Below are 57,671 nucleotides of genomic sequence, written 5' to 3'. Positions count from 1 at the left end.
ACGGGCAGCCACTCGGCCGAGCACGGGGCGTGGCCGGACGGCGGGGTCCGGTCGGTCGGCAGCTGCGTCGGGCCTTCGATCCCGGCGAGCGCGGTGCGCCAGAACTCTTCGGCCGCGACCTGGTCGTGCTCGCCCAGCCAGGCGAGGTAGTCGCGGAACGGCGGCCGGGACGGCAGCGGCTGTCCGGCGTAGGCGGTGCAGACGTCCGAGAGCACCTGGAAGACGCTCCAGCCGTCGAGGAGGACGTGGTGGAACGTCCACAGCACCAGGACTTCCGTGTCGGACAGCCGGGCGAGCGTGATGCGGGCCAGCGGCGCGACGGCCAGATCGAGGCCCTCGGCCCGGTCTTCGGCGAGCAGCCGTGCCAGCTCCGCGTCGTGGGTGTCCAGCTCGGTCCAGTCGAGGCGCCGGACCGGCAGTTCGGCTTCGCGGTGCACGACCTGGACCGGCTCGTCCACGCCGGTCCAGACGAACGACGTGCGCAGGACCGGCGTGCGGTCGACGACCTGCTGCCACGCCGCGCCGAGCCGCTGCGGATCGGTGACACCTTCGAGCACGAAGGTCGCCTGCTCGAAGTACATGCCTTGCGCGGTCTGGGACAGTCCGTGGAAGACCATTCCGCCCTGCATCGGCGTCAGCGGATAGATGTCCTCGACCGCCCGTCCCGCGACGAGCCGGTCCACCCCTGCCTGGTCGAGCGCGGCGAGCGGGAAGTCCGACGGGGTGCGTCCGCCCGCGTCCGGCTCGGCGCAGTGCGCGATGACTTCCCGCAGCGCCGTCAGCATCTGCTCGGCCAGCGTTTCGACGGTGTCTGCGGCGGTGGCGTACGACCAGGTCAGTTCCAGCACGCCTGCTTCGACCCGGCCGACGACGTCGAGCACGTGGGTGCGAGGTGCTTCCGGGTCGACGTCGGCGTCGAGGCTGCCGACGCGGAACAGCCCGCCTTCGGCCGCGCTGAACTGGCCGAGGTAGTTGAAGCTCACCTGCGGGTCAATCGCCGGGGCCGTGCCGGTCAGGTAGCGGAGTGCGCCGTAACCGATGCCTCGCCGCGGGATCGCGCGCAGCTGTTCCTTGACCGACTTCAGCGCGGGGCCCCATTCGTCCGGGACGTCCAGCGCGACCGGGAACATGCTGGTGAACCAGCCGACCGTTCGGGACAGGTCGACGCCCTCGAACAGGTCTTCGCGGCCGTGGCCTTCGAGGTCGATCACCGGTATTTCGCCGGTCCAGTCCCGCAGGACGCGGCCCAGCGCGGTCAACAGCACGTCGTTGGCCTGCGTCCGGTAGACCTCGGGGACGTCCTGCAGCAGCGCCCGGGTCTCCTCGGCGGTGAGGCGGACGGTGACCTCGCGGGTGTCGGCGATGATGCCCGGCTCGCCCGGCGTGACTGGCGGAAGGGCTTGCCAGTGGGCGAGTTCGTCGTCGAAACCGCCTGCCTCGGCGTGTTCGGCGAGCCGTCGGGCCCAGGCAAGGAACGACGTCGTCTTCGGTTCCAGGTCATCGCCTCGGTAGGCGGTTTCCAGGTCCTCCAAGAGGATTCGCCACGAAACGCCGTCGATGACCAGGTGGTGCGCGGCCAGCAGCAGCCGTCGTCCGTCGAGGACCGCGTTCAGCAGCGGGCCGTGTCGGACGTCGAAGACGGGCTCGCCGACGAGCAGGTCCGCCGGGCCGGGCGGGTCGCTGTGCTGGGTCTCATCGAACCGCAGGCGCAGGGCGTCGTGGTGCGCCCAGACCGTGGCGAGCGCCCGGCGCAGCGCGAGCTCGTCGACGTCCTCGGCGAATTCCAGGACGACCCGCTGGTCGAACCGCTCCGGCTGGGTCTCGAAGTACCAGCGCTGGATCGGCGTGAGCGGCGCTTCGCCGACGACCGGTCCTTGCTCGGCCTTCGGCCTGCGGTCGCCGCTGGCGTGCGCGGCGAGCGCGGCCAGCGTCGGATGCCGGAATACCTCGTGCGGCAACAGGATCAGCCCGGCGCGGCGGGCCCGGGAGACGACCTGGATGCTGAGGATCGAATCGCCGCCGAGTTCGAAGAAGTTCGTCTCGGCCCCGACGTCCTCGACGCCGAGCACCTCGGACCAGATCCCGGCCAGGACCCGTTCGACTTCCGTCGCCGGGGCGGTGCGGGCGCCAGTCGCGGCGAAGTCCGGGGCGGGCAGGGCGTTCCGGTCGAGTTTTCCGTTGCGATTCAAGGGAAAACGGTCCAGCCGGACGAACGCGGCCGGGACCAGATAGTCCGGCAAGGTCCGGCCGAGGAATGCGGGCAGCTCGTCCGCTTCGCCGGTGTAATAAGCGACGAGCCGCTTGACGCCGTGGTCCTCGCGAGCCAGCACGGCGGCCTGCGAGATGCCGGGGTGCGCGGCGAGCGCGGCCTCGACCTCGCCGGGTTCGATGCGGAAGCCGCGGATCTTGACCTGCTCGTCCACCCGGCCGGCGAAGCCCAACTCGCCCCGCGCGGTCCAGCGGACAAGGTCGCCAGTGCGGTACATCCGCTCCCCCGGCGGCCCGAACGGGTCGGGCAGGAACCGTTCGGCGGTCAGGCCGGGAGCGCCGTAGTAGCCGCGCGCCAGGCCCGCGCCGGCGAGGTGGAGTTCGCCGAGCGCGCCCGGCGGCACCGGCCGCAGGTCCGGGCCGAGGACGTAGGCGCGGGTGTTGTCCAGCGGTTTCCCGATCGGCACCACGTCCGGCACCGGACCGAGGACCGGATGCGCCAGAGCGAACGTCGTGGTCTCGGTCGGGCCGTACACGTCCACAACGGTCGTGTCCGGGCAGGTTTCCCGCACGCGCCGCACGGCGGCCGACGGGACCGCGTCGCCCCCGGCCCAGACTTCCTTCAGGCCGACGAAGATCTCCGGGGCTTCCCGGGCCGCGAGCCGGAACAGGCCGGTGGTGAGGAAGGCGGCGTCGACCCGGTGCTCGGCGAACAGGCGGCCGATGGTGTCCAGATCGAGGTCGCCGGGCGGGGCGACGACGACCGTGCCGCCGTTGAGCAGCGGCACCCAGAGTTCGTACGTCGAGGCGTCGAAGGCCTGCGACGCGTGCAGCAGGACCCGGCGGTGCTCAGCGAAACGCCGGTCGGCCGCGAGTGCCACGATGTCGCGGCGGGTGGGTGCGACGCCCTTCGGCTTTCCGGTCGACCCCGAGGTGTACATGACGTACGCCAGGTTGGCCGGGTCCGCCTTCGGGAGCCTTACCGCCGCGGTGCGCTCGCCGGGCACGACCGTGGGTCCACTGTGGACCTTCGACGCGGTATCGCGCCACGTGTCGTCGGTGACCAGGATCTTCACGCCGGACAGGAGGGTTTTGAGCCGGGGTTCGGGCGCGCGGGTGTCGAGCGGCAGGTAGGCCGCACCGGCTTTGACGATCGCCAGCTCGGCGACGATCAGCCCGGGCGAACGGTCCATCAGCACGCCGACGAGCGTTTCCGGACCCGCGCCCAGCGAAACCAGGTAGCGGGCGAGGCGGTCGGATTGCCGGTCGAGCTCCGCGTACGTCAGGAGGATTCCGTCGCCCGCCACCGCGACCGCTTCCGGTGCTTGCCGGACCTGCTCGGCGAAAAGGTCGGTCAGGTCGTCGTCCGGGAGCGGCTGACTGGTGTCGTTCCACTCGACCAGCACCCGGTGGCGCTCCGCCGCGGTGAGCAGTTCGATGTCTTCCAGCGATGCCGGGCCCGCGCTGAAAGCGTCGAGGACGGCGAGGAGCTGACGGGTGATCCGCTCGGCGGTCTCGGGGTCGAACAGGCCGGGGTCGTAGCCGATGTCGAGGGTCAGCTGCTCCCCCGGCGACGCGACGATGCTGATCGGATAGTTCGTCGTCTCGGCCGCGTCGACGTCGCGCAGCCGCAGCCCGGGCGTCGACGCCTGGTCGATCGGGTAGTTCTCGAAGACCACGATGCTGTCGAAAAGGCTTCCGCCGCACCCACTCCACGCCTGCAGCTTCGTCAGCGGAAGGTGGCCATAACGACGGGATTCGACTTGCGCAGCCTGCAACTCAGCCAGCCACTCGGATACGTCGGCCCCGGTCACGGTGGTCCGCACGGGGAGGGTGTTGATGAAGATGCCGGTGATGTCGTCCGCGCCGGGAAGGTCGACCGGACGCCCGGAAACCGTGGTACCGAAGCAGACGTCGCGCTCACCGCTGAGCCGCGCCAGCACCAGCGCCCACGCGCCCTGCAAAACAGTATTGAGCGTGAGCCCGGCCCGGCGCGCGAAGTCACGCAGCCGTCCCGAGTTTTCGACCGGCACGCGCAGCCATTCCGACGACCGGCTCGTGTGCGCCTGCGCGGGAGCCCGGTCGTACGGCAGCCGGGCGGGAGCGACGAGGCTGCCGAGTTCGCGCCGCCAGTGTTCCTCGGCGGCCGCGTCGTCCTGCCGGTCCAGCCAGGCGACATAGTCGCGGAAGGGCGGGCGCTCGGGCAGCTCCCCACCGGAGTACGCGGCGAAGACGTCGGACAGCACGCCGAAGACGCTCCAGCCGTCGAGCAGGACGTGATGGAACGTCCACAGCACGCGGACTTCGGTGTCCGACAACCGTGCGAAAGCCAGCCGCAGCAACGGCATTTCGGTGAAATCGAGCCCTTGCGCCCGGTCGGCGGCCAGCAGGTCCTGCCACGCCTGATCGCGTTCGTCCGGAGTGCGGCGGCGCCAATCGTGCCGTGCGATCGGGACCGGAACGTGCCGCTGCACGACCTGGACCGGTTCGGGCACGCCCTCCCAGGCGATCCGCGTCCGCAGCACCGGCGTCCGGTCGACCACTCGCTGCCACGCCCGTTCCAGCGCGGCCAAGTCCTCGACGCCGTCCAGCACAAACCCGACCTGCTGGAAGTAGACCCGTTCGCCGGGCTGGGACAGCGCGTGGAACACCATCCCGGACTGCATGGGTGTCAGCGGGTAAACGTCCTCGATTTCGCGGCCGTCGCCGACCAGTTCGTCCACAGTGGATTGGTCGAGGGCGGCGAGCGGGAAGTCCGACGGCGTCCGGCCGCCCGCTCCCGGCTCGGCGCAGTGGCGGATGATCTCGCACAGCGCGCTCGTCATCGCGGCGGCGAGCGTGTCCACAGTGGATTCTTCGTGGATTCCTTCGGCGTAGTACCAGGTCAATTCCAGTTCGCCGGATTCGACACGGCCGACGACGTCGAGCAGGTGCGCGCGAGCCGAGCGCGGGCTTTCGTCGGATTCGAGACGGCCGTAGCCGAACTGGCCGAGGTAGTTGAAACTCACCTGCGGGTCGATCTCCGGCGCGGTGCCGGTCAGGTAGCGCAGTGCGCCGTAACCGATCCCTCGTCGCGGCACTGCGCGCAGTTGTTCCTTGACGGACTTGAGCGCCGTGCCCCAGTCGTCCGGGACGTCCAGCGCCACCGGGAAGACCGTGGTGAACCAGCCGACCGTCCGGGACAAGTCGACGTCGTCGAACAGGTCCTCGCGGCCGTGGCCCTCCAGGTCGACCACCGCGGTCCCGCCGGTCCAGTCGCGCAGGACGCGGCCGAGGGCGGTGAGCAGCACGTCGTTGACCTGCGTGCGATACGCCTTCGGGACGTCTCGCAGCAGCGCTCCGGTCTCCGCCGCCGACAGTCGGACGGTCACGGAGCGCAGTGAAGCGTTGGTCGCGTCGCCTCGGCCGTCAACCGGCACCGTGGTCCGGCCGGAAACGCCGCGCCAGTAGCCGAGTTCGTCGTCGAACCCGCCCGCGGCAGCGTGCTCCGAGAGGCGGATCGCCCAGTCGCGGAAGGACGTCGTGCGCGGGCCGAGGTCGATCGGTTTGCCTTCCCGCACCTGGTCGTAGGCGCGCTCGAAGTCCTCGATGAGCACGCGCCACGAGACGCCGTCGACCACGAGATGGTGCACGGACAGCCGGTCCTGCTCGAACCGGACCAGCGGTGCCTCGGCCCCGACCGGGCCGTTCTCCTGAAGCCAGTGCGTTTCGCCGCGGGCGAAGCGCATCCGGAGCGCGTCGTGGTGGGCAAGCAGCGCCTCGACGGCCGCGCGCGCCGCGTCCGGATCGAGCGTTCCCAAGTGGACGAACTGGTGGAAGTGGTCCGGTTCGGCGGTTTGCGTCGCGAAGAACCAGCGCTGGATCGGCGTGAGCGGCACCGGGCCGTGGACCGGGCCGTGCTCGGCCACCGTCGTCGCGGTGCGGGCCGCCGCGGCGAGCGCGGCCGGGGTCCGGTGGGCGAACAGATCGCCGGGCTGCAGCTCCAGTCCGGCCCGGCGGGCGCGGGAGACGACCTGCATGCTGAGGATCGAATCGCCGCCGAGCTCGAAGAAATCGTCGGTCGCGCCGACGCGTTCGACGCCGAGCACGTCGGCCCAGATCTCGGCGATGGCGCGTTCGCGCTCGGTCCGCGGCGCGACGTGGTCCCGCGCGCCGAACTCCGGCGTGGGCAGCGCCTGCCGGTCGAGCTTCCCGTTGACGTTCACCGGGAACCGCTCCAGCCGCACGAACGCGGCGGGCACCATATAGTCCGGCAGCGTCCGGCCGAGGAATTCCGCCAGGCCGTCGGTCGCGCCGACGATGTAGGCGACCAGCCGCTTCACGCCGCCGTCCTCGCGGGCCAGCACGGCGGCCTGTTCGACGCCGGGATGTTCGCCGAGCGCGGCCTCGATTTCGCTCGGTTCGACCCGGAACCCGCGGATTTTGACCTGCTCGTCGGCCCGGCCGACGAACTCGAGCGCGCCTTCGTCGTTCCAGCGCACGAGGTCGCCGGTGCGGTACATCCGCTCCCCCGGCGGGCCGAACGGATCCGCGACGAACCGGTCCGCGGTCAGCCCGGACCGCCCGAGGTAACCGCGCGCCAGGCCCGCGCCGGCGATGTGCAGTTCGCCGGGCGCGCCGGGCGGGACGAGCCGGAGGTCGTCGTCGAGGACGTACGCGCGGGTGTGGTCGAGCGGCCCGCCGATCGGGACGACGTCCGGGATCTCGCCGGGCAGCGGGTGCACGGTCGCGAACGTCGTGGTCTCAGTGGGGCCGTAGACGTCGGCGACCAGGGTGTCCGGGCAGGCCGCCTGGACCCGGCGCAGCGCGGCCGCGGGCACGGCGTCGCCGCCGGTCCAGACTTCCCGGACGCCCGCGAAGACCTCCGGCGATTCCTGCGCGACCAGGCGGAACAGGCCGGTGGTGAGGAACGCGCCGGTCACGCCGTGCGTGGTGAGCGAGCGGCCGAGCGTCTCGACGTCCACGTCTCCCGGCGGGGCCAGCACGACCGTGCCCCCGTTGAGCAGCGGCACCCACAGCTCGTACGTCGCGGCGTCGAAGGCCTGTTGCGAGTGCAGCAGAATCCGGTCGTGGCGGGCGAAGCGCTGGTCGAGCGTGAGCGCCACGACGTCGCAATGCCGCGCCGAAACGCCCTTCGGACGGCCGGTCGAACCGGACGTGTAGATGACGTAGGCGAGTTGTTCAGGATCGACCCGGACAGCTGGCGGTGTATCGGGGGCGCTGCTCTCGCCGGTGAGGATGGTGCCGGTGTGGACGTCTTCGGCGGTCGCCAGCCACGCCGCGTCGGCCAGGAGGACGGTTGCCTCGGCCTCGTGCAGGAGCAGGCGCAGCCGGTCGGCCGGGGCGCGCAGGTCCAACGGCAGGTAAGCGCCACCGGCCTTGACGATCGCGAGTTCCGCGACGACGAGTTCCGGCGAGCGGTTCATCAGGACGGCGACCCGGTCCTCGGCCCGCACTCCGGCGGCGATCAGCCGGTGGGCCAGCCGGTTCGCGCGGACGTCGAGTTCGCGGTAGGTGATCTGCTCGTCGTCCGTTACGAGCGCGACGGCGTCCGGACTCCGCCGGACCTGGGCCTCGAAGAGCTCGGGCACCGCCTTGGCCGGGATCGGGCGGGCCGTCTCGTTCCGCTCGGCGAGCAGGTGGTTGATCTCGGACTCGGAGAGCATCGGCACCCGGGACACCGGCTCGTGCGGGGCCGCGACCATGCCCCGGACCAGTGCTTCGAGGTGTGCCGCGAGCCTCGCCGCCGCCGAGTCGCCGATCCGCTCCGGGTCGTGCGTGAGAATGAGCGACAGCTTCCGTCCGGGGTAGGCGACGACGCCCAGCGGGTAGCTGGTCCGTTCGGCCGCACGGACGTCGCGCAGCTCGGAGACCTCGTCGATCGGGTAGTTCTCGAAGACGACGATGCTGTCGAACAGGCTCCCGCCGCCGCTCCACGCTTGCAGTTTCGTCAGGCCGACGTGCCCGAAGCGGCGCGATTCCGCTTGCGCCGCTTGGAGATCGCGCAACCAGTCCGTGACCGCGCGGATGCCGTCGAGCCGGACTCGCACCGGCAGCGTGTTGATGAAGATGCCGGGAATGTCGTCCGCGCCGGGCAATTCCGGCGGACGGCCGGACACCGTCGCGCCGAAGCACACCTCGGTTTCGCCGCTGTAGCGCGCCAGCAAAGCGGCCCACGCACCTTGGACGACGGTGTTGACGGTCAGCCGGTTCCGTCGCGCGAAGGCGTACACCGCGGCGGACGTCTCGTCGTCCAATTCCACCGGGATCCGGCCGGTCGAACTCGACGTGTGCGTGCGGGCGGCGGGGCGTTCGAGCGGCAACGGCGTCGGTGCGACCCCGGCGAGTTCGGCCCGCCAGTGCGCCTCGGCGCGCTCGTCGTCCTGGGCGGCGAGCCAAGCCGCGTACTCGCGGAAAGGCGGCCGGACGGGCGGTTCTTCGCCGCGCAGCAGGGCGACGACGTCGGAGAGAATGCCGAAGACGCTCCAGCCGTCGAGGAGGACGTGATGGAAGGTCCAGAGCACCCGTACCCGGGTGGCGGATTCCTTCGCGATCACCAGCCGGGCCAACGGGGCGTGGGCGAGATCGAATCCCTCCGCAAGGTCCTGCTCCAAAAGCTGCTTCAGCGCTTCCTCAGCATCCACAGTGGACCAGTCCAGATAGGACACTGGCAGCTCGACCTTACGGTGCGCGATCTGCAGCGGCTGAGGAACGCCGTCCCACACGATCCGGCTGCGCAGGATCGGGGTCCGCTCGACAATCCGTCGCCAAGCCTCGCCGAGCCGTTGCGGATCGGGCACATCGTCCACAGTGAACGAAACCTGTTCAAAGTAGACGCGGTCGCCGGGCTGGGCGAGGTCGTGGAACACCATCCCCGCCTGCATCGGCGTCAGCGGGTAAATGTCCTCGACGTCCCGGCCGTCGCCGACCAGTTCGTCCACTGTGGATTGCTCGATTGCCACCAGCGGGAAGTCTGACGGCGTCCGCCCGCCCGCTTCCGGCTCCGCGCAATGCCGGATAATCTCGCGCAGCGCTTCGGCCATCGCCGCCGCCAGCCGGTCCACAGTGGATTCCTCGTGGACGCCTTCGGCGTAATGCCAGGCCAGCTCCAGCTCTTCGCCCTCGACGCGACCGACCACCTCCAGCAGGTGCGGACGGACGGTGTCGGGCGAGACGTCCAGCGCGAGTTCCCGGTGCAGGGTCAGTCCGCCGGGCAGGTCGAACTGGCCGAGATAGTTGAAGCTCACCTGCGGTTCGATCACCGGCGCGGACCCGGCGAGATACCGCAGCGCGCCGTAGCCGATCCCCCGGCGCGGCACCGCGCGCAGCTGCTCCTTGACCGCCTTGAGCGCCGCGCCCCAGCCGTCCGGAACGTCCAGCGCCACCGGGAAGATGCTGGTGAACCAGCCGACCGTCCGCGACAGGTCGACCCCGTCGAACAGCTCCTCGCGGCCGTGCCCTTCGAGGTCGATCACCGGCCGGTGCCCGGTCCAGTCCCCCAGCACCCGGCCCAGCGCGGCCAGCAGCACGTCGTTGACCTGAGTCCGGTACGCCTGCGGCACCTCGCGCAGCAGCGCGCGCGTCTCGTCGGCGGTGAGCCGGGCGGTGACGACGCGGGCGCGGCCGAAGGTGTTCTCCGCCGTGCCGTCGACCGGGAGCGGAGCCGGCGTGGGCAGCTCCCACCAGTGCGCGAGTTCGTCGTCGAAGCCGCCCGCTGCCGCGTGCTCGGCCAGCCTGCTCGCCCACTCTCGGTAGGACGTCGTCCGCGGGCCGAGGTCGATCGGTTCCTCGCGCACGGCCTGCTGGTAAGCGCGGTCGAGGTCCTCGAGCAGCAACCGCCACGACACGCCGTCGACCACCAGGTGGTGCGCGGCCAGGTGCAGGGTCCGCGGCTCGCCGGTCAGCGACCAGCGCAGCAGCGTGTGCCCTTCGCCGACCGGGGCGTTGTGCTGGTGCCAGGCCTCGCGGTCGTGGCTGAACCGCATCCGCAGCGCGTCGTGCCGTTCGGACAACGCGGCCAGCGCGCGGATCAGCGCGGTCAAGTCGACGTCAGCGGGCAGTTCGACCGCGATCGTCTGGTCGAAGCGGTCCGCGTCCAGGCCGAAGAACCAGTGCTGGATCGGGGTGAGAACGACGTCGCCGCTTTCCGGGCCGCGCGCCGGGATCGCCGCGGCTTCGCTGACGGTCGGGGCGAGCGCGGCGATGGTCTGGTGGCGGAACAGGTCGGCGGTGGTCACGCTGAGCCCCGCTTGCCGGGCCCGGGAACTCACCTGGATGCTCAGGATCGAATCGCCGCCGAGAGCGAAGAAGTTGTCGTCCACGCCGACGCGGTCGAGGCCGAGCACGTCCGCCCAGATCCCGGCGAGAACGGCCTCCCGTTCGGTGCGCGGGACCACCATCCGCTCGCTGGCGACCTGCGGCTCCGGCAGCGCACGGCGGTCGACCTTGCCATTGGTGGTGAGCGGCAGCTCGGCCAGCGGGACGAGCACTGACGGCACCATGTAGTCCGGCAGCGTGCGCGCGACGGCCCGGCGGAGTGCTTCGGTATCGATGTTCGCCGGGACCACGTAGCCGACCAGTTGCTTGCGTCCGCCGGTCGCCCGGATCGTCACGAACGCCTGCGCCACCCCTTCTTCGGCGGCCAGGGCGCGTTCGATCTCGGCCGGTTCGACCCGGAAGCCGCGGATCTTGACCTGGTCGTCCACGCGGCCGAGGAACTCGAGCGTCCCGTCGGTGCGCCATCGGCCCAGGTCGCCGGTCCGGTACATCCTGGACCCGGGCTCGCCGAACGGGTCGGCGACGAACCGCTCCGCGGTCAGCCCCGGCTGCTCGAAGTACCCGCGCGCGAGCCCAGCACCAGCGATGCAGACCTCGCCGGCCGCGCCGCGCGGCAGCAGCCGGAACCGGTCGTCGACGACGTGGATCCGGACGTCCCGCAGCGGTGTCCCGATCGGGATCACGTCCGGGACCTCGGCCGACATCCGGAACGAGGTGGCGAAGGTGGTGGTTTCGGTCGGGCCGTAGCCGTCCACGACCGCGATCCCGGGGCAGCGGTCGAGGACTCTTCGCACGGCGGGCGGGGGCACGACGTCGCCGCCGGTCCAGACCTCGCGGAGCCCGGCGAAGCACTCGGGTGACTCCTCGGCGAAGAGCCGGAACAGGCCCGCGGTCAGCCAGAGTGCGGTGATGTCGTGCTGCGCGACCAGCTGCTGGATCGCGTCGGCGTCCAGGTCGCCGGGCGGCGCGACGATCACGGTGCCGCCGTTGAGCAGCGGCACCCACAGCTCGTAGGTCGAGGCGTCGAACGCGAGCGGGGAATGCAGCAGGACGCGCTCGTGGCTGGCGAAGCGCGGATCGGTCGCGAGTGCCGCGACGTCCGCATGGCGTACTGCTACACCCTTGGGGACTCCGGTGGAACCTGAGGTGTACTCGACGTAGGCCAGATTTTGGTGGCTCAGCGTGATTTCCGGGGCTGTTCCGTCCACCTCCGCCACGATCAGGGACGTTCCTTTGTGGACGGTCGCCGCAGTGCCGTGACAGGTGCGATCGGTGAGCACCAGCGACACCCCGTCGAGGACACGGCGCAGGCGATCGGCCGGGGCGCGCAGGTCCAGCGGGAGATAGGCCGCGCCTGCCTTGAGGATCGCGAGCACGGCCACGACGAGGTCGGCCGAGCGGTCCATCAGCACGCCGACCCGCTCCTCCGGTCGGACGCCTTGCCGGATCAGACGCTGGGCGAGACCGTTTGCCCGGGACTGTAGTTCTGCGTAGGTCAGTCGGATGTCGCCGCTCACGACCGCGGCCTGGTCGGGTTGGCGTTCCGCGCATCGATCGAACCGCTCCGGCACCGTTTCGGCGAGGGTGCTTTCGGCGGGTGCCGGGAGCAGGAACCGGCGGTCCTCGTCGGTGAGCAGCGGGAGGTCGCCCACTGGCCGTGCGGGGTCGGTGGCGACGCCGGTGAGCAGGACTTCCAGGCTCTGCGTGAGCCGTTCGATGGTGGCGGGGTCGAAGAGCGCGGTGGCGTATTCGACGGTGACGCGCAGGCCGTCGGGTTGCGGCCAGAACTCGACCACGAGATCGAAGCGTGCCGAGGGTCGCGGCAGGGCGTACTCGCTGACCTGCAGCCCGGCGACCGTACGGTCTTCCACCAACGGCCGTTGCAGCACTACGACGGCCTGCACCAACGGCGTCCGCGACGGGTCGCGTTCCGGTTGGACTTCCTCCACGACGCGGTCGAATGGGACGTCACCATGCACGAAAGCGGCCAGCACAGTTTCGCGGAACTCGGTCAAGAAACCATCGAACGGCTGCGCACTGTCCACTGAGGACCGCAGCACAAGAGTGTTGACGAAGAACCCGGTCAGCTGCTCAAGTTCCGCCCGCTCGCGTCCGGACACTGCGGTGCCGACCGCGATGTCCCGTTGCCCGCTATACGCAGCCAGGACGACCTGGACGGCCGCAGTCAGGGTCATGAACAGCGTGGCACCCTGTGTGCGGCCCGCTTCCGCGATGCCGCGGACCAACTCGGCGGGCAGGTCGTGCCGGTGCACCGCGCCTTCGGTGGTGCGCTGCGGGGGCCGGGGGCGGTCGGTCGGCAGTGCGAGGGGTTCGAGGCCGTCGAGTGCTTCGCGCCAGTAGCCGAGCTGGTCGAGACGTTCGGACGCCAGCCGCCACTGGGTGTAGTCCTGGTAGCCGAGCGGGAGCGGGGGCCGGGACGCGCCACTGTACAGGTCGAGAAGTTCGCCGGTGAGCACGGCGATCGACCGGCCGTCCGTCACGATGTGGTGCTGGCACAGGAGAAGCAGGTGCTCGTCCGGGGCGAGCGGGAACAGGACGGATCGAGTCAGCGGACCCGTCCGGAGGTCGAACGGTGCGCGCAGTTCAGCCTTCAGTGTCTCGTCGTCCGGGGTGGAATCCGCTATCCTCAAGGGTAGTTCCCCGGTTGGCGCTATCCGCTGTTTTCCTTGTCCCTCAATGGAATCGAAGGTCGTTCGCAGCGATTCGTGCCGCGCGCACAGCGAGGCCAGCGCCCCGTGCAGCTTGTCGAGGTCGAGCGGGCCGGACAGGCGGATCCCGACGCCGGTGTTGTACTCGGTGCTGCCGCAGGTCATCTCGTCGAGGAGCCACAACCGCCGCTGCGCCGGAGACAGCGGAAGCAGTTCCCTCGGCGACGCCACCGGAATCGCCTGCTCGGCTCGCGGACCACTTTCCAGCAGTCGGGCGAGCTGTGCCACGGTGGGCGCGTCGAAGAGCGCCCGCGCCGAGAGGTCCGCGCCGAACCTCCGGCGCAGGCGGGACAAGGCCTGCACGGCCAGGATCGAGTCGCCGCCCAAGGCGAAGAAATCGTCCTCGACACCGATCCGGTCCAGGCCCAGCACTTCCGTGACGACCTCGGCAACGGCGCGTTCAGTATCCGTCCCTGGCTCGGCACCTTCCGGCTCCGCCGACGGCGCAGGCAGCGCTCTCCGATCGACCTTTCCATTGGCACTCAACGGAAGCTCGTCCAACACGACAATCGCCGACGGCACCTGATAACTCGGCAACACCGCCGCGACAACGGCTTTCAAATCCTTCCGCAGCGCGCCCGGCACCAACACGACGTAGCCGACCAGCCGCTTGATGCCCGATCCGTCCTGCCGCGCGACGACCACGGCCTCCGCGACCGTGTCGTCCGCGGCAAGCACGGATTCGATCTCACCGAGTTCCACCCGGAACCCGCGGATCTTGACCTGATCGTCGGTACGGCCGAGAAATTCCAGCTCGCCCCGGTCGTTCCGGCGGACCACGTCGCCAGTACGGTACATCCGCTCGCCCAGCACCACGGGATCGGCGACGAACTTCTCCGCCGTCGCCCCGGGACGCGCCCAGTAGCCGCGCGCCAGCCCCGCGCCGGCCAGGTACAGGTCGCCGGTCGGGACCGGATTCAACGCGTCGTCCAGGACATACGCGCGCACGCCGTCCAGCGGGCGGCCGATCGGAATCGCCGTGACGTCCGCCGACTCGACCGCGTGGGCCGTCATGAAGGTGGTGGTCTCGGTCGGACCGTACCCGTCGACGACCGTGACGCCGGGGCAGGCCCGCAACACCCGCCGCACCGCTCCGGGCGGGACGACGTCGCCGCCGGTCCAGACCTCTCGCACACGCTGGAAACAGTCCGGCGCTTCCTGCGCGACGACCCGGAAAAGGCCCGCGGTCAACCAGATCGCACCGACCTCGAACCGGGACAGAACTTCGCGGAGGCTCTCGACGTCGAGGTCACCAGGCGGCGCGACCACCACGGTCCCGCCGTTCAAGAGCGGGACCCACATCTCATACGTGGAGGCGTCGAAGGCCGCAGGCGAGTGCAGCAACACCCGCCGATGCGCGTCCCGAGCGAATCTCCGGTCCGCCGCGAGCGCCACAACATCCCGATGCCGGACCGCGACCCCCTTGGGCGTTCCGGTCGAGCCGGAAGTATGCATCAGATACGCCAGATTGTCCGGATGCAGTGCCACGGAGGGGAATTCCGCCTCCGGCAACGCCCGCCCGAGCACGACGATTTGTCCACTGTGGACCTCCGCCGCCCGGACCGGGTCGTCAGTCAGCAGCACCGTGACCCCGGCCTCGCCCAGCAGCGTCCGCAACCGGGTGTCCGGCGCACGCCGATCGAGCGGAACATACGCCCCGCCCGCGATGACCACCGCCAACTCCGCGACGACCACCCCGGCCGACCGCTCCGCCAGCACCCCGACCCGGTCCTCCGTACGCAACCCGAGCCGCAGCAGGTAGGCGGCGAGTTTGCCTGCCTGACCAGCCAGTTCGGCGTAGGTCAGGCGGGTCTCCGCACTCTCGACAGCGAGTGCGTCCGGATCCTGCCGCACCTGAGCGGCGAACAACGCGGGCAGAGTGGCGGCCGGATCCGCTTCAGCGTCAGCCAGCCGGGCCTCCTCTGCGAGCGCGTCCGGATCCTGCCGCTCCTGACCGGCGAACAACCCAGGCACCGTGGCAGCCGAGTCCGGTTCGGCGTCAGCCAACCGAGCCTCCGTACCCTCCACAGCAACCCCATCCGAAACCCGCCGCACCTGAGCAGCGAACGGCCCCGGCACGGTGGCGGCCGCGTCCGGCTCGGCGTCAGCCAACCGAGCCTCCCCGCCCTCCACAGCGACCACGTCCGAGTCACGCCGCACGTGACCGGCGAACGGCCCGGCCACGGTGGCGGCCGGATCTGCTTCGGCGTCTGGCCGCCGAGCCTCCCCACCCCCCACAGCAACCCCATCCGGATCCCGCCGCACCTGTTCGACGAACAACGCGGGCAGAGCAGCAGCCGGATCCGGTTCGGCCGATTTGTCTTGGGCGGTCATCGTCGTTCGCTACCTTCCGGGCACACCAAGGGATCCCGCCTGGCGCGGGTGGGGGACGAGGAGTTAGGAGGGCGGCCTCAGCACCGCCGCGCGAGCCGGCCGCCGATTTCGACGGCGGTTGCCGCGCCGGGGTCGCCGCGGAACCGTCCGCACGGGGTGGCGCGGCCGGTCGCCGGGTCGCGGACGGTGAAGCTGCCGTCGGCGTACCGGGTCAGTTCGGGGAAGACGTCGCCGTCCACGTCGAGGCACGCGTCGCCGTCGGCGGTCGGCCGGATCGTGTATCCGAGGGCTCCGTTGCGATAAGTGCCGAAATCGCCGTCCGGCAGCGGAATCGGGCAGGATTCCGCGCTCTGGACGCGATGTGGCGGAAGGCCGAGTTCCGGCAGTTCCCCGGCCAGGTCGTGCCAGAGGTCGGTGCCGCCCGCGCCGTTGGCAGTCAGCGCGAGCACGCAGGCCCCGGCCTGGTCGATCCGCAGGTGGCACGAGGTGCCGTCGGCCGTGCCGTCGTGGCCGAGCCAGCGGAACTCCTCGTCGCCGAAACAGGCCAGCCCCAGTCCCCAGCCGTCGGCGAGGCCGAACGGTTCCGCGACCTGCACCGGCCGGTGCAGGTCGCTCGCGGTGACGACGTCGAGCAAGCCCGGTTTGCCGAGGTGGACCCGCCCGAGCGCGACCAGGTCGCGGGCGCTCAGCGCGAGCGCGCCCGCCGGGTCCAGCATCGGCGGCAGCACCTGTTCGAGCGGACGCTCGCCGTCGCGCGCGCGCCCGGTCGCGACGCCCGGGCTGTCGACGTAGACCGGCTCGATCTCCAACGGCCGCAACAGAATCGACTCGACCGCCTCGCGCCAGCTCATCCCGGTGACCTCTTCGATCAGCAGGCCGACGAGCGCGTAGCCGAGGTTGGAATAGGAGAACGCGGCGCCCGGCTCGCAGACGAACTCCGCGGCCCGCACCTCTTTCCGGCAGGACCCGTCCGCGTCGGCCGGGTCCGAGGGCAGCCCGCTGGTGTGGCTCAGCAGCCTGCGCAAGGTCAGCTCGGCGGACAGCGAAGGGTCGCCGAGAATCTCGCCGACCGGCTGGTCCAGCTCGAGATCGCCGTCGGAGACGAGCATCATCGCCAGCGTCGCGGTCGCCACCTTGGTGATCGAGCCGATCGGCACCCGCGAGTCCGCCCGCATCGGCCTGCCGCCGCCCGCCGAACCGGTCTGGACCATGACGGTCTCGCCGCCGGACCACACCGCGACCTGCGCTCCCGGCACCCGATGCCGGGCGGCCAGCCGCGGGAGCACTGCGGCCAGCCGGCCCGCATCGCCGGCGCCGGGCACCGGCCGCGGTCTCGGGACAGCGAATCTTTCTTTCCGGGAGTGCATGACCAAGCCTTTCGAATACTCGTAGGAGCCGCCCGGGGAATTGCCCCCCGCCCGCGCGGCACTAGCCCCAGCAGAGCGCGGCCGTCCTCAAGACCGGACCCGCGCCGGAATCCATACCCTGCCTAGCGCGGTTGCGCTCCAGCAACCGCCAAACGAAGGACTGCGGCATACGCCGGTTCGCACCCAGCGTCACACATTGCCGAGAGCATTCTAAAATATGAACAACGGACTCACACCTCAGGGCGACACACAGATAAGCGGACGGTCCGCCTTCGCATTCGGCCGACCTCCCAGTCGCACCCGGAACTGTTTCCGGCTGCTCCGACCAGCGTAAACCCACCATTCTCCCGGTCGCCCCGGCAATGATCGAAACCACCGAAGTAGTGCCAACGGACGCTGCCGTTGCCCCGACCGCAGCAACATCACCGCCGCGAGCGGGAGTTCAGCCGCCCCCCGGAAAACGATCACCTTCCGCCTCTCCTTAAACGCTTCCGAACAGCTAGCGGGACAAGTCGATCAGGAAGAATCGGCGATTCGCTCCGCTAAACCTCACCCGATCACCGGAAAATTCCGCCGACTCCCCTCCGCGCGGAATTCGCCGCCCTCCCCGCACGACCACACGAATGGCGCGCGACGGCAGTAGCCCTTACTCCCGGGTAACTCGCCGCACTTCCCGTCGTTCCGCCACGAGATCGCCACAGTCGATTCCGGCATGAGCACCTCCGCCCGCACAGTCGCCCCCGCCACCGGAAACGTTGCACCTTCTCCGAGACCAATAACCGAACAGCGGAACCTCGCTTCTTGCTATCGGCAAGCTGTCAATAAGATGCATATTCCGCAGCGTTTCCGACCGCACAGATCGGTAAAAGGGAACCATCGGGCCGATTGCCCACGAATTGACTATCACCCACTGTCCACTCAGGACAGACGAGCCTCACTCCGCGGGCTTCCCGCCGCGCATCGCCGAAAGAAGCACCGGCAGCGCCACGGCCAGCGCGATCCCCCGCACCGCACCGGCCACCGGATACGCCGCCCGGATGCCGAGCACGTCCGCGACCAGTCCGCCGGCCAGCGATCCCAGCGGCATCAAACCCCAGCCCAGCATCCGGTAGACGCTGTGCACGCGCCCGCGCAGCTCCGCCGGCACCGCCTGCTGGCGCAGGCTGACCGTGACCACGCTCCAGAGCGTCGTCGCAAACCCGTTGAAACCCAGCAAAGCCCCGAGAACGACCGCATTCGGACTGGCGCCGATGAGCACGAAGATCACGATGTTGGCGATCAACGCGGTCAACAACGCTTGCAGCGCCCCAATTTTCGCCACGACGCGCGCGTTGACCATCCCGCCGAGCACACTGCCCGCCGCGGCCCCCGCGAGCAGCACGCCGTAACCGCGCTCGCTGACGTGCAAAGTCTGGGTCGCGAGCAGCACGACTGTCACATTGCCGAGCTGGTAGCAGAACGTGTTCACCGCCAGCAGCCCGGCCAACGTCCGCAACAACCGGTGCCGCCCGAGCCACCGCACCCCCTCCACCACCGCGACCCGGACCGGCGGCTGCACCCCGCGCGGCGCCGGACGGCGAGGCAAGCTCGCCAGCAACGCGGCGGACGCCACGAACGACACCGCGTCCACACCGAACGGCAACGCCGCCGCCCCCGCGAACAGCAGACTCCCGATCGGCGGCCCGACGAACAACTGCCCCGCGTTGGCGACCGCGTACTGACTGCCGTTCGCCCGGTGCAACTGCGCCTCGGACACCAGGTCAGGCAGCACTGCGAGCGACGCGTTGGCGAACACGACCTCGCACGCACTGAGCCCGAACCCCATGGCCGCGAGCCCCGCGATGTCGATCCGCCCCAGCCCGATCAGCACGGCGACCACCGCGACGATCACCGCCTGAAGCGCCTGCGACCGCCAGAGGAGACCGACCCGGTCGCGCCGGTCCACGAGCGCCCCCGCGGGTAAGGAGAGCAGCAGCCAGGGAAGGTAGGTCGCCGCCGAGACGATCGAGACCTGCACCGGATCGCGCGTGAGCGTGACCGTCAGCAGCGGTACCGCTGCGGAGAAGATCCCGTCGCCCACGTTGTCCACCGCAGAGGCCCACCACAACCGCCAATACGCGGCGGGGAGCTTGGCTTTGGGGTCGCTTGGCTTCATGCCCGGGAGGGTCCCTGAGTCGAACATGTGTTCGCCATCATGTAGACTGGAGCTACATCGACGATGGCCGGAACCTCTTCGTATTTCGCTTGCCGCAAGATCCGGGGTGCCGCAGACTGACGCGGCCGATGCCAAGTCCTGCGCGAATCCCGACTCAGCCCGACGCGTCCTTACCTGGGCGTGCCTGCCGTCGTGGGGTCGCGATGCCGGGATGCGCGATGGTCGCGATCGCCGCGGTTGAACGGGTGGTCGAGCGCGCGGTGGTCGGACGCACCGCAGTCAGCCACGCACCGGTCGAGCAGACCGCAACCGGCCACACCGACCGCACAAACTGCGGCAAGGTGCGTGCCAGCCAGGGCCCCGCTCGGCGAACGGCGGCTGAGCGACCGGAGGCCCGGCGGGCTGCAGCCGTGTCCGTCTCGGCGCAACGGGCGTGGGCAGAACGTCCCGCAACTGGCCGAGCAGCAACGGCTCCCGGTGCGGTGAATCGCATGGCAACCGCGCATGTCGCGCCCAGGCGAACTGCGGGACGAGTCGCAGGACGGGCACCAACCAGACCCACCACTGCCCGACGCGCAGCAACCGGCAGGCACGCCAAGCCGGGACCCACCCCGGGCCGAACGGCCCCCGAGCGGACGACAGCCGAACCCACCACAACGAACCGCACGCCACCTGAACGAACGGATGCTTCATGATCGACGCAATCATCGCCGGCTGCGGTCCGACCGGCGCGACGCTGGCCGCTGAGCTCCGGTTGCACGGCGTGCGGGTTCTCGTGCTGGAGAAGGAAACCGAGCCGGTTCCGCTGGCCCGGATCGTCAGCCTGCACATCCGCAGCCTCGAGCAACTCGCGATGCGCGGGCTGCTGGAGCGGCTCCTGCCGCACGGACGGCAACGTCCGGTCGGCGGCATCTTCGCTGGCATCCCCGCGCCCCCGCCCGAGGGTCTCGACACCGCGTATCTGCTGGGCATCCCCCAGCCGGTCGTCGTCCGGGAGCTGGAGGAACACGCCATCGAACTGGGCGCGGAGGTCCGGCACGGCTGCGCGATCGCCGGGTTCGAGCAGGACGAGGACGGAGTGACCGTCGAACTGACCGACGGCGAACGGCTGCGAGCGAAGTACCTCGTCGGCTGCGACGGCGCGCGCAGCACCGTGCGAAAACTGCTCGGCGTCGGCTTCCCGGGCGAACCCTCGCGGACCGAAACCCTGATGGGCGAGATGCCTGCGTCCGCGCCGCCGGAGGAGATCGCCGCCAAGGTGGCCGAGATCCGGCAGGCCAATAAGCGGTTCATGCTGGGGCCGGTCGAAGAAGGCGTCTACCGCGTCGTGGTCCCCGCCGCCGGGCTCAGCTCCGAACCGCCCGTTCTCGAAGACTTCCAAGAACAACTGCGCGCCCTCGCCGGCACCGATTTCGGCGTGCACTCCCCGCGCTGGCTGTCCCGCTTCGGTGACGCCACCCGGCTGGCCGACCGATACCGCGTCGGCCGGGTGCTGCTGGCAGGCGACGCCGCGCACATCCACCCGCCCACCGGCGGACAAGGCCTCAACCTGGGCGTGCAGGACGCGTTCAACCTCGGCTGGAAGCTCGCCGCGCAGATCCACGGCTCGGCCCCCGACTCCCTACTCGACACCTACCAGGCCGAACGCCATCCAGTCGCCGCGGACGTCCTCGACAACACCCGCGCCCAGATGGAACTGTCGTCCGCCGAAGCAGGACCACGGGCCGTGCGCCGACTGCTCACCGAACTGATGGACATCGACGAGGTCAACCGCCGCCTGATCGGGAAAATCACCGCGATCGACCTCCGCTACGACTTCGGCGAAGGCCCCGACCTGCTCGGCCGCCGTCTCCCCGACCTCGACCTGAAGCAAGGCCGCCTCTACGACCGCCTCCACGCGGGCCGCGGACTGGTGCTGGACCGCACCGAACGACTGACCGTCGACGGCTGGGCAGACCGGGTCGACCTCCTCGCCGACCCCGCCCTGGACGCCCCGGCCGTCCTGCTCCGCCCCGATGGATACGTCGCCTGGATCGGCGAGGACCAGCAGGAGCTGAACCACCAGCTCGCCCGCTGGTTCGGCCGGAGTGCTGCATAACAGCGGAGTAGCCGGAACCAGCGGGAACCGGACTCCCATCCCGCTGGTTCGGCGAGTTCGCTCCTGGGCAACCGCACTGCCGCCTAAACCGACGAGAAACAGCAAGATCCTCGACGACCCCGGCCGTTGAAGGAGGGAACGGGGCATCCCACCCCGCGCGTTCGGCGAACCCGCGCTTCCCCTTGGCAACCGCACTGCCGCGCCCCGCTCGGACCAATGAGAAGCCGCACGCCCTCAACCACCCGGCCCGCTGAACGACCAGCCCTAGACCGGTGAAGGCTAGACTCAACGACCTGGCCGCTAAAGCCGCCCGGACCAGCAAAGGCGAGTCCTTAACCGCCGCACCCGCTGAAACCAGCCCTGGCCAGGGAAGGCAAGGCTGCAGCCTCGCACGATGAAAGAGCACGCCTGAATCGGCGGAAGCAAGACCCCAGCCGCCCGCCCTCAAACGCACCCGCTGGACCAGCGATGGCACGACCTCAGCCTCACACGACGAAAGACCACGCTGGACCGGCGAAGGCAAGACCACAACCACCACACCCACAGACCCCCCGGACCAGCGAAGGCAAGACCTCATCCGCCCGCCCTCAAGCGCAGCTCCAGGCCCCAGCGAAGGCCAAACCCCGCCCGCCGGTCCCCGGACAACCCGCCCTCTGCCGCATAATCGCGACGTGCCGCTCACCCTCGATCTGAGCACCGGCGACCTCGCGGGCACCAGGCTCGCCGTCTCGCCGCTGTCCGAAACTGTCTCCGGCCTGCAGACCCTCGCCGGGTGCTGGGGCCGGGCGCGGCACGAACACTGGACCCGCTGGGCCGCGGCAGAGCTCGCCGCGCGGCCGCTGGACCTCCGGTGGACCTGGCCGTTGCTGGTCACCGGCCGGGCCAGTTGGCCGCAGTTCCTCCTGCCCGCCCCGGCGCGCGCGGCTAGCACGATCGACGAGGCGCTCGCCGCGATGTGCCGGACCACCTCGAGCGAGGTCCGGCGAAGTCTGCACGGCGTCTTCGGCGATCGCCTGCCAGGCCCGGCCCAGGCGCTCGCCGACGACCCTGCGGCCGGGTTGCGCGCCATCGCTGCCGAATTGCGTCAGGCGCACGACCGCCTGATCGCACCGCACTGGGCCCGGCTGCGCGCGGTTCTCGACGCGGACATCGCCTATCGCGCCAAACAATGGGCCGACGGCGGCGCGGGCCGTCTGTTCACCGACCTGCACGCCAGGCTGAACTGGCACGACGGCCGCCTCATTCTCGACGGCGACAACCGTCCTTCGCCCGGACGCCCCGCCGGCGGGCTGGTCCTCTCCCCTGTCGTCCTCGGGCCGCCGTGGGTGATGATCAAACTGCACACCACCACCCAGACCACGATCCGCTACCCGGCGCGAGGCAGCGGTGCACTGTGGACAGCCGACGAGCGCCGTCCCGCGGGGCACGCGGTCCGCCTTCTGGGCCGGCGTCGCGCGGAACTCCTGGAGACGCTGCGCTCCCCCGCCACGACCACCGACCTCGCCGAGGCCCTGCACGTGTCGCCGAGCGCGGTTTCGCAGCACCTCCGGGTCCTGCGCGACACCGGCCTGGTCACCGGGCAGCGGTCCGGTCGCACGGTCCGCTACCGCACCACCGAGCAAGGAATCCGCCTCCTGAGCCCCGGCTCGCCGACGCATCAGCACCCCGAGGCGCGTCCGGGCTCGGATCCCACGACCGAGGCACAAATGTGACAACTCCACTCCGGATGCCACATCTCCGGAGTACGATCTCGCCGACCGCGACCAGCCTCGCGGAGAGGGGAAGCGGCGGGGATGAGCGACTGGCGGGTGCCCGGGTTCACTGAGGTCGACGTGCTCGGCGTGGGCGGCTTCGGCCGCGTCGTGCTGGCCAAGCACCAGGAATCCGGCCGGATGGTGGCGATCAAATACCTCCTCGCGGAGTACCTCGCCGACCCGGACATCGCGGCCGGGTTCCGGCGCGAGGCGTGGCTGCTGTCCGGCGTCCGCAGCCCGCACGTCGTGCAGTTGTTCGACTTCGTCGAAACACCGCAGGGTGCCGCGCTGGTAATGGAGGCCGTGCCCGGCGTGTCCCTGCGCGCGCTTCTGGCGACGGAGAACGTCCTCGCCCCGGAATCCGCGCTGGCCATCCTCAAGGGCTCCCTGCTCGGACTCGCCGACGCGCACGCCGCCGAAGTCGTCCACCGCGACTACAAACCGGGAAACGTACTGGTGTCGCGGGAAGGCCAGTCGAAACTGGTCGACTTTGGACTGGCCACTTTGGACGGCCACAATGGACTGACTGCCGGATCGCCGTCGTACATGGCACCCGAGCAGTGGGCCGGGCAGCCGGGCCAGCCCGCCACCGACGTGTACGCCGCCACTTGCGTGTTCTACCAATGCATCACCGGACACCAGCCGTTCGAGGCGACCACCACGGACGAACTCCGCTCGCTGCACCAGATGGCGCCGGTGCCGCTGGACGCGGTACCCGAGAAACTCCGGCCGCTGATCGCGCGCGGCATGGCCAAGGACCCGGCGTGGCGACCGTCCACAGCGGACGCTTTCGTGTCCGAATTGGAAACCATCGCCCGCAAGGCCTACGGAAAGAACTGGGAGAAGCGCGGCTGGAAGCGCCTGGCCGCCGCGTCCGCCGCCCTGACCGCGCTCACCCCGCTGGCCCTCCTGGCCACCGCGGGCACCGCCGCCGCGCCGCTCGGAGCGGGCGCCGGCGCGGTCGCGGCCGGGGCCGGGGTGCCGACCGCCACGGGCACCGGAGCCGGGGCGACCGCGGTGATCGTCGGCAAGGTCGTCGCGGTGCTGGTGGTCGTCAGCGCACTGGTCACCGGCGGAATCCTGGTCTTCAACCGCCAGGACGACCCGCCCGCGCCCGCGGCGCTCACCGTCGCGATGCAGACCGATTCCGGCCGCGACCAAGCCCTCCCGATCACCTACGACCTCCAGTATCCGCAAGTGTCCGGCGGACCGGACGCCGCGGTGCGGAAACGCGTCAACGACGCTTTGCGCGCCCCGATCGACAAACGGCTGAAGGCCATCCGCGACGCACGCGCCAATCCGGACTGGCGGCAGCAGTTCACCGACACCGGGGACACGCCCGCGGCGCACACGACCGCGCATATCCTGCTGCAGACGCCGAGCCTGCTTTCCGTTCGCTACGACCACGGTCTCGATTCGAATGTCCTCTCCCACACGACGTGGCGTTTCCCGGAAACCGTGAACGTCGACCTCGCCACCGGGAACCCGCTCGGCCCCCAGGACATGTTCCGGCCCGAAGCGCTGACCGCGGCCGGGATGAAAACGCTGACCGACCGCATCGACCCGCACACCCAAGCCGGTTTTTGCCGGGAGCCGACCGTCGGCTACGACACCGGCCGGAAAACCACCGTCGACGCGGCGGACCGGGTGCCCGGCCGCGGGCACGTGCCCGCGCCGCCGATCGGATTCACCAAGACCGGGGTCCAGTTCGAAATGGTGTGGTACGAACTGGGATGCATCATGGCGGCCGGAAAAGAAACGGTCGTCCTCCCCTATTCCGAGATCAGCGACCTGCTGCAACCGAAATTCCTGGCAATGCTGGGCGTCGGAGCGACTTCCCCGGCGCCCTCGACGCCGTCTTCGTCCGCCCCGGCGGCCAGCACCACCTACACCAACCCCCGGTTCGGCTTCACCACACGCGTTCCCCAGGGATATACCGCGACGCCGTACAGCCCGGAAAACGGCGACGGAATGACGTTCGCCAACAAGCCACTCCACGCGACCATGACCGTCTGGGGCACCAACTCAGGCGGCCGCACTGTCGCCGCCGCGCTGGCCGACGCGGCCGCCGAGACGGAAGCACAGTCCGGCCGGGTGACCTACCGCAAGGACGAAGGCGACCACTACTCGATTTCCGGCTATCAAAGCGACGGAATGATCTTCTACGAGATAGGTTTCTCCGGCCCCGGGTCGACGGCGACATTGCGCTGGGTCTATCCGCGCGAGCACAAAGCCGAACTCGACGCGCCGGTGAGCACTACCGCGGAAGCCTTCCGTCCGGGAGACCTCTCCCAGCCGCACTGACCCTCGGCCGCGAAACGAATCAGCCGAGACCGAGCAGCGCGTCGGCATTTCCGTGGGCGATCTTTTCCTGATCCTCATGGGAAAGATGCGAGCCGGTCAGGAACGACACGGCACCCTCGTTGCCGAGCATCGGGAAATCGACGGAATGGAGGATCCGGTCGGCGCCGACCGTGTCCGCGCAGTACCGGAGCTGGGCCTGGCTGAACATGCCGCTCGGGGTGATGAACACGTTGTCCCGGAAGTACTCGCGGAAGGTCCGGTCGAGCTTGGTCATCCGCCGGGGCATGCTCTCGTCCAGCCGGTCGAGGTAGAACGGGATGAATTCGCCCCAGTGGCCGAGGATGAACCGCAGCCCCGGATAACGGTCGAGGACCCCGGTCAGCACCAGGTGCAGGAAGTGCGCGGCGGTTTCCTGATGCCACCCCCACGCGGGGAGCCGGAGCGCCGCCGACACCGCGGGCGAGAGCGCTCCGGCGTAGCTGGCTTCGCTGACCGCCACCGGCGGCGGGGCCGGGTGCAGGTAGATCGGCACGGACAGGTCGCCGGCGGCGCGCAGAATGGGATCGAAGCGCGGCTCGTCCAGGAATTCGTCGTCGGTGCGCCCCATGATCATCGTGCCGACGAAGCCCAGTTCACTGACGCACCGGCGCAATTCGTCCGCCGCGGCGGCGGGGACGGCCGTCGGCAGGGTGGCGAACGCGGCGAACCGGCCGGGAAACGCCGCGACCGCCTCGGCCATGGTGTCGTTGGCCGCGGCGGTCAATTCCGGTGCGACGTCCGCCGGAAGGAAAGTGTTGACCAGCGAGAGAACCTGCGTGGTGATGCCGTGCCGGTCCATGTCGGCGATCCGGGCGGCGCCCAGGTCCGCCAGAAGTTCGGGATGCCGCGGGTACGGCATCCCGGTGTCCGGGTCGAACGCCGCGGCGTAGCCGGGCACGTGGTTCAGCAGATTCGGCATGCCGGCGGCGGTCACCGCCGGGTCGGTCCAGTGTTCTTCGAGCGTGACAATCCGCATCGCTGCCCCTGTTCGTCGGTCTGTCCCTCCACGATGGCCCCGAGCGAGCGATAAGCTCAAACACTTGTTTCTGATTCACTGATCAGTCCGGCTGATAGGAGACGGGATGGAGCTGCGGCACCTGCGCTATTTCGTCGCGGTGGCCGAGGAGGGCGGGTTCAGCGCGGCCGCGCGCACGCTGCACGTCGTCCAGCCCACGCTGAGCATGCAGATCCGGGACCTGGAGCACGAACTCGGCGGGCCGTTGTTCGAGCGCACCGGACGGCGGCCCCGGCTCACCCCGGCCGGCCAGGCGTTCCTGATCGAAGCGCGGCAAGTGCTCGCCCAGGCCGGACGCGCACAGGACGCCGCGCGGTCCGCCCTGCGCGGCGAGACCGGGAGCGTCCGGATCGGCGTGGCGGGCGCCGTGGTGTTCGGCGGCCTCCTGGCCGGTCTGATCCGCGAGTTCCACGAGGCACGCCCGCTGGTCCGGATCGAGCTGCGGGAGGCGGGGCCGCAGGTTCAGCGCACCGCGATCCTCGCCGGCGAACTGGACGTCGGGTTCAGCGCGCTCCCGGCCCCGCCCGGCGAACCGCGGCTGGCCTCGGCTCCGGCCAGCTCGGTGTCGTTTCTGGTCGCGCTGCCCGCGGGGCACCGCCTCGCCCGGCACCGGACGCTGACCGTCGAGCAGCTCGCCGGGGAGGAACACATCGAGTACATCATCGGCGACGGCGACCTCGCGCCGCCGTGGCCGCGTCGGCGCGAGGCGGACCCGCCGTCCCGTTTTCGCGCCGACAGCACACTGAGCGTGCTGGCACTGATCGCCGCGAAGGTGGGCATCGCGGTGGTCCCGGCGGGCGTGGAACGGGCCGCGGTCCCGGAAGTCGTGTACCGGCCGCTGGCCGAACCCGGCCGCGCGACCGACTTCCACCTGCTGCACCGCAGCACCGAACCGGCACCGGCGGTGGCCGCTTTCGTGAACGCCTGCCGGCAGCCGTCGGCGCTCCGGCCGGGGCTTCCGGGCCGGGCAGATCCGTGAGACAGCCGGTTGCCTCGGGCGCGCGATAAGGCTCCGCGTGCACCGAGGGAAACCCTTGAGGGGCAAGCCTTTCCCGACGTCTCGGATGCGAAATCCAGTAGACGGACACCGGACGGCGTGGTCTGATCGAGGCGAACGTCCCGGGCCGCGCCGGGCGCCTGACCGAGAGACTTGCCTTTGCCCGCAACGCACTCCGCCGACGAAACCTTGGTCAAGCGCCTCCTGGCCGCGCAACTGCCCGAACTGGCCGCCCTCCCGCTGTCGCGGCTCGACCCGGCCGGTTCGGACAACGTCCTCTACCGGCTCGGGGACGAGTTGTCCGTGCGCCTGCCGCGCGGCGAGTGGGCGGCGGGACAGCCGGAGAAGGAGTCCCGGTGGCTCCCCCGGCTCGCGCCGCACCTGCCGCTGGCGATTCCCGAGCCGGTCGCGCTCGGGGCGCCGGGCGAAGGCTATCCGTGGCACTGGTCGGTGTCCCGGTGGCTGCCGGGCTCGCCCCCGGACATCGGCGGGCTCGCCTGCCCGGCCCGGATCGCGGCCGAACTGGCGCGGTTCGTCGCGGCGCTCCACCGGATCCCCGCCGATCCCTCGCTCGCCGCCGGACCGCACAACGGGTTCATCGGCGCACCGCTCGCCCGCCGGGACGCCGAAACGCGCGCCGCGATCGCCGAGACCGACGTCTTCGACAGCGCCGCGCTGACTGCGGTCTGGGACGCCGCGCTCGCCGCGCCGCCGTGGCCGCACCCGCCGGTGTGGGTGCACGGCGACCTGCATCCGGGCAACCTCCTGATCGCGGACGGACAGATCAGCGCCGTCCTCGACTTCGGCGGACTAGGCGTCGGCGATCCGGCTTGCGACGCGCTGATCGCATGGACGCTCCTCCCGCCTTCGGCTCGGGAGATCTTTCGCGCGGAGTCGGGCCTCGACGAGGACAGCTGGACGCGCGGGCGCGGATACGCGTTGAGCACCGGACTCAACGCATACACCGCTTATGCGGCAACGAATCCCCGCGTGGCCGCGAGCACGAAATACCAGATCATGGCGACGCTGGCAGACTTCCAGCGAGCCTGATTCCGCACCCCAGCTCGCCGATATCCGACAAATCCGGCGCGCACTGTTGCTCCATTCGGATGATCGACAACTTTCTCGCCCAGCATCCGCTCCCTGTCGCACCTAGCCTCGACGGACCCGGCGGCCGCAGACTGTCCCGCGTCAGCGAGGCCCGGCTCCGCGGCTGGTTCCGACATCGTTGTCGGCGGGGCGGCGCCGCGGGACGGCACGGCTGGACGAGAGGAAGATCGATCGATGGCTGATCGGATCACCGAAGAGGGCCAAGGCAGCCCGGAGAGCCCCCGCGAGGCGGCCTCGGGCGAGGCAGCGGCGGGGAATGCGGTCCCGGCGGAGGCTGCCGAGCGCACGGCGACTCCGGCCGAAGCCACCTCGCACACGACGTCCCCGGCCGGATCAGGCGCAGACGCGACCGCACACGCGGCGGCACCGGCCGAGGCAACCAACCGCACGGCGACCCCGGCCGAGTCGAGCGCAGGAGGCGCGACCGCACAGGCGCCGACGCCGGGCGAGGCAACCGACCGCACCGCGACCCCAGCCGAAGCCGCACCGGGCAAGGCGGCCGCAGGCGAGGCAATCTCAGGCGAAGCCGTCGCGCCCGCGCACACAGCCCGCGCAACCTCAGGCACAGCCGAACCGCCCGCGAACACCCCCGAAACAACCCCGCCCCACACCACCCCTGGCACAGCAGCGACCCCCGCCAGCGACCCCAAAAAGCTGCGCTCCCGGCACATCACCATGATCGCCCTCGGCGGGATCATCGGGGCCAGCCTCTTCGTCGGCTCCGGCAACGTGGTCCGCGCCGTCGGGCCCGCCGCCGTCGTCTCCTATCTCATCGGCGGGCTGCTCGTCTTCCTCGCGATGCGGATGCTCGGCGAGATGGCCGCCGCGCGGCCCGCGATCGGGTCGTTCATGGAGTACGCCCGGGTGGGGCTCGGCGAGTGGGCGGGATATCTCGTCGGGTGGCTCTACTGGTACTACTGGATCGGCGTGATCGCGTTCGAGGCGGTCGTCGGCGGGTCCGTGCTCGGCGGGTGGTTCCCGGACGTGCCGCAGTGGGTGTTCTCGGTGGTGCTGCTGCTGTTCTTCACCACCACGAACCTGGTGTCCGCGCGGTCGTTCGGCGAGGTCGAGTACTGGCTGGCGAGCATCAAGGTCGCGGCGATCATCGTGTTCCTCGCGGTCGGCGCGCTGTTCGCGTTCGGGCTCTGGCCGAAGGCGAGCTTCTCGATCCCGAACCTCTGGCAGCACGGCGGCTTCGCGCCGAACGGCTGGTGGCCGGTGCTCAGCGGCGTCGCGATCGTGATTTTCTCCTACTTCGGCACCGAGATCGCGGTGATGGCGGCGGCCGAGTCCGAGGATCCGGCCAAGGGCGTGCGGCAGGCGGTCGTCACGGTGATCTGGCGGATCCTGCTGTTCTTCGTCGGCGGCGTGCTGCTGATCGTCACCATCGTCCCGTGGAACCAGCTGCCGAATCCCAAACAGGAGGGGCCGTTCGCGCACGCCTTCACGCTGTTCGGGCTGCCCGGCGCCGGTCTGGTGATGAACGCGGTCGTGCTCACCGCCGCGTGTTCGGTGCTCAATTCCGGGCTCTATTCCGCCGGACGCATGTTCTCCGCGCTCGCCGAGAAACGGCTGGCCCCGCGCGCGGTGGCGAAGAAGAGCAAATCCGGCGTGCCGGTCGTCGCGGTGGCGGCTTGCACGATCGGCGGCTACATCGCGGTCTTCGTCAACTTCGTCGCGCCCGACTCGGGCATCTTCGACTTCATCATGAACTCCGCCGGACTGGTCGCGCTGTTCGTGTACTCGTTCATCGCGTTCACCCAGATGCGGATGCGGCACAACATGACGCCGGAGGAACGCGCCGGGCTGAAGCTCAAGATGTGGCTGCACCCGTGGCTCGGCATCCTGACCGTCGTCGGCGTCGTGGCGATCATCGTGGTCATGCTGCTGACCGACGACTCCGCCCGCACCCAGGTGTGGACCAGCATCGTGTCGCTGGCCGTGATCGCCGCGTTCTGGCCGCTGGTGCGCAGGCAACTGCGCAAGAGCGCCGCGCAGGAGAACTGAAGACTCCGGGCGGGCCGAAGACAACCCGGGAACGCGCGGCTTAGGCTGTCGCGGTGACTGCGCCGCAGGTGATCGCCGGACGCTACCGGCTCGAGGAACGCCTCGGGGCCGGCGGGATGGGTGTCGTCTGGCGGGCGAGCGACCTCGAACTGCGCCGCACGGTCGCGCTCAAGCGTTCGCTCGACGGCGACGAACCGCAGATCCGCCGCGAGGCCCGGCTCGGCGCGGCGCTGCAGCATCCGAACATCGTCGCGGTGTACGACTCCGTTTCCGACGGCACCGACCGCTGGCTCGTCATGGAGTACCTCCCGGCACGCAGCTTGGCCGAGATCGTGCACACCGACGGCGTCCTCGCTCCCGAACGGGCCGCGGCGATCGGCGTGCAGATCGCGTCCGCGCTCGCCGCGATGCACGCGCGCGGCATGGTGCATCGCGACCTCACCCCGGGCAACGTCTTGGTCGCCGACGACGGCACCGCCAAACTCGCCGACCTCGGCATCTCCCGCGGGCACGAGGTCACGCTCACCAACAGTGCCCGCGTCGGCGGCACCGCCGGGTACCTCGCGCCGGAGGTTGCGAACGGCGAAGCGGCCACCGCCGCGTCGGACGTCTTCTCGCTCGGGGCGACGCTGTTCGCAGCTGTCGAGGGCGCTTCTCCTTGGGGCAGCGGCGAAAACGGACCGTTCGCGCAACTGCGCCGGGCCGCGGAAGGAACCCCTGAGCCGCCGCGCAACGCTCGTGCGCTCGGGCCCGCGTTGCTGGCGATGCTCAGCCGTCAGCCGGAAAACCGCCCGACCGCGGTCGAGGTCGAGACCTTCCTGCGCGGTGCGCCAGTGCCGCGAGCGGCGAAGAAATCCCGGCGTCCCGTGATCATCGGCGCAGCGCTTGGCGCGGTTGTCCTTCTGGCGGCCGGGTTTCTGATCTTCACCCGCGACGACACCCCGCCCGCGAACGCGACCGCCGCGCCGCCGGCGCAAGACCTGTTAGGCGACCCGCACACCGCGGATCCGTGCTCGCTGCTGTCGGTGAATTCGCTGAGCCAGTACGGCAAAGTGTTCCTCGAACCGAACCTCGGCACGTTCGCGCGCTGCGACCTGAACACGACCCTGCCCGACCGCAGCGGCACGATCGTGACCAGCCTGGAACTGTCCGAACCGGAGCAGTACCCGCAGGTGCCGCCGGTCCGGGGAAAGCTCGGCGAGATCCGGCGGCCGAATCCCGACGCCGGGAAATGCCGGCGGTCCTTCACGCTGCCGGATCTCTCCGTCGTCACGGTGAGTTCGGTCCGCTCCGACGGCGCGGCCGCACCGCAACTGTGCGCGATGGCGGACGCCGTCGTCGGGGACGCCTACGCGCGCGTCGCCCGCGGCCCGATCGCCCGCCGGGCCCAGCCGTTCCAGCCGGGTTCGCTGGCGCGGACCGACGCCTGCACGCTGGTGGACGACGCCACGCTCCGCCGGACCGTCGGACCGGACTACCCGGTCGACCGGCATTTCGCGAACTGGGCCTGCTCGTGGGGACACGACGCGAAGTCGGTCGACCTCTACTACGACCGGCAGTGGCCGCTGGCCGAGGACCCGCCGGACGGCCAGACGCGCACGACCGTCGGCGGACACCTCGCGTACGTCGATCCGCACGAGAGCGAAGGCGACACCTGCGACGTCACCCTCGTCCACCGCACCTACTCGCCGACCCTCCCGCCGCTCGAAGGCACCCCCGAACGACGAGACGAAGTCGTACTCGTCGAGATGACCGACGAAGCCAGCAAAGGAAACCTCACCGCCATCTGCGACACAGCGAAATCCGTCGCCGCGGTCGTCGCGACCCGCCTGCCCTAGAACGGACGGCCGCTCAGCGAACGCCGCGAGATCGGGAAGTCGAAGTAGGTGTCCGGGAACGTCTCCGGCTGGAACGTGTAGTGCCACCATTCCTCGGGCAGGTTCTTGAACCCGGCCCGCTCCAGGCCGTGCAGCAGGAGCATCCGGTTCTCCCGCTGCTTACCGACGATCCGCGGGTCGAGCGTGTGCGCGAGGGTGTCGAAGCAGTCAAAACCGGTGCCCATGTCGAGCGAGTTGTCCGGGAATCGTTCGGCTTTCGGGCCGTAGCACGGGGTCAGCGGCTCGCCGGGGCGGTACGGCCGGGTCGGGAACGCGGGGAGCCGGACGAGCGTCAGGTCGACCGTGCTTCCCCGGCTGTGGCCGGATTTCGCCGCGATGTAGCCGTCCGCGAACAGCCGGTCCTTCTCCACCCGCGGGTAGAACTCGTCCTTCATCCGCAGGTCGGACAGGTCCTCGGCCCAGCGCACGAAGTTGTCGACCGCACGCTGCGGGCGGTAGCAGTCGTAGACCTTGAGCGTGTAGCCCTGGCGCAGGAACGACAGCTGCGCCTTGTGCAGGGCGACGGCGGCGTCCCGGGTCAGGATGCACATCGGCTGCCGGTAGCCGTCGACCGGCGCGCCGGTGAAGTTGTGCGGCGTGATGTACCGGATCTCCTGCACGATGGTCGGATCGACGTCGCGCAGGGCGACGAATTCGTGCGGCGCCTTGGGCTCCGGTGCGGCCGGCGCCGGCGGTACGGCGACGAGACAGGTCAACAGGCTCATCGCGGCGACTGCCAGGCCGCGCATCATCTTTCCGCGCATAGCCGGATTGCTTACCACAAGATCGCGCCGAAGTCCCCGGATGCGGAGCGAAACCGCACCCGGGGAAGACCGGCTCAGTAGTCCCACACCGCCGGCACGAAACGGAACGCGTTGCCCGCGACCGCCACGTGGCAGACGGACGGGAACGGCAGGTGCGTCGCCACCAGCTGCTCGCCGCTGGCGGCCAGCTCCGTCAAAAGCCGGATCCGGACCCGGGCCGATTCCTCGGGGTCGTGCTCGAACCCGTTGTACCAGTCCGGATTGTCGAACCCGGGCTGGAAGACCGCGTCACCGGCGAACGTCAGCCGTTCGCCGCGGGATTCCAGCCGGACGATGCTGTGGCCGGGGGTGTGCCCGCCGGTGCGGCAGATCCGCACGCCCGGCGCCACCTCGTGCTCGGTTTCGAACGGCCGCAGCTGGCCGCGGTACACGTCGAGGAACCGCGTGGCCGTCGTGCGCAGCACCTCCGGGATCGGCTCCGGCATGACCGTCCGCGAGAAATCGGGCGCCTGCCAGAATTCCGCCTCCGCCGACGCGAGGTGGACCTGCAGATCCTCGCGCAGCCGGCCGCGCAGGCCCTCGACGAGCAGCCCGCCGATGTGGTCCATGTGCAGGTGGGTGAGCACGACGTCGGTCACCGACGACGGGTCGATCCCGGCCGCGACGAGCCGCATCGCCAGCTGCCCGGCGCGCGGGAAGCCCGGGAATTCGGTGCCGAGGCCGGAATCGATCAGCACCGTCCGGCCGCCGCTGCGCACGACGGCGACGTTCAGCGGCCAGTCGATCATCTCCGGCGGCAGGAACATTTCGCGCAGCCACGCGGCCAGATCGGCCCGGTCGGCGTTGGTGGCCAGCGTTTCGGCGGTGATCGGCAGCACGCCGTCGCTGATCACCAGCACTTCGATGTCGCCGACCTTCAGCGCGTACCGCGAAGGGACCGCCTCGTCGAGACGGGCGGAAGGGGCCAAGCTCATGGGTTCTCCTCGGGAGTCGCACAGCCAGATCGTCGGCTAAGACCGGACGGCCGCCCGGTTTGTGACAACCCGCCGGAAAAAGGTGCTCTCGCCCAGGATCCGGTTCCGCGGCGATCAGGCCTGCGGAGCCTTCGACGCCTTCCGCACCACGTGCCGCTGACCGTCCGCGTGCAGCATGGGCTCGAACCGCGACCGGGCTTCCTCCGCCAGTTCGGCGCCGAGGTCCGCCTCGTACCGGCTCCCCGACGCGGCGATCCGCAACCGGTCGCCCCCCGTGCCGAGGCCGGTGATCCGGTTCCGCGCCACCGCCAGCAGCTGGACGCCGTGCGTCAGCGGCCGCCGGCCCAGCACATGGCGGACCACCACCAGCTCCTGGCGCGTCAGGACGACGAACGCCGCCGGCCGGGATTGCTGCCACAGCCAGCGTTGCGGGAGTTCCGGTTCCGCGCCGAGGTAGCGCGTATGCCGGGGATGTCCGAGTGCCACCAACGGCGACGCCGGGAGCCGCTCCCAGCCGAGGGCGGGCGGGCCCGCGTGCGCCGGTTCCGGCGCGCCGGGGCGGTGCGCGCGCGAGCGGACGTGGGTCAGGAGGTCGGCGACCGCGGGCCACGCCCACGAGCGGTAGCGGAAAACCAGTGTCGTGCGGACACCGGTTAGCACCAGGCACGCGTGCTTCCCCGCCATCGCGTGCTCGACCGCGATCAGCTCCGGGTACGGGATCGCGCCGACGATGCGCGGGTACGGCAGATCGTCGACCCACAGCGCCACCCCGCGCGCGCCCGCGCCCAGCGCCTGTTCCGGCGTCCACACCACGCCGTCGCCCGACGGCCGCGTCGCCGACGGGGCCAGGACCACCTCGCCCGGACCGACCAGGTCCGCGAGGTCCTCCGCCGCCGCGCCCGGCCGGGACCAGCGGGAAGGCGGTTTGGTGTCGAGCCGGTCGGCGAGGTCGCGGCCGACCTGGATCTCCCACGGCTCGGCCGCGGCACTGAGCGCGGCCCGCGCACCGCCGATGCCGGACATGCGAGCCTCCTGCCGCCGCGGGAGCCGGGCCAGGCGCCCGGTGCTTCCAGCGTATACACCGCCGCGGAGCCGGTTCTCATTCCGGAGTTCGCCCGGGTGGGACCCAGATCACCCGAATGCCGCAACCAGCTTCGACCATGCGCCCTGGCCCGCCGCGCCCCTAGAATCGGCGGTGCGGCACCGGGGCCACACCGTCCTTTGTGGACACGATGCCGCACGGTCAGCCGTCGACCCTGGAGGGAACCTCGTGTCCGCACCGGAATCCGTGCAGATCGTCACCGCCCGGCGCATCGTGACCATGACCGGCGCCGAACCGCCTGCCTTCGCGATGCGCGGCGAACGGATCGTCGCGCACGGTGCCGTCGCCGACCTGCGCGGCGAGTTCCCGGGCGCGCAGCTGCACGATTTCGGCGACGCCACCGTCATCCCCGGCTTCAACGACGCCCACCAGCACCCGACCGTCGTCGCCGCGCAGTCCTTGCAGGTCGACCTGTCGCCGTCCCGGATCAGCTCGACCGCCGACCTCACCGCGGCCCTGCGCGAACAAGCCGCCGCGACGCCGCCCGGCGAATGGGTCATCGGCTGCGGCTACGACTCTTTCCGCAGCAACGGCGGCCGCGAACTCACCCGCGCCGAGCTGGACGAAGCCTGCCCGGACCACCCGGTGCTGGTCGTGCACGTGACGCTGCACGCCGGCGTCGTCAACTCCCCCGGCCTCGCCCTCGCCGGCCTCACCGACTCGAGCGAACCCCCGCCCGGCGGTCACCTCGGCCGCGACGCCGCCGGCCGCCTCGACGGTGTCATCCACGACCAAGCCCTCTACGACCTGGCGTTTCCCGCTTTCACCCCGCGCCCCACGATCGTGCAGGACCCGTCCACCGAGGTCCTGGCCGCCGCCTTCACCCGGCACGCCGCCGCGCTGCACGCCGCGGGCATCACCTCGGTCGGCGACGCGCTGGTCGGCCGCACCGAATGGCAGGTCCTGCGCCACCTGGCCGACCAGGACCAGCTCACCCTGCGGGTCAACGCGCTGGCCGCCTACGACCACTTCGACTACTTCCGCGCCCTCCCCGACACCCCGCTCACCCCGGAAACCCGGCTGCGCCTCGGCGGCGTCAAGACCTTCGCCGACGGCGCCGTCAACGGCGGGACCTGCCTGGTCGAACAGCCCATCGAAGGCACCGACAGCTACGGATTGGAGCGCGTCAGCGCCGCCGAACTGGCCGACACCGTGCGCCACGTGCACGACGCCGGCTGGCGAGTCTGCGTGCACGCCAACGGCGACCGCGCGATCCGCCGGGTCCTCGACGCCGTCGATCAGGCCCAAGCCGCGAACCCGCGCGAGGATCCGCGGCACCGCATCGAACACTGTTCCATCATTGACGACGAGATCCTGAAGCGCATGCGCGACCACGGCATGGTCGCGGTGCCGTTCGCGAACTACGCCGCCGCGCACGGGGACAAGCTGACCAAGTATTACGGGGCGGAACGCGTCGAGCGCATGTTCGCCCACCGCTCGATGCTCGACGCCGGGGTCGCCGTGGCCGGTTCGTCCGACCATCCGTGCGGGCCGTTCCCGCCGCTGTACGCACTGCGCAGCTGTGTCACGCGGCTGGCCCCGAACGGCGAGGTGTTCGGGCCTTCGCAGCGGATCAGCGTCGAAGCCGCGCTCGGGATTTACACGACCGGGTCGGCTTACGCGTCCGGCGAGGAGGCGACCAAGGGACAGCTCGCGCCCGGGTTCCTGGCCGATTTCGCGGTGCTGGCCGAGGATCCGTTCGCGGCCGACCCGGAGGCCTTGGACCGGGTGCAGGTACGGGAAACGTGGGTCGGCGGGGAGCGAGTCTGGTCGGCTTGATTTATCGCCGGAAATTCGATATTTGCAAGATTAATCGAACCGGTTAGCGTTTTCTTCATGAACTCTGTCGTCGTCCGCGCCACGCCCGAATCCGTGCCGCAGCTCGTCGCCTCGGCAACCGGCCTGTTCGCCGAGGACGGCGGGCAGCGGGATCCCTACCTGGACGTCGCCTGGCCGCGCCGCGAAGGCGCCGCCTACTTCGCGGACCTAGTGCGCCGCGACGATTCCCTTTGCCTGCTGGCATTCTCCGCCGCAGGCTCCGCGATCGGCCACCTGATCGGCCGCATCCGCCGCCCCGACCCGCTCCGGCCGGACGCGGTGGTCGGCGTGCTGGAGAGCCTGCGCGTCGACCCCGCGCATCGCGAAACCGGTGTCGCGACCGCCTTGACGGAAGAATTCTTCGCGTGGGCCAGGAAATCCGGTGCGAATCAAGCCTGCGTCACCGCTTAGGCGGCCAACGAATCCGCTATCAGCTTCTACCGCGGGCGCGGGTTCGCCCCATTCGAGCTCACCTTGCACGCACCCATTTAGCCCTACAAAGTCAAATACCCTTGCGCGAACCCTGCAGCCACTGCCGCCGCACGATCATTGACGCCGAGTTTCGCGTACACGTGCAGCAGGTGCGTCTTCACCGTCGCCTGGCTGATGAACAACTGCTCGGCCGCCCGGCGGTTCGTCGCACCCTTCGCGATCAGCTGCAGGACCTCGATTTCGCGTTCCGACAACAGATCCGCCGCTGGTTGCCGCAGCTGCCCCATCAGGCGCGTCGCGACCGTCGGAGAGAGCACCGCTTGGCCTTGCGCCGCGGCTTCGACCGCGCGGAAGAGCTCCTCCCGGGGTGCTTCCTTCAGCAGATACCCGGTGGCTCCCGCTTCGATCGCCGGGAGGACGTCGCTGTCGGTGTCGTACGTCGTCAGCACCAGGATTCGTGCGGGGACACCGCGTTTCGCCAGTTCCTTGATCGCGGTAACGCCGTCGGTTCCCGGCATGCGCAGATCCATGAGGATCACGTCCGGGCGAAGCTGCTCGCCCGCCGTGATCGCGGTGGCTCCGTCCGCGGCCTCGCCGACTACCTCGAACCGCGGGTCGGCGCAGAACATGCCGCGCAGGCCGTCGCGCACCACGGGGTGATCGTCGACGATCAGCAATGAAATCACCGCGCACCTCCGGCCGGAATGGCGGGCACGGTCGCCGAGATCGCCGTGCCGCGGCCGGGTTCCGATTCGATGTCCAGGCGTCCCGCGAGGCGTTGCACCCGCTGCCGCATTCCGGACAGTCCGAAGCCGCCGTTCGTGGAACCGTTGGCGCGCTTGGCATTCGGCTCGAAGCCGACGCCGTCGTCGCGGACGTCGAGGGTTACCAGGTCCGGCATGTACGACAAGGTCAGGCCGACCCGCTTCGCTCGCGCGTGTTTCGCGACGTTCGACAGCGCTTCCTGCGCGGTCCGCAGCAAAGCCACTTCGACGTCGGTGTGCATGGGGCGAGCGTCACCGGTGGTGGTGAGCACGGCGTTGACGCTGTTGGCCGCCGACCAGTTCCTGGTCACCTCGCCGATCGCCTCCGGGAGCCGGGCTTCGGCGAGCACCGACGGTTCGACGGAGTGCACCGTCCGGCGCGCCTCGACCAGGCTTTCCCGGGCCAGGTTCGTCGCGTTCGCCACGTGGCGGCCCAGCGCTTCCGGTTCGGCCGCGGTTTGCTCGGCGGCTTGCAGCTGGGTCAGGATTCCGGCCAGGCCCTGGGCGAGGGTGTCGTGGATTTCCCGCGCCATCCGCTGCCGTTCGTCCAGGACTCCGGCCTCGCGAGCCTGGACCAGCAATCGCGCGTGCAGTCCGGCGTTCTCGGCCAAGGCGGCTTCCAGTTTCCGGTTTGCCTCGTGCAGTTCCGCGAGCGCCTGTTTCTGCAATTCGTTCCGCTGGTAGGCCATGTCCACGAAATAAAACACCGCTCCCGCCAGCGCGATCGAAAGCACGCTCACGCCGAGCCACACCCACCAGAGGTTTTCCGCGTCGATCTTGGCGATTCCGCCCAGGAAGGCCATTGCCGAGACCACCGCGGTGGCCGCAGCGCCGGCGTATCGCCAGCGTCCGGTCAGGTACTGGAATGCTTGCGGGTAGCCGACAAAGGCGAACAGGCCGTACCACGGCGCGAGAGCTGCCAAGCCCGCCGTGATCGCCAGCAGGCCCGCGTAATATCCGGCCCGCAATGCGGGTGGATGGAGAGTGTGAAACCACAGCAGCCACAGGGCGGCAGCGGCGGAAAGACCCAGTACCACCGGAAGATCCGCGGGCAGCTGTAGAAAAGTAATGCTCACGCTCACCGCGAGAAGGACGTACGGCAGCACGGTGAAGGTCGCCGTCTGTGCGCGTTCCCAGCGGTCGAACTCTTCGCGCAGCTCCCCCTCGATGCCCACCAGTCACTCCCAGCGGAAATAGCGCGCGGCCAAGCCCCCGGCCACGACAAGCCACCCTAGCATGACACCGAGGTGCAGCAGCTGCGGCAAATTCCCGGAAGCCGTGTCCTGCAACGCTTGTACGCCCGCGCCGAGCGGCGTCAGGTCGCTGATCGTCCGCAGCACGTCGTTCATGTCGGCGCGCGGCAGCCAGAGCCCGGCGAAGAACACGAGCGGGAAGAACACCAGGGAACCGACCGCGCTGGCGCTCTTCGCGGACCGGGCGAGCGCCGCGACCAGCAATCCGATCGCGAACAGCGCCAGTGCCAGCAGGGCGAAACTGAGCAGGTACCCGGGCAGCTGCCGAGGGAGGTCGATACCGAAGGCCAGCCATCCAGTTAAGAGGATGACCAGCGTGGACGCCGCCGACAGCACCACAGCCATCAGCAGTTGCGCACCGAGCAGGACAGTCGGTTTCACCGGGGTGAGCCGCATCCGCCGCAGCACGCCCTTCTCGCGGTAGGAGGCGAACAGCTGGGACAGGCCGCTGAGCGAGAACAGCGCGACCCCCATCGCGACGACGATCGGCAGGTACCGGCTGATCATCCGGACTCCGTCCGGTCCGGGGTCGCGCAAAGCCGGGATCAGGCCGAGAACGCCGAACAGGACCGGCGAGAACGCGAGCGCGAAGAACACGACGATCGGCTCGCGGAAGAACAGTTTCGTTTCGGTGGCGGCGAGCCGGGACAAGGCGGGCACCGGGGTCTCCTCAGGATTCGATGGAACGGCCGGTGAGCGCGACGAACGCGTCGTCCAGCGTGGTCTGGTCCATGCGCAGGCCGGCGATCTGGCGGCGGGCCAGCGCGGACGTCACCGCGAGCAGCAGGTTTCCCCGTCCGGTGACGACGATCTGGCTGCCGGCGCGCTCGACGGCGGTGACCTCCGGCAGCCTGGTGAGCACGGCGTCGTCGAAGGGCGCGGCAGCGCGAAACCGGAGCCGCTGCTGGTCGTCGACGCGTGCCACCAGCCCGGCTGGACTGTCGACCGCGACGACCTGACCAGCGTCGATGACCGCCAGCCGGTCGCACAGCCGCTCGGCTTCCTCCATGAAGTGCGTGACCAGCAGGATCGTCACGCCACGCGCGCGGATGCGTTCGACCAGGCCCCAGACGTCGCGGCGGGCCTGGGGATCGAGGCCGGTGGTGAGTTCGTCCAGCACCGCGACCTGGGGATTGCCGAGCAGCGCGAGCGCGATCGACAGCCGTTGTTTCTGGCCGCCGGACAAGCGGCGGAACTGAGTGCCGAGTTTGGTCTCGAGGGTGAGGATTCCGGCGAGTTCCCGCCAGTCGGCCGGGTCGCGGTAGAACGAGCTGTAGAGCTGGAGCGCCTCGCCGACCTTCAGTTTGTCCGGCAGTTCGCTTTCCTGGAGCTGCCCGCCGAGGACCTGGCGCAGTTCGGCGTCGTCGCGCTGGGGGTCGAGGCCGCAGACCCGGATCGTCCCGCCGTCCGGCCTGCGCAGCCCTTCGACGCACTCGACGGTCGTGGTCTTGCCCGCGCCGTTCGGGCCGAGAATGCCGAAGATCTCGCCCGGTTCGACGGCGAAGCTGACGCCGTCGACCACGGTCTGCCCGCCGTACCGCTTGACGAGGCTTTCCACCTCGATGATTGCCATGCGTCCACCGTGCCGGGTGGCACCGGTGCGGCGAATCGACTGCGCGGCCAGACTTTCCGGCCGGTCCCGGCGGAGCGACGGATCAGCCGATCGGTCGATGCGCGATCAACCGAGGTGCACGGACTCCGCCCCGATCGCCGGTTCGACGTGCACTGCCGCCGCGGTCAGGCGGGGAACCGCGGCGATGAGCCGGTGTTCCAGGCTGTGCGCCAGTTCGTGCGCCTGCTCGACGGTGAGGGTGTTGCCGACCTGGACGGCGAGTTCGGCGCGCAGGCTGTGGCCGATCCAGCGCATCCGGACCTCCCGCACGCCCTCCACTCCGGGCACCGCCGCGGCTGTCGCTTCGGCCAGTTCGACGGTCGCCGGGTCGACGGCGTCCATCAGCCGCCGGAAGACTTCCTTGGCCGCGTCGCGCAGGACGAACAGGATCGCGACGGTGATCAGCAACCCGATGACCGGGTCGGCCGCCGGGAAACCGAGGGCCACTCCGACTGCGCCCAGCACCACGGCCAGCGAGGTAAAGCCGTCGGTGCGGGCGTGCAGGCCGTCGGCGACCAAGGCGGCGGAGCCGATTTCGCGGCCGACGGTGATGCGGTACCGGGCGACGAGCTCGTTCCCGGCGAAGCCCACCACTCCGGCGGCGGCGAGCACCCAGAGCTGCTGCACAGGGTGCGGATGCAGGAGCCGGTCGATCGCTTCGTAGGCGGCCAGCGCGGCGGATCCAGCGATGATCAGCACCACGACGACTCCGGCGAGGTCTTCCGCGCGGCCGAGGCCGTAGGTGTAGCGGCGGGTCGCGGCGCGGCGGCCCAGTGCGAAGGCGATGCCCAGCGGCAGGGCGGTGAGGGCGTCGGCGAAGTTGTGGATGGTGTCGCCCAGGAGAGCTACCGAACCGGTGACCGCGACCAGGGCCAGCTGGATGACGGCGGTGCCGAACAGGGCGGCGAACGACCAGATCAGCGCCCGGATGCCGCGCTGGCTGGTTTCGAGGGCGGTGTCGAGGCGGTCGGCGCTGTCGTGGCTGTGCGGGGTGAGGAGGTGTTTGACGCGGTGCCGCCAGCTCGCGGGCTCGTGATGACCATGCCCGTGGCCGTGCGCAGGCGAGTGGCGGTGCGCGTGCGGGTGCGGGTGCGCGGGCTCGTGACCAGGGCCGTCGCGGTGGCCGTGGCCGTGGCCGTGCACAGGCGAGTGGCCGTGCCCGTGGCCGTGCGCGGACTCGTGACCAGGGCCGGAAACGCCATGGCCATGCGCGGGGTCGTGCCCATGCTCGTGGCCAGGGCTGTCCTGGCGGGATTCCGGCTCGTGCGCGTGGCCGCCCGCCGCAGCCTCGGAACCGTGTCCCAGCTCTGCCATCGCCCGCTCCCGGATGTTCCGCAATGTCCCACGACCGGGCGAACGCCCCGGCCCACTGTCAGCATACCTGCGCAGATGCGCAGATAATCGAAAAGGAACGGTAGCATCGGGGCATGCACTCCTCCCTGCCGGACTTCGACATGCCCTCCGACGAGCAGGTCCACCTGGCCGCGGAAAGCTTCCGCCTGCTCTCCGACCCGACGCGGATCAAGGTGCTGTGGGCGCTGCTGCAGGGGGAATCGTCGGTGGCCTGCCTCGCCGAACTGGCCGGGGCCGCGCCGACCGCGGTCAGCCAGCATCTGGCCAAGCTGCGGCTCGCGGGGCTGGTGAAGGGCCGCCGCGAGGGAACGTTCGTGTACTACTCCGCCGCGGACGAGCACGTGCGCGGGCTGCTGGCGCAGGCGCTGCACCACGCCGACCACGTGGACCGCGACATCCCCGGCGGCGACGCCCAGCCGCACCGGCCCCGGATGCGCAACGCCTGAGCCAGTCACGCGGCCTGAACGCCGACCAGGTGCCGCAATGGTTCCGGCAGCACGTCCCAGACCTCGTCCGCCACCTGCACCGTCTCGCGGCCCAGCACGTCCAGCACCACGCCGGCCCGGTGCAGGGCCTCCGGATCCGTCAGGTCCGCCCGGCGCGCGATCCGTTCGACGAAGTCCTCCAGTTCGTAGCGTTCCCCGGAGCCGCCGCCCGGGCGCAGGTCGTCGGCCAGTCCGGGCGGCAGTTGCACCGCCAGGCTGGCCGCCGCTTCCGGCGAGATCCGCTCGGACAGCGTCCGCAGCACGGCGTGCGCGACCCGTTCGGCGTCGCGGGACTCCGCGAGGCACGCCCGCCTCCGGATGAGTTCGACGATCTCGTTCATCGTTCCCGGATACCCGGGGCAGCCGCCCGCAATCGTCCGGTTAGCGGCGCGACCACCGGGTATCAGCGGTTCATGGACCATTCAGCGACGTCTCCCGCACCGGCCGAGCAGGCGCAGACCGCGCTGCGCCGGCTCCGTCGCGAAGCCGGTGCCGGCGGCTACGAATCCCCCGCGGAGCTGTACCGCACGCTCGGCCTGCTGAGCCTGCTCGCCGACGACCTCTCCGAACTCCTCCCCGACCTGGGCGGCCAGCTCGAGGAATCCTTGCTCGCCGGGCGCGTGCGGCACCATTCGGACGACGCGCAGGAAGCCTGCGACGCGGTCGCCTCGGCGGCGCACAGCATCGCGGTCGCCCGCTTCACCGCGCTCCTGGTCGGGCAGGAAATCCAGAAAGCACAGACCGCGATCCGCGATCTCGCCGCCGCCTGACGCCGTTTTGCCCCGTTCCGCGCGGGTACCCGGACGGAAAGCGCCGCAGCGAGGAGGGAGCATGATGCCCGACAGCGATCCGGCCGAGCCCGAAACGCTCGACCAGTCCGAGTCCCTCGACGAGGACGAACTGCGGGTCGACCCGCTGGAGGCCGGGGTCGAACCGCCGGAGCGCTGGAGCCCGGCGACCCGGCAGGCCACGACGCCCGCCGAGGCGCGCGAAGGCGAACCGCTCGGGAACCGGCTCGCCGAGGAACGCCCGGACGTCCAGCCGGTGCCGAACCCGCCCGACGACGAGACGCTCGCCCGTGCGGAGGCGTCCAGGGCCGCGGCCCCGGACGAGGACCTCCCGCAGCGCCGCGCGGATCCGGATCCGGCCGAACAGGCGGACGAGGCAGGCGGTTCCGTCGCGAAGTCCCTCCGCGAGGAGTGACCGGGCGCGACCGGCCGCGGAAAGGAGTCCCCATGCCGACGGTCACCACCCGTTCCCGGGCGCGGCCGGTCGTCGCCGTGCTCGGGCTGGTCTACCTGGTCCTCGGCATCGCCGGGTTCTTCGTGCCGGAAACCGCGCACGCCGGGCACGACACCACCCGCGTGGTCTGGCTGTTCAGTTCCAGCACGGTGCTGAACATCGTCCACACCGCACTCGGTTTGCTCGGGATTTTGGCCGCACGCAAGCTTTCCGGAGCCGTCGCGTACTGCTGGGTGCTGTTCGTGGCGTTCACCGGGCTCACCGCGTACGGGATACTGGCGACGGCCTTCAGCACCGCACGCGACGACCCGGTGAACCTCAACTGGGCGGACAACTGGCTGCACGGGCTGACCGCGCTCGTCGCCTTGGCCGTCGCGCTCAGCGGCAGCCGCGAACGGGCTTAGGGGCGCCGCCAGCTGTGGTCCGGGAACGCCGTTCCGGCCTGCGCGCCCATGTGCATCAGCCCGCCGTCGACCACCAATGAAGCGCCCGTGATGTATCCCGCCGCGGGGGTGGCCAGGAAAGCCACCGCCGCGGCGACTTCGCGGGCGTGCCCGGGGCGGCCCAAGGGAATTCCCGGACGCTCCTGGTCGCGCGGGTCGATGCCGGTTCGGATTCGGCCAGGCACGCGGCCCCGCCGACCTCGGCGATTTCCGGCGGCAGATCGACCTGGCGCAACACGTCCTCGAACGGGTCCCCGACCCGTCCGACACCCTCCCGCAGTTCCTCGACGGCGTCCGCGAAGCCCTGCATGTCCCGCACGTGAAACGCCAGTTCCGACGAGAACCCCTTGACCGGTTTGAGCCACATCGGGAAGTCCACCCCCGCCGGCGGCCGCGGCTCCCCGTCCAGGTCGACGATGCCGAACGGCGGCAGTTCGTCGATCACCTTCCGCTGTTCGAGCCTGCTCCAGTACTTGTGCTCGCATTTGAGCACCGCGGGGAGCGGCACGTGCGGGAGGCCGCGTTCCTCGCACAGCAGCGGCGCCATGGTGGCGGCCGGGAAGTCCCAATAGGTCACGATCGCGGCGGGGTCGCCGTCGAAATCGTCCAGCTGCTGGCGGGCCTTCTTCATCAGGTCCGGGAAGTCGATCTCGCCGTGCTGCAGCTCGTCCGGGCTGAGCAACGGGCGGAACCGCAGCCCGGCCGCGGACGGGAGTCTTTTCAGGATGCGCTCGTTCTCCTCGTCAAGACCGAGCACGAACACGTCGTCAGTCATGGTTCAGCTCTTCCGTCCCGTCAGCGCGTCGCGGATCTTGTCGACGAACGCCGCTCCCGGCGCGAGGACCAGATTCGCAGGCGGCTTGCTCGGCGCGTGCGGATGCGGCCTGGTCGGCGCGATCTTCTTCGCCGCCAGCACCCACTCGCCCAGCTGGTCCAGCTCCTCGGCCGAACACGCCTCGCGCAGCCGCGGGAGCAGGTCGTTCTCCTCGTCCTTGATGTGGTGGCGGACGTCGGCGATGAGCTTGCCGAGCAGCTCCTCGTACTCCGGTTCGCCGGGATTCTTGCGCTCGAGCTCCTTCATCACCTTCTCGGCCTCGGCGTGCTCCTCGATCTCGTGGTCGGCGATCTCGTCGCCGTTGTCGAGGTGCTTGCGCGCGGCCGGGTACATGAGCTGCTCTTCGGCGACCGAATGCCGGACCAGCTCGGCGATCACGTGGTCGACCACGTCTTTCCGGTTCCCCGCCTCGGGTTCGCTCTCGAGCTCGGCGAACACCCGCTCGACGTCGCGGTGGTCGTCGGTGATCACGGTGATCAGGTCGGTTCGGGTGGGTGCGGCCATGCTGCCTCCTCGGGTGTCGGGAACCCACCGGTTACCCGTTGCGCCGCACGGCAACCACCCGAAGCCGAACTGCCCCGCCGACCTGGCCGCTCCCCAGCGCCGCGAGACGGTGCGTGAGGGGAACCCTGAGGGAATCAGATTCCCTCAGGGTTCCCCTCACGCACCTCTGCGCCAACCCGCGCGGACTAGGCGGCAGCTGTCACCTTCCCGCTCAGCAAATGCCCCGCCCCCGGCACCTCCGGCCGCACCCCCAGTTCGCTGAGGATCCGGAACGTCGTGGCCGTGGCCGCCGACAGCACCGGGATCCCCACCGCGTCCTGGACCGGCTGGATCGACGGCAGCGAAGGCATCTGCACGCACGCCGACAGCACCAGCGCGTCCGCCCGGGACAGGTCCAGTTTCCGGTAGTGCGCCAGAAGATCCGCCGGGTCCAGCCGCGCCACCGCCAGGTTGTCGGGCACCTCCAGCGAGAGCGAGTCGACCACCTCGACGCCCGCGTCCTCCAAGTACTCGACAACAGCCTGCGTCAGCGGCTTCAGATACGGCGTCACGATCGCGACCCGCTTCGCCTCCAGAGCGGCGATCCCGGACAACAGCGCGCCCGCCGACGAGACCACCGGCGCGTCCGAACCTTCCGCGCGCAACGCCGAGGCGATCGAATCCTCCGCGGTGCAGTGATAACCCGGCCCCTGCGCCATGATCGCGACCAGGCAGGCAGTCGCGACGACGTCCGGTCGCGCGTCGGCCAGTTCAGTCGCCGCGCGCTCCGCTTGGGCGTTCATCGCACGCAACTGCTCCGGCGTCACGTGCTGCATCCGCGCGCGGGCGGAGTGGAAGACGAACCGGTCCTCCGGGTACCGCTCCTCCCGGGCGCGCAGCATCCGCGGCAGCTCGGTTTCCATGGTCAGGTTGGAACTCGGGACGATCATCCCGATGTGGTGGTCGGTCATCGCTTCGCCGCCGGGCGCATGTCCTTCACGGTCAGCTCGCCCGCGTCGACGATCAGCTCGTCGTCGAGGTACAGGCTGTTGCCGCGCATCGGGATATCGAAGTGGCAGGCCGTGTCGTTCGGTCCGCCGAGTTCGTTGTTCGGACCGATCGAGAACATCACGTTGCCGTAGAAGCTGCGCAGCTCCATGCCCATGCCGCCGGGGAACTGGGTCAGGCCGTGCCAGTGCGCCCGCTCGTCGAGGCCCCAGCCGACGTGCGACATGCCGTAGCCGCGCGGGTCGTGGAAGGACTCGATGTAGCTGCGCAGCAGGTCGGCGTCGAGGCCGGACGAACCCGCACCGCCGCGGATGTCCTGGATGAAGCCCTTTTCGATGGTCAGTTCGACCGGCGTCTGCACGTAGGTGTTGAACGGCAGCAGCACGTCGCCGGGCGCGAGCACGATTTTGCCGTCCACGCCGTCGTCGGAACCGCCGGTGAAGACGAACGCCGCGGGCCAGTGGTCCCAGCGGCCGGGCTGGTCGGTGTAGCCGTACTCGCTCATCGTCGGGTACACGCCCAGCTGGTAGGTGACGTCCGTCCCGTGCGGGCTGGTGATCCGCATGGTCTTGGCCTTGGCCAGCAGTTCCGCGCCGATCTCGACGCGCTCGCGCAATTCCTTCGTCGGCATCAGCCGGGCCAGCAGCTCCGGCGGCTCGACCGCGGTGAGGATCCGGGTCCCGGCGGCCTGGATCGCGAACTGCTCCTCGCTGAACAGCAGGAACGTGCAGTCCACGACCATGTCCGCGGCCTTGAGCGCGTCCACCGCGAGCGGCAGCTGGTCGAGACCGGACTGCCCGACCGCCCACGCGCCGGACGCGTTCGCCGGCGACGGCAGCCGCATGTGGTAGGTCGCCGCGCCGAGCTGCTGGGCGGCCCAGAGGAAGGCGTCCGCGTACTCGGCGCGCTCGGCGCCGCGGGTCAGCACGACGACCGTCTCGCCCTCGTGCACGCCGGAAAAAGTCAGCTGGCGCAAGCAGATGTCGTTGAACAGGTTCTGGTCCATGGCGACCTCCTTGATTGTCCGAATACGGATTATCCGAGTACGAAAAACACACCGGGGTCAGCGGGCGAGCAGGTCTTTCAACGCCGAACGCAGCGCCTGCAGGGCGGGCCGCGGTTCGTCCCAGAAGATCATGTGCCCGGCGTTTTCGACGCCGGCGAGCGGATGCTTCGATTTCTCCAGCACCGCGACGTCCGCTGCGGTCACCACCGGGCTTTCCGCGCCGTACAGCAGCACGGCGGGTCCCGGGAGATTTTCCCACAGCGGAAGGAATTCCTCGGATTCGAAACCCTCGTGCGTCGCCGCGATGGCCGTCCGAGAGCACGACGCGAGCCAGCGGGCGCGCAGTTCCTGTTCCCGGCGCGGCCAGCGCGGCCACGACGCGGCGACCTCGTCCGCGCTGGTCCCCCGCTGCGCTTGGTCCAATTGGGACTCGAAGACCGCCAGCGAGGTCGGGTACGGGCGGCCGGGGCCGCTCATCGGCGGGTCGGCGAGGACGGTGCCCGCGATCCCGCCGGACAGCGCGGCTTTCGCCGCGATCCGCGCGCCCATCGAGTGGCCGAACAGCAGCGGCGCGGACAGGTTCAGCTGGTCGACGACCGCTTCGACGTCGGCGGCGTACGCATCGAGGGCATAGCTCGACCCGTCGTCGGACAGGCCGCGGCCGCGGACGTCGAGCACCAGCGGACGGACGAGGTCGGTCAGCTCGCGCGCGACGAAGTCCATGGTGATCGCCGGGCTGGTGATCCCGGGCAGCACCACGAGCGGGACGCCCTCGGCGGGGCCGTAGTCGAGGACGTGCAGCCGGACGGAACCGGACCGCACCCAGACGCTGGCCGCCGGGACGTCCGCCAGGTCGGCGAGCGCGGGCTGGGTCAGCACCCGGTCGGAAACAGAAGACATTCGGGAACTCCTAGCGGGCCTTGGCGAGCAGCTCGACGCCCTCGCCCAGGCCGATCACGTCGGCGTACTTGGCTTGCAGGTCGAAGAGAGCGGCGTCGTGCGGTCCCCGCGCGCGGTCGCCGCAGGCTTCGCGGACGACGAGGGTGTTGAAGCCGGATTGGACCGCGTCGACCGCCGTGGCCCGGACGCACCCCGAGGTCGTCGCGCCGCAGACGAGCACGGTGTCCGCGCCAAGGCCGGTGAGCAGCGCGGCGAGGCTCGTTCCGTGGAAGGCGGACGCGCCCTTCTTGACGATCAGGTGATCGGTGTCGTGCCGTTCCAGCCGGGGATCGAGCGCGACCTCGGCGCTTCCGTCGCGCAGGCTCCGCATGCCGGGAGCCTTGCGCAGCCACGCGATCGCGTCGCCGTCGGCCTCCGCGGGGGTGTAGCTGATCGCGGTGTAGACGACCGGGGCTCCGCTCTCGTGGGCGGCCCGGACCAGCGCGTCAGCGGCTTCCACTTCGGCGGAAAGGTCTGCGCCGGAAGGGAATTCCGGTTCGGTGAAGCCGCGGGTCAGGTCGACCACGACCAGCACCGGCGCGGTTCCCCGCGGCACCGCGGCTCCGAACCCCGCGCGGACGTAGGTCTGGTCGGTCTCGGTGCCGTGCAGTCCGTTCTCAGGCGCGTTCACGCAGCAGCTCCTTGATCAGTTTGTGCTGCGACCGGACCCGGCCGAGCAGCCAGCCCTGGAACAGCCCGAGTGCGCCCGCCGCGACGATCGGGAGATAGCGCTTAGCGTTGGGCGGCAACAGCATCGCCAGTCCGTCGAGCGAATCCGAGGCCGGCGCGGTGGCGGCCGATGGTGCCGCCGGAGCCGGTGCGGTGCCGCCGTTCTCCAGCAGCGCACCGAGATTCTGCGCGAACTGCTGCAGGATCCGGTTCGACACCGTGCTGATCGCGCCCTTGCCGAACTGCGCGATCTTGCCCCGCACCACCAGATCCGTGTGCAGGTTCAGCGCCGAACCCTTCGGACCCGGCACCAGGGTCAGCGTGACGTCCGCTTCGGCGTCGCCGTTGCCGTGGCTGTCCGCGCCCCGGGCCGACAGCCGCAGCCGGCGCTCGCCCTCGGCGATTTCGGTGAACCGGACCTTGCCCGCGTACGCGGCGCTGACCGGGCCGACCTTGAACTTGACCTTGCCGAGATACGACTCGCCGTCCCGGCCCTCCAGCACCGCGCCGGGCAGGCAGCCCGCGACCCGCTCGACGTCGTTGAGCAGCGCGAACACCGTGTCCGGATCGCCGGGAAGGTCAAGGGTGTTCTCGAGAATCATCGGACCGCGTCCTCTTTCCTGCCGGATCCGGCGCACCGCCGCGCGGCGGTCGCCTCGATCGCGTCCACAATGGTCTGGTATCCGGTGCAGCGGCACAGATTCGACGACACCGTCTCCCGGATCTCCTCGCGCGTCGGCGACGGTTCCTGGGCGAGGAATCCCTCGGCGAGCATGAGGAAACCGGGCGTGCAGAAGCCGCACTGCAGGCCGTGGTGCTCCGAAAACGCCTGCTGCAGATCGTTCGGCTCCTCCGGGGTGCCGAGGTCCTCGACGGTCCGGATCGCGCAGCCTTCCGCCTGCACGGCGTACATCAGGCAGGCGCGCACCGGTTCGCCGTCGACCAGGATCGTGCACGCCCCGCACACGCCGTGCTCGCAGCCGACGTGCGTGCCGGTGAGGCCCACGTCGTGCCGGAGCACGTCGAGCAGCGTCCACCGCGGTTCGACGAGCAGTTCGTGCTCCTCGCCGTTGACGGTCAGGACGATCAGCTGTTTGTCGGTCATGCGCCGGTACCCGCTTTCTCCCGGTCGGCCGCGGCGAGCGCGGCGAGGACGGCCTCGGGGTGGACCGGGGTCTGCTCCAGCTGGACCCCGGTGTGCCAGAGAAGGTCGTTGACCGCGTTCAGCACGGCGGCGGGGGCGCCGATCGTGCCACCCTCCCCGGCCCCCTTCGCGCCGCTTTCGGTGAAAGCGCACGGGGTTTCGAGGTGGTCGACGGTGATGTCGGGAATCTCCGCGGCGGTCGGGACGAGGTAGTCGATGAAGCTCGCCGCCGACGGTTCGCCGTTCTCGGCGTAGGTGACCTCCTCGAACAGCGCGCCGGCGATGCCTTGCGCGATCCCGCCGCGCGCCTGGCCGTCGACCACCTTCGGGTTGATCACCACGCCGCAGTCCTCGACACAGGCGTAACGGAGGATTTTCACCTGTCCGGTGCCCGGGTCGGCCTCGACCACCACCGCGTGGGTCGCGTTCGAGAACGTGCCGTCGCCGGGGACGTCGAACGCCGCGGTGGCGGTGAGTGTCGGCTCGGCTTCCTTGGGCAGCAGGTGGCTGCGCAGGTACGCGACGTCGGCGATCTCCTCGAACGAAAGCCGCTGGCTGGGGTCGTCGAGCTGGATGACTCCCCCGTCGCCGTCGAGGCCGACGTTCTCGACGCGGGTGTCCATCAGGTGCGCCGCGATGACGCAGAGCTGCTCGCCCAGCCGGGTCGCCGCCGTCGCCACCGCCGAACCGCCGATCGTCACCGACCGGGACGCGAAAGTGCCCCAGCCGTAGGAAATCCGTTCGGTGTCGCCTTGCCGCAGCTTGACCTTGGCGAGGTCGACCCCAAGCCGTTCCGCGACGATCTGCGCGAACGTCGTTTCGTGGGACTGCCCGTGGTTGATCGTGCCGCTCGTGACGACGACCGAACCGGTGAGGTCCATCCGGATCTCGCTCACGTCGAATCCGGGTACGACGGTCATCTTCCGCTTCGCGAACGCCTCGGAGCCGTAGCCGGTGCGCTCGGAAAAGCAGCTGTAGCCGATGCCGATGTGCGGATTCTTCTCGCGCAGGTCGTACCAGCCCTCGTCGCGGAGGATCTTCTCGCCCAGCTCCAGCGATTCGAGATAGCTGCCGGGGTCGTAGGTCACCTTGTTGATGCCGGTGTACGGGAACTCGGTGATCACGTTGCGGCGGCGGATTTCCACCGGGTCAAGACCGAGCTTGCGCGCGGCCAGGTCCATGATCCGCTCCATCACCATGACGTACTGCGGACGGCTCACCCCGCGGTACGGCGCGGTCGGCGCCTTGTTGCTGGTGATCGCCCTCGCCCGCACGCGGTAGGCCGGAACCCGGTACACCGACGGCATTTCCGCCGCCGCCATCAACGGTTCGATGCCGACGGTGAACGGATAACACGAGTACGCGCCCATGTCGCACACGATGTCGGATTCCAGTGCGGTCAACTCGCCGTCCGGAGTGAACGCCGCACGCGTGCGGTATCGCTGTTCGCGGGCGAGGAACCCGGACGCGAGCGCTTCGCTGCGGTCCTCGATCCACTTGACCGGACGCCGCAAGCGCTTCGCCGCCGCCGCGACAGCGATTTCCTCGCGCCCCACAACGCATTTCTGCCCGAAGCCGCCGCCCATGTCCGGGACCACGACGCGCACCGAACGCTCCGGAATCCGCAGCGAACGCGCCAGCACGGTCCGGACCTGGTGCGGCACCTGGCTGCACGTCTGGACGAGAAGCTGCTCGTCGCGGTCGTCCCAGGACGCCACCGCGCCGCGCGTCTCCAGCGGCAGCGCGTTCTGCCGGCCGCTGCGGGTGACAAGCTCGATCACGCACCCGTCCGCGAACGCTTCGTCCACGCCCGGGGTGTCGAACGCCGTGACGTCGAGCAGCACGTTGCTCGGCGCGTCCTCGTGCACCAGCGGCGCGTCCTCGGCGAGCGCGGTCTCCTCGGAAACGACGGCGTCGAGGACCTCGTAACTCACCTGCGCGGCCTCGATGCCGTCCTCGACCGCGTACGGATCCTTCGCGATGACCAGCGCGATCGGCTCGCCGACGAATCGCACCTTGCCGCGCGCGAGGATCGGCATCGTGGTCGGGGTGAACTCCTCGGGCGGACGGTCCAGCAGCGCGACCATGTCGCCGAGCTGGAGGTCTTCCGCCGAATACGCGGCTACGACACCGGCCACCTCGCGGGTGGCGCCGAGGTCGAGTTCGGTGATCTTGCCGTGCGCGACGGTCGCGCGCACGAACCCGGCGTGCAGCATGCCGTGGAGGTGAATGTCGTCCACGAACCGCCCCCGGCCGGTGACCAGCCGCGGATCCTCGCGACGCCGCACGGACGCGCCGATCCACTTGCCGCCCCGGCCGTCGAAGCGGGGTTCTTCGGATGCCCTCACCGGTCTCCCCTCTCCCATGCCTGGCCCAAACTCCGCGCCACCAACGTCCTCGTCAGCGCCCGCCGGTAATCCGCGCTGCCTTGCGCGTCGCTGCGCGGATCGATCGCCTCCGCCGCCGCCCGGCCGCACTCAGCGAACAACTCCGGCCCCGGCTCGCCTCCCGCCAGCACCGCCTCGGCTTCCGGAACCCGCAACGGCGCTGGCGCGACGCCACCGAGCACCACCCTTCCGCCTGCCAAGGAACCGTCCTGGCGAGGTTCGAGCGTCACCGCCGCCGCGACCGTCGCGAAATCCCCGGCACGCCGGGAAAACTCGGTCAAAGCGGCCTTCGGAGCCGCCCGGGTGAACCGGACCTCGGTGACGACCTCGTCCGCCTCCACCGCGGTCGCGTAGAAGCCGTAGAACATCTCCCCGGCCGGGATCTCGCGGCGGCCGTTCGGTCCTTCGGCGACGATCACTGCGTCCAGCAGCAGCGCGAGCATGCACCACTCCGCGGTGGCGTCGCCGTGCACGAGACTCCCGCCGACCGTGCCGCGCGACCGGATCGGCAGGTGCCCGACGTACCGCATCGCCTCCGCCAGCACGGCGAACCCCGGGCTGAGCTGAGCCACCTCGACCTGACGGTGCGTCGTCATCGCGCCGATGCGGAGCGTCGAACCCGCGTGGACGATGTCGGTCATCCCCGGCAGGTCCCGCAGCCGCCCGAGGTCGACCAGGTCGCTCGGGCGGGCCAGGCGGAAGCTCATCATCGGCATCAGGCTCTGCCCGCCCGCGATCGCTTTCGGCTCCCGCCCTTGCCCGGCGAGGTCGGAAAGCAGGCCGACGGCGTCGGCGACGTCGTGCGCCCGATGGTAGGCGAACGCGGCGGGCTTCATGCGATTCCCTTTCTGCTGCGGCGGATCAGACTGCGTCCAGTTCGGACTGGTGCGGCTCCGGCGCGGTCTCGTCGTCGATCCGGTCCAGCTCCCGGCCCCGGGTTTCCGGCGCGCAGAAGACCATGAACACCACGGCTCCGACGACGAGCAGGCCGAGCAGCGTGAACGTCAGCGGAAGCCCGAGCACCGGCCACAGCACGCTCCCGAACAGCAGCGGCGCGAACCCGGTGACCGCCCGGCTGGACGACGATGCCCAGCCGAAGCCCGACGCGCGCAGCTCCGTGGGGTACAGCTCGGACACGAAGGCGTACATCACCGGGATGACGATGAGCGAGAACAGCCCGAACGCGCCGATCGCCACGACCGCGGCTCCCGCCGACCCGAGCACCAGCGAGAAAATCACCAGCGTGACCGCAGCGAGCGGCCCGGCCGCGGCGATGACCCGCTTGCGGCCGATGCGGTCCACGAGCAACACCGCCACCACGACGCCGACGATACCGAGCGCGTTCATCAAAGTGGTCGAAGCGAACGCGGCGATCTCCCCGAAGCCCTGCGCCTTGAGGATCGACGGCATCCAGCTCAGCGCGGCGTAGTACACCAGCATCACGGTGATGAACAGCGCCCACGCGACCCCGGTGACCTTCGGGTTGTACGCCCAGACCCGCCGCAGCTGGTCGACGGCCGCGAACACCCCGCCGCCGCGCTTGTCTTCCTGAACCGCCGGCGGAATCCGGTACGGCTCCTTCGGCGCGCCGGTGCGCTCGACGAGGTCGTCGATGACCAGCCGGGCTTCCGCCTCGCGCCCCTTGCGCACCAGGTACAACGGCGATTCCGGCACCCCGCGCCGCGCCCAGAACAACAGCACCGCCGGGAGAATCATCAGCACCAGCATCCACCGCCAGTTCCCGGAAACCGGGACCAGCAGCGTCGCGGACGCCCCCGCCAGCGTCGTGCCGACCGGCCACCACCCGTCCATCGCGGACAGCACGCGGCCGCGTTGCTTGCGCGGCGAAAACTCGCTGACAATGGCGTAGTCCACCGGAATGCAGCCGCCCAGCCCGACTCCGGCGAGGAACCGCAGCAGCAGGAACACCTCGATATTCGGCGACAACGCGGCGAATACCGAGAAGAACGCGAACAACAGCAAGGTAATGCTGAACGCCCGCTTCCGCCCGATCCGGTCCGCGACCGTCCCCCAGGCGACCGCCCCCACCGCCATGCCGATCAGATTGGCGGTGGCGACAAACCCCCGCTGGGTCGCCGACAGCCCGAATTCCGTGCCCACCAGCGGGGTGAGGAATCCGTTCAGCGCGACGTCCCAGGCGTCGAACATGTAGCCGAGCCCGCCGATGAGGAAGATCTTGCCCTGGACGCGCCAGCGCCACGGCAAGTCTTGGACCACCTGGTCTCCGGTACGCATAGCCTTTGCTCCTTTGCGAAGTCTGCGTGTGCCGTTTTCGTGCTATCGGGCGAACTGGTAGTGAATCGATTCGTTGTCGGGGTCGTTGAGCGGAGTTCCGTTCCACAGCCAGTCGTAGGACACATCGGACTCGCCGTCGAAACTCCGCAGTTTTTCGTCGCGCTCGCGTTGCGCCGGACCGTCCGGCAAGTGGTAAAAACTCATATTCTGCAAAGAGGCGTCCTGCACCATCCCCGCGTGCTTGGCCCGCCGGTGCACATACCGGGTCAACGCGGTGTCGATCCCGTCGCGCGTCGCCTGCCCGAGCTCCTCGGCAAGGACTGCCCCGTCCTCCATCGCCTGCGACGCCCCTTGCGCCTGGTACGGAAGCATTGCGTGGCAAGCATCTCCGAGCAACGCGACGCGCCCGTCCACCCACACCGGATCGCGACGCCGCCGGTACATCGCCCAGACGGAGACGTCGTCCTTGGCCTTCGACAGCATCATCGGCACCCGGTCGTCCCAATCGGAATACTCGGCCGCAAGCTGCTCCGCACTGGCCGGCGCACTCCAGTTCTTCTCGACTTCCTCGGTGCACGGCACGATCGCCACCACGTTCAGATACTCGCCGCCGCGGATCATGTAATGCACGAGATGCTTGTCCGGCCCATACCAAATCGTAGAATGGTAACGATCGACCAGGAACCGAGTAGCCGGATCCGCCGCGATCGAATCCCCGGGAATCAACGCCCGGTACGCCATCTCGCCGGAAAACGCGAGCGTGTCGTCAAATCCCGCGAGATCCCTTACCGCAGAACGAATCCCGTCCGCCCCGACGACGACGTCTCCTTCAAATCGCCGACCGTCCTCGGTAATGACCGCAGGCCGCTCCGGATTCCCCCGGTCAAGATCCACGACCTTCGCCGCGGTAGCCACCTTCACCACCGGCCCCGCCCCGTCCGGGTCGATGCACGCCCGCAGCAGAACGGAATGCAGATCCGCCCGATGGTAGTGCCAGTAAGGCGCCCCGTACTTGTCCACGACCCGCTGCCCGAGCGGCAACTGCGCGATAATGCTGCCGTCGGCCCACCGCCGCCGAACCTGATCCTGCGGCTCGCACCGAACCCGCTGCAGTTCGGCCCGCAACCCCAACCCGATCAGGATCCGGCTGGCATTGGGCGCAGTCTGAATCCCGGCCCCGATCTCCCCCAGCTGCGGCGCCGCTTCGACCACCGTGACCCGCAACCCGCGCTGCCGCAACGACAAGGCAGCACACAGCCCGCCCAACCCGCCGCCGGCGACCACTACCTCGAAAGACTGACTCGCCGCCACCTGCCGACCTCCTACCCGCTAGCCGCCTCCGGCTCACCTAGCCCCGGACGCGGTTAATCCGAACACGGATTATCCGAACACGCAATAGTCTGCGGGGAATTTGCTGGCAGGGAGGCGCTTTCAGCCGCGCAGGGTGGCGGCGCAGTCACCGAACGAGGCAATGCTGCGGTTCCCGGGGCGGTGCGGCGGGGCAGCGGGGCGATGCAGTGCGGCGGGGCGGGGCGGCGGTACGTGAGGGCCACCCTCACAGCCGCTGATTCCCTCAGGGGTCCCCTCACGACCCGCTGTTGCCTGCGAGGGTCCCTTCGCGGGCCCGGCTTGCCTGAAGGGACCCTTCACGACCCTCCGCCGCCACGAGGGGTCCATTCACAGCGCACCTTCCCCCAAGGTCCCCTTCGCGACCCTCCACCGCCCGCAAGAGGTCCATTTGCAGGCTCGCCCACCGGGGTCCTCCCCCGATCCGCCGCCACAATGCGCACCCAATGTGGCGTTCGGTGCGTCAGACGCACCCAATGCCACATTGGGGATTCCAGCAGCAGGCAAGGACTCTCACCCCACCGACGAAACCCGCCACGCGAGGCCGCGGTCCGTGAAGGGCTCCTTGAGGGAATCTGATTCCCTCAAGGAGCCCTTCACGGACTTCCAGAGGCGCAAAGCCCGCCTCGCCGCCAGCGCCCCACCCGCCCTGACGAGCACCGTTGCAGCACCCCGCCTGCCGCCCTACCGAGAAGACCTCATTGGGCCACAACCCACGCTGCGAGCCCAACGCGACCAACCACCCGGCCACGCGCACCTCCAGCCGCAACGCGCGCACCCACCCACCGCGCTACCGAGAAACCTCATTGGGCGAAGGCACCACCCGCGCACCCAACGCGACCAACCACCCAAGCCGCCCGCACCCCCAACCGCGACGCGCGCACCCAACCAGCCACGCACACCCCTCAAACCGCAGCCCGCGCACCCCACCAGCCACCCACCACCAAACCGCAGCCAGCGCACCCAACGATCGAGGCACCCAGCCCCTCCCCCGCACCCCGATACGAAGCTCATCTGCGGTTCGGGGGTGCTTGTCAAGGCATCTTTCCCGCCTTGACAAGCACCCCCGAACCGTCAGCACAAT

37 protein-coding genes and 2 pseudogenes (1 of these 39 running past the window's edge) are annotated in these 57,671 nt (G+C 70.2%); 13 read left to right on the top strand and 26 right to left on the bottom strand.

Translation table 11 applies throughout. From position 1 onward, the window contains the following. From PUT80_RS17440 to PUT80_RS17430, 3 genes are all read right to left on the bottom strand, one after another. Positions 1-15,548 carry the 5' portion of a non-ribosomal peptide synthase/polyketide synthase gene (locus PUT80_RS17440; protein WP_275292845.1) on the bottom strand. The gene continues 2,407 nt to the left of window position 1, outside the view, so 15,548 of the gene's 17,955 nt are visible here — the first part of the coding sequence; its start codon is at positions 15,546-15,548; the stop codon falls past the left edge of the window. Positions 15,549-15,625: 77 nt separating this feature from the next. Beyond that, positions 15,626-16,870, bottom strand: coding sequence for a serine hydrolase domain-containing protein (locus tag PUT80_RS17435; RefSeq protein ID WP_275292844.1), 1,245 nt, complete (start codon positions 16,868-16,870; stop codon positions 15,626-15,628). Between the two features lie 979 nt (positions 16,871-17,849). Next, positions 17,850-19,070: an MFS transporter gene (locus PUT80_RS17430; RefSeq protein ID WP_275292843.1), complete on the bottom strand. Its 1,221-nt coding sequence runs from the start codon at positions 19,068-19,070 to the stop codon at positions 17,850-17,852. 691 nt (positions 19,071-19,761) lie between these two features. On the opposite strand from PUT80_RS17430, the gene PUT80_RS17425 reads away from it, so the two are divergent. The 3 genes from PUT80_RS17425 (at position 19,762) to PUT80_RS17415 (ending at position 25,226) form a co-directional block, all read left to right on the top strand. Next, a complete protein-coding gene (locus PUT80_RS17425) occupies positions 19,762-21,168 on the top strand; it encodes an FAD-dependent monooxygenase (protein ID WP_275292842.1) in 1,407 nt (468 codons plus the stop codon). A gap of 671 nt (positions 21,169-21,839) precedes the next feature. Further along, positions 21,840-22,880 (top strand): metalloregulator ArsR/SmtB family transcription factor, encoded by a 1,041-nt coding sequence (locus PUT80_RS17420; protein ID WP_275292841.1) that lies wholly within the window; start codon positions 21,840-21,842, stop codon positions 22,878-22,880. A gap of 81 nt (positions 22,881-22,961) precedes the next feature. Beyond that, a complete protein-coding gene (locus PUT80_RS17415) occupies positions 22,962-25,226 on the top strand; it encodes a protein kinase (RefSeq protein WP_275292840.1) in 2,265 nt (754 codons plus the stop codon). A gap of 19 nt (positions 25,227-25,245) precedes the next feature. Here the strand turns inward: PUT80_RS17415 and PUT80_RS17410 are convergent, their stop codons facing one another. Further along, a complete protein-coding gene (locus PUT80_RS17410) occupies positions 25,246-26,241 on the bottom strand; it encodes an amidohydrolase family protein (protein WP_275292839.1) in 996 nt (331 codons plus the stop codon). A 106-nt stretch (positions 26,242-26,347) separates the two neighbouring features. On the opposite strand from PUT80_RS17410, the gene PUT80_RS17405 reads away from it, so the two are divergent. The 4 genes from PUT80_RS17405 to PUT80_RS17390 all read left to right on the top strand — a co-directional run bounded on the left by PUT80_RS17405 (position 26,348) and on the right by PUT80_RS17390 (position 32,232). Next, the gene (locus PUT80_RS17405; protein ID WP_275292838.1) at positions 26,348-27,259 is read left to right on the top strand and encodes a LysR substrate-binding domain-containing protein; all 912 of its coding nucleotides are present in this window, start codon (positions 26,348-26,350) and stop codon (positions 27,257-27,259) included. A 171-nt stretch (positions 27,260-27,430) separates the two neighbouring features. Then, positions 27,431-28,327, top strand: coding sequence for an aminoglycoside phosphotransferase family protein (locus PUT80_RS17400; protein WP_275292837.1), 897 nt, complete (start codon positions 27,431-27,433; stop codon positions 28,325-28,327). 234 nt (positions 28,328-28,561) lie between these two features. Continuing rightward, the gene (locus tag PUT80_RS17395; protein WP_343076888.1) at positions 28,562-30,394 is read left to right on the top strand and encodes an amino acid permease; all 1,833 of its coding nucleotides are present in this window, start codon (positions 28,562-28,564) and stop codon (positions 30,392-30,394) included. 53 nt (positions 30,395-30,447) lie between these two features. Beyond that, positions 30,448-32,232, top strand: coding sequence for a serine/threonine-protein kinase (locus PUT80_RS17390; protein ID WP_275292836.1), 1,785 nt, complete (start codon positions 30,448-30,450; stop codon positions 32,230-32,232). On the opposite strand, the gene PUT80_RS17385 is transcribed toward PUT80_RS17390, so the two are convergent. The 3 genes from PUT80_RS17385 to PUT80_RS17375 form a co-directional block, all read right to left on the bottom strand. Beyond that, positions 32,229-33,035 (bottom strand): M15 family metallopeptidase, encoded by an 807-nt coding sequence (locus tag PUT80_RS17385; RefSeq protein WP_275292835.1) that lies wholly within the window; start codon positions 33,033-33,035, stop codon positions 32,229-32,231. The two genes, PUT80_RS17390 and PUT80_RS17385, sit on opposite strands and share 4 nt — an antisense overlap. Positions 33,036-33,109: 74 nt before the next feature. Then, positions 33,110-34,009 carry an MBL fold metallo-hydrolase gene (locus PUT80_RS17380; RefSeq protein ID WP_275292834.1) on the bottom strand — a complete coding sequence of 300 codons (900 nt, stop codon included), beginning with the start codon at positions 34,007-34,009 and terminating at the stop codon, positions 33,110-33,112. Positions 34,010-34,123: 114 nt separating this feature from the next. After that, positions 34,124-35,032 carry a hypothetical protein gene (locus tag PUT80_RS17375; protein ID WP_134731034.1) on the bottom strand — a complete coding sequence of 303 codons (909 nt, stop codon included), beginning with the start codon at positions 35,030-35,032 and terminating at the stop codon, positions 34,124-34,126. A 247-nt stretch (positions 35,033-35,279) separates the two neighbouring features. Here PUT80_RS17375 and PUT80_RS17370 point away from each other — a divergent pair, with 247 nt between their 5' ends. Together PUT80_RS17370 and PUT80_RS17365 are read left to right on the top strand one after the other, a co-directional pair. After that, positions 35,280-36,890 carry an amidohydrolase gene (locus PUT80_RS17370; RefSeq protein ID WP_275292833.1) on the top strand — a complete coding sequence of 537 codons (1,611 nt, stop codon included), beginning with the start codon at positions 35,280-35,282 and terminating at the stop codon, positions 36,888-36,890. A gap of 57 nt (positions 36,891-36,947) precedes the next feature. Further along, on the top strand, positions 36,948-37,340 hold the full coding sequence (locus tag PUT80_RS17365) for a GNAT family N-acetyltransferase (RefSeq protein ID WP_275292832.1): 393 nt from the start codon (positions 36,948-36,950) through the stop codon (positions 37,338-37,340). Positions 37,341-37,423: 83 nt separating this feature from the next. Here PUT80_RS17365 and PUT80_RS17360 read toward each other — a convergent pair whose 3' ends face one another. The 5 genes from PUT80_RS17360 to PUT80_RS17340 all read right to left on the bottom strand — a co-directional run bounded on the left by PUT80_RS17360 (position 37,424) and on the right by PUT80_RS17340 (position 42,133). Further along, entirely contained in the window at positions 37,424-38,047 is a 624-nt protein-coding gene (locus PUT80_RS17360; RefSeq protein ID WP_275292831.1) for a response regulator transcription factor, read from the bottom strand. After that, complete coding sequence (locus PUT80_RS17355) at positions 38,044-39,300, bottom strand: sensor histidine kinase (protein WP_275292830.1); 1,257 nt, start codon at positions 39,298-39,300, stop codon at positions 38,044-38,046. Before PUT80_RS17355 ends, PUT80_RS17360 begins: the two co-directional genes overlap by 4 nt. Positions 39,301-39,303: 3 nt before the next feature. After that, positions 39,304-40,038 (bottom strand): ABC transporter permease, encoded by a 735-nt coding sequence (locus PUT80_RS17350; RefSeq protein WP_134662319.1) that lies wholly within the window; start codon positions 40,036-40,038, stop codon positions 39,304-39,306. A gap of 10 nt (positions 40,039-40,048) precedes the next feature. Then, positions 40,049-40,951 carry an ABC transporter ATP-binding protein gene (locus PUT80_RS17345; protein ID WP_275292829.1) on the bottom strand — a complete coding sequence of 301 codons (903 nt, stop codon included), beginning with the start codon at positions 40,949-40,951 and terminating at the stop codon, positions 40,049-40,051. 105 nt (positions 40,952-41,056) lie between these two features. Further along, the gene (locus PUT80_RS17340; protein WP_275292890.1) at positions 41,057-42,133 is read right to left on the bottom strand and encodes a cation diffusion facilitator family transporter; all 1,077 of its coding nucleotides are present in this window, start codon (positions 42,131-42,133) and stop codon (positions 41,057-41,059) included. Between the two features lie 284 nt (positions 42,134-42,417). Here PUT80_RS17340 and PUT80_RS17335 point away from each other — a divergent pair, with 284 nt between their 5' ends. After that, positions 42,418-42,789: a metalloregulator ArsR/SmtB family transcription factor gene (locus tag PUT80_RS17335; RefSeq protein ID WP_067584194.1), complete on the top strand. Its 372-nt coding sequence runs from the start codon at positions 42,418-42,420 to the stop codon at positions 42,787-42,789. A 5-nt stretch (positions 42,790-42,794) separates the two neighbouring features. Here the strand turns inward: PUT80_RS17335 and PUT80_RS17330 are convergent, their stop codons facing one another. Further along, complete coding sequence (locus PUT80_RS17330) at positions 42,795-43,169, bottom strand: DUF2267 domain-containing protein (RefSeq protein WP_275292828.1); 375 nt, start codon at positions 43,167-43,169, stop codon at positions 42,795-42,797. Positions 43,170-43,241: 72 nt separating this feature from the next. Here PUT80_RS17330 and PUT80_RS17325 point away from each other — a divergent pair, with 72 nt between their 5' ends. The 3 genes from PUT80_RS17325 (at position 43,242) to PUT80_RS17315 (ending at position 44,474) form a co-directional block, all read left to right on the top strand. After that, positions 43,242-43,598: a hypothetical protein gene (locus tag PUT80_RS17325; protein ID WP_275292827.1), complete on the top strand. Its 357-nt coding sequence runs from the start codon at positions 43,242-43,244 to the stop codon at positions 43,596-43,598. A gap of 61 nt (positions 43,599-43,659) precedes the next feature. Further along, positions 43,660-44,031, top strand: a complete 372-nt coding sequence (locus tag PUT80_RS17320) for a hypothetical protein (RefSeq protein ID WP_343076887.1) — start codon at positions 43,660-43,662, stop codon at positions 44,029-44,031. Between the two features lie 32 nt (positions 44,032-44,063). Further along, complete coding sequence (locus PUT80_RS17315) at positions 44,064-44,474, top strand: DUF4383 domain-containing protein (protein ID WP_275292826.1); 411 nt, start codon at positions 44,064-44,066, stop codon at positions 44,472-44,474. Here PUT80_RS17315 and PUT80_RS17310 read toward each other — a convergent pair. The 13 genes and pseudogenes from PUT80_RS17310 to PUT80_RS17250 form a co-directional block, all read right to left on the bottom strand. Then, a pseudogene (locus tag PUT80_RS17310) lies at positions 44,471-44,671 on the bottom strand (SDR family oxidoreductase); the annotation flags it as partial. The gene PUT80_RS17315 and the pseudogene PUT80_RS17310 sit on opposite strands and share 4 nt — an antisense overlap. A gap of 8 nt (positions 44,672-44,679) precedes the next feature. After that, positions 44,680-45,288 (bottom strand): annotated as a pseudogene (locus PUT80_RS17305) (biotin carboxylase); the annotation flags it as partial. Between the two features lie 3 nt (positions 45,289-45,291). After that, positions 45,292-45,852 (bottom strand): hemerythrin domain-containing protein, encoded by a 561-nt coding sequence (locus PUT80_RS17300; RefSeq protein WP_275292825.1) that lies wholly within the window; start codon positions 45,850-45,852, stop codon positions 45,292-45,294. 185 nt (positions 45,853-46,037) lie between these two features. Continuing rightward, positions 46,038-46,802, bottom strand: coding sequence for an Asp/Glu racemase (locus PUT80_RS17295; RefSeq protein ID WP_275292824.1), 765 nt, complete (start codon positions 46,800-46,802; stop codon positions 46,038-46,040). Then, entirely contained in the window at positions 46,799-47,845 is a 1,047-nt protein-coding gene (locus PUT80_RS17290) for a leucyl aminopeptidase (protein WP_037813170.1), read from the bottom strand. The genes PUT80_RS17295 and PUT80_RS17290 overlap by 4 nt, the downstream gene beginning before the upstream one ends. 57 nt (positions 47,846-47,902) lie before the next feature. Then, complete coding sequence (locus PUT80_RS17285; RefSeq protein WP_275292823.1) at positions 47,903-48,745, bottom strand: alpha/beta hydrolase; 843 nt, start codon at positions 48,743-48,745, stop codon at positions 47,903-47,905. Positions 48,746-48,755: 10 nt separating this feature from the next. Then, positions 48,756-49,415, bottom strand: a complete 660-nt coding sequence (locus PUT80_RS17280; RefSeq protein WP_275292822.1) for an isochorismatase family protein — start codon at positions 49,413-49,415, stop codon at positions 48,756-48,758. Continuing rightward, complete coding sequence (locus PUT80_RS17275) at positions 49,402-50,055, bottom strand: SRPBCC family protein (RefSeq protein WP_275292821.1); 654 nt, start codon at positions 50,053-50,055, stop codon at positions 49,402-49,404. Before PUT80_RS17275 ends, PUT80_RS17280 begins: the two co-directional genes overlap by 14 nt. Then, a complete protein-coding gene (locus tag PUT80_RS17270; RefSeq protein WP_037813174.1) occupies positions 50,052-50,558 on the bottom strand; it encodes a (2Fe-2S)-binding protein in 507 nt (168 codons plus the stop codon). The genes PUT80_RS17275 and PUT80_RS17270 overlap by 4 nt, the downstream gene beginning before the upstream one ends. After that, positions 50,555-52,945 carry a xanthine dehydrogenase family protein molybdopterin-binding subunit gene (locus PUT80_RS17265; protein WP_275292820.1) on the bottom strand — a complete coding sequence of 797 codons (2,391 nt, stop codon included), beginning with the start codon at positions 52,943-52,945 and terminating at the stop codon, positions 50,555-50,557. Before PUT80_RS17265 ends, PUT80_RS17270 begins: the two co-directional genes overlap by 4 nt. Then, complete coding sequence (locus PUT80_RS17260; RefSeq protein WP_275292819.1) at positions 52,942-53,820, bottom strand: FAD binding domain-containing protein; 879 nt, start codon at positions 53,818-53,820, stop codon at positions 52,942-52,944. Before PUT80_RS17260 ends, PUT80_RS17265 begins: the two co-directional genes overlap by 4 nt. A gap of 25 nt (positions 53,821-53,845) precedes the next feature. Then, positions 53,846-55,240 (bottom strand): MFS transporter, encoded by a 1,395-nt coding sequence (locus PUT80_RS17255; RefSeq protein WP_037813179.1) that lies wholly within the window; start codon positions 55,238-55,240, stop codon positions 53,846-53,848. 42 nt (positions 55,241-55,282) lie between these two features. Beyond that, complete coding sequence (locus PUT80_RS17250; protein WP_275292818.1) at positions 55,283-56,551, bottom strand: FAD-dependent monooxygenase; 1,269 nt, start codon at positions 56,549-56,551, stop codon at positions 55,283-55,285. Positions 56,552-57,671: the final 1,120 nt, after the last annotated feature.

It is taken from the genome of Amycolatopsis sp. La24 (assembly GCF_029087445.1).
Classification (GTDB): domain Bacteria; phylum Actinomycetota; class Actinomycetes; order Mycobacteriales; family Pseudonocardiaceae; genus Amycolatopsis; species Amycolatopsis nivea.
The sequence above is the reverse complement of the archived record's forward strand: the minus strand, read 5'-3'. Positions and strand labels throughout refer to the sequence as shown.

Bases quoted from the DNA above. Each gene is read 5' to 3' on its own strand.
- PUT80_RS17430 (WP_275292843.1), bottom strand. From the start codon at position 19,070: ATGAAGCCAAGCGACCCCAAAGCCAAGCTCCCCGCCGCGTATTGGCGG.
- PUT80_RS17425 (WP_275292842.1), top strand. From the start codon at position 19,762: ATGATCGACGCAATCATCGCCGGCTGCGGTCCGACCGGCGCGACGCTG.
- PUT80_RS17415 (WP_275292840.1), top strand. From the start codon at position 22,962: ATGAGCGACTGGCGGGTGCCCGGGTTCACTGAGGTCGACGTGCTCGGC.
- PUT80_RS17410 (WP_275292839.1), bottom strand. From the start codon at position 26,241: ATGCGGATTGTCACGCTCGAAGAACACTGGACCGACCCGGCGGTGACC.
- PUT80_RS17405 (WP_275292838.1), top strand. From the start codon at position 26,348: ATGGAGCTGCGGCACCTGCGCTATTTCGTCGCGGTGGCCGAGGAGGGC.
- PUT80_RS17395 (WP_343076888.1), top strand. From the start codon at position 28,562: ATGGCTGATCGGATCACCGAAGAGGGCCAAGGCAGCCCGGAGAGCCCC.
- PUT80_RS17385 (WP_275292835.1), bottom strand. From the start codon at position 33,035: ATGCGCGGAAAGATGATGCGCGGCCTGGCAGTCGCCGCGATGAGCCTG.
- PUT80_RS17380 (WP_275292834.1), bottom strand. From the start codon at position 34,009: ATGAGCTTGGCCCCTTCCGCCCGTCTCGACGAGGCGGTCCCTTCGCGG.
- PUT80_RS17375 (WP_134731034.1), bottom strand. From the start codon at position 35,032: ATGTCCGGCATCGGCGGTGCGCGGGCCGCGCTCAGTGCCGCGGCCGAG.
- PUT80_RS17365 (WP_275292832.1), top strand. From the start codon at position 36,948: ATGAACTCTGTCGTCGTCCGCGCCACGCCCGAATCCGTGCCGCAGCTC.
- PUT80_RS17345 (WP_275292829.1), bottom strand. From the start codon at position 40,951: ATGGCAATCATCGAGGTGGAAAGCCTCGTCAAGCGGTACGGCGGGCAG.
- PUT80_RS17335 (WP_067584194.1), top strand. From the start codon at position 42,418: ATGCACTCCTCCCTGCCGGACTTCGACATGCCCTCCGACGAGCAGGTC.
- PUT80_RS17330 (WP_275292828.1), bottom strand. From the start codon at position 43,169: ATGAACGAGATCGTCGAACTCATCCGGAGGCGGGCGTGCCTCGCGGAG.
- PUT80_RS17325 (WP_275292827.1), top strand. From the start codon at position 43,242: ATGGACCATTCAGCGACGTCTCCCGCACCGGCCGAGCAGGCGCAGACC.
- PUT80_RS17320 (WP_343076887.1), top strand. From the start codon at position 43,660: ATGATGCCCGACAGCGATCCGGCCGAGCCCGAAACGCTCGACCAGTCC.
- PUT80_RS17315 (WP_275292826.1), top strand. From the start codon at position 44,064: ATGCCGACGGTCACCACCCGTTCCCGGGCGCGGCCGGTCGTCGCCGTG.
- PUT80_RS17300 (WP_275292825.1), bottom strand. From the start codon at position 45,852: ATGGCCGCACCCACCCGAACCGACCTGATCACCGTGATCACCGACGAC.
- PUT80_RS17295 (WP_275292824.1), bottom strand. From the start codon at position 46,802: ATGACCGACCACCACATCGGGATGATCGTCCCGAGTTCCAACCTGACC.
- PUT80_RS17290 (WP_037813170.1), bottom strand. From the start codon at position 47,845: ATGGACCAGAACCTGTTCAACGACATCTGCTTGCGCCAGCTGACTTTT.
- PUT80_RS17285 (WP_275292823.1), bottom strand. From the start codon at position 48,745: ATGTCTTCTGTTTCCGACCGGGTGCTGACCCAGCCCGCGCTCGCCGAC.
- PUT80_RS17275 (WP_275292821.1), bottom strand. From the start codon at position 50,055: ATGATTCTCGAGAACACCCTTGACCTTCCCGGCGATCCGGACACGGTG.
- PUT80_RS17270 (WP_037813174.1), bottom strand. From the start codon at position 50,558: ATGACCGACAAACAGCTGATCGTCCTGACCGTCAACGGCGAGGAGCAC.
- PUT80_RS17260 (WP_275292819.1), bottom strand. From the start codon at position 53,820: ATGAAGCCCGCCGCGTTCGCCTACCATCGGGCGCACGACGTCGCCGAC.
- PUT80_RS17255 (WP_037813179.1), bottom strand. From the start codon at position 55,240: ATGCGTACCGGAGACCAGGTGGTCCAAGACTTGCCGTGGCGCTGGCGC.